Below are 51,603 nucleotides of genomic sequence, written 5' to 3'. Positions count from 1 at the left end.
TAAGAATGAAAATGCGATACTAGCTCAGTTGGTAGAGCGCAACCTTGCCAAGGTTGAGGTCATCGGTTCGAACCCGATGTATCGCTCCAAATTTTGTAGTGTTGATTCATTTTGACATTAAGATGGTGTTTTACTTTTCAGTAATCGGCATCGCAATAAAGAATTGCGTGCCCTGGTGGTGGAATTGGTAGACACAAGGGATTTAAAATCCCTCGACGTTCGCGTTGTGCCGGTTCAAGTCCGGCCCGGGGCACCATCTATTTGATTATTACCTCGCTTGGTATTAATCAAAAGAGTTGTTCTCTTAAAACACTATTGAAGGCGCCTTGGCAGAGTGGCTATGCAGCGGATTGCAAATCCGTGGACCTCGGTTCGACTCCGGGAGGCGCCTCCACTATTCAAAGTTGAAAGGCCAGCAGAAATGCTGGCCTTTTTGCTATCTGAAATTCTAAACCCTCATGCTATGTTCAAACTTCCACGTATGCTCTCTAATCAGTAGCACCACTAGGAACAAGCTATATCAGATCACTTTTGTGCCGGTCTTTTCCTTATGTAAACCTATCATTTGCTAAACAACCAACAGCATCTGTTAACCAATTGCGCCGTTTGTGAGTGGAATGAGTGGGGAATGGAAAAGGGCGACTGTCTTTTGCGTCATTAAATTCTTCATATTTATACATAGTTGCTCATGATCCTGTAACGCTTTCATGAGTTATTACACTTATTATGACCACAAATGAAAATGATTGTCATTTACTTGTGTTGCTGCTAACCTATTGTGAAACTTTACAACATCTTATTTACTGCACGAAAGTGTATATAAAACCCCGCTAAACCTTATTAAACCTACGGTTATTCGTTTACTTCGTATGATAAATCAGCAGATCTACCTCTTTTGTCCTACCCCTTTAGGGTAGTTCGATTTCGTAATTGATTTACATCATATTTTCATTTTCTTTCATAATTCATTATTCGCTCAGTTAAGAAATATATAACCTTCAGGAATTCTTATGAGCAAGATGAAGCTAGTCGTAATCGGTAACGGGATGGTCGGCCATCGCTATATCGAAGATTTAGTCGAGAAGACAGACGTTGCTAACATGGACATCACAGTCTTCTGTGAAGAGCCTCGCGTAGCCTATGATCGTGTACACCTTTCTTCTTACTTTTCACACCATACTGCGGACGAACTTTCTTTAGTTAAAGAAGGCTTCTACGAGAAACACGGCATCAACATGCTGATCGGTGAGCGTGCTATTAACGTTAACCGTGAAAAGAAAACAGTTTACTCAAGTACTGGTCGTGAAATTCAATACGACAAGCTAATCCTTGCTACAGGTTCATACCCATTCGTTCCGCCAATCAAAGGTAACGAAGGTAAAGACTGTTTCGTTTACCGCACAATCGAAGACTTGAAAGCTATCGAAGCAACCGCTAAGAATTCTAAATCTGGTGTGGTTGTTGGTGGTGGTTTGCTTGGTCTTGAAGCTGCAGGCGCACTAAAAGCTCTTGGTGTAACCACGCACGTTGTTGAGTTTGCTCCAAAGCTAATGGCTGAGCAGCTTGACCAAGCGGGTGGTAACCAACTTCGTCAAAAAATCGAACGTATGGGCGTTAACGTACATACAAGTAAGAACACGCTTGAGATTGCTCCTGAAGGCACTGAAGCTCGTAACGTAATGCGCTTTGCAGACGGTACAGAGCTAGAAACTGATTTCATCGTATTCTCTGCTGGTATTCGCCCACAAGACAAACTTGCTCGTCAAATGGGGCTGGGTATTGCACCACGTGGCGGTATCGAGATTAATGATCACTGTCAAACGACAGACAAAGACATCTACGCAATCGGTGAGTGTGCGTCTTGGAACCAAACGTTCTACGGCCTAGTGGCTCCTGGTTACAAAATGGCAACGGTAGCGGTTGACCACGTTGTTGGTAACGAAAGCACATTTGAAGGTGCTGACATGTCTGCGAAGCTTAAGCTTTTGGGCGTGAAAGTAGGCTCTATCGGCGATGCGAACGGTCGTACTCCTGGCTGTAAGAGCTACGTTTACCAAAACGAAGAACAAGAAGTTTACAAGCGTCTAATCGTTTCTGAAGACAACAAGAAGCTGCTTGGTGCAGTAATGGTTGGCGACACGTCTGACTACGGTGATCTTCTACAGCTTATGCTGAACGAAATCGACCTACCAGAACACCCAGATGCATTGATTCTTCCTGCTCATGCTGGTGCTGAAAAGCCAACACTTGGCGCGGATTCTCTTCCTGAGTCTGCTGTTATCTGTTCTTGTTTCGATGTGACTAAAGGCAAGATCGCTCAAGCGGTTGCTGAAGGTCACCACACAATCGGTGATATCAAAGCAGTAACAGGCGCAGGTACTGGTTGTGGTGGTTGTATTCCACTAGTGACTTCAGTACTAAACGCTGAACTTGCTAAAGCTGGTGTTGAAGTGAAGAACGACGTGTGTGAGCACTTTGCATACTCTCGCCAAGAGCTTTTCCACCTAATTCGCATCGAAGAAATCAAAACGTTCGATGAGCTATTAGAGAAATACGGTAAAGGCTACGGCTGTGAAGTATGTAAGCCTCTAGCAGGTTCTATCCTTGCTTCTTGCTGGGGTGAACACATCCTTAAGCCTGAATTAGTGAAGCTGCACGATACCAACGACAACTTCCTAGGTAACATGCAAAAAGACGGTACTTACTCTGTAATCCCTCGTATGGCGGGTGGTGAAGTAACACCTCAAGCACTAAGCGTACTTGCTGATGTTGCTGCAGAATACAACCTGTACACCAAGATCACTGGTGCACAACGTATCGGCCTGTTCGGTGCTCAGAAAGATGACTTACCAGCTATCTGGAAGAAGTTAATCGCTGCGGGTTACGAAACGGGTCAAGCTTACGCAAAAGCACTTCGTATGGCTAAGACATGTGTAGGTTCGACTTGGTGTCGCTACGGCGTTCAAGATTCAGTTGGCCTAGGCGTGATGATCGAGAACCGATACAAAGGCATCCGTACTCCTCATAAGATGAAGTTCGGTGTGTCGGGCTGTACTCGTGAGTGTGCTGAAGCTCAAGGTAAAGATTTAGGTATTATCGCAACAGACGCTGGTTGGAACATGTATGTGTGTGGTAACGGTGGTATGAAGCCTCGCCACGCAGACTTACTGGCAAGCGACCTAGACCAAGAAACGCTGATCAAATACATCGATCGTTTCATGATGTTCTACATCCGCACGGCTGCTCCGCTACAACGTACTTCGGTATGGATGGACAACCTAGAAGGTGGTGTTGATTACCTACGTGAAGTGATTGTAGACAACAAGCTTGGTATCAATGACCAACTTGAAACTGACATTGCTGGCCTAGTAGATAACTTTGCTTGTGAGTGGACAGACACTATCAACGATGAAGCTCAACTTAAACGCTTTGCACACTTCATCAATGCTGATGACCGTGATGAAAACGTTGTGTTTGTTGATGATGGCCGTGAACAACACCGTCCTGCGACATTCACTGAGAAACACCCTGAAGCCATTACTTCAAAGCATCAGGGCGACATCATTCACGTAGAATCTGTTTAAGGGGAGACGACATCATGGCATTTACCAAAGTTTGTAAGATCGAAGACATTATCCCAGGTACAGGTGTTTGTGCGTTGGTTGGTGGTGAGCAAGTAGCTGTATTCCGCCCAACTGAGGCTGAAGAAGTATTCGCGATTAGCAACACAGACCCATACTTCCAATCTAACGTGCTATCACGTGGTTTGATTGTTGAGCACAAAGAAGAGCTTTGGGTAGCAAGCCCACTTAAGAAGCAACGCTTTAACCTAGCAACAGGTGTGTGCATGGAAGACGAGAACTTCAACGTGAAAGCGTACAAAGCTCGTGTTGCCAAAGGCGCTGTAGAAATCTCTGCTTAATCTTCGGATGAGTAAGATTTGATAGTTCAAGGGTTCTAGTTCTCGATATTGCCTTAACTCGGCAACTAGAGCCTTTTCCTATCCAATTTTAACTTTTAATTTAAACTTTTTAAGGACAACCTTATGTCTCCTGATTACAAACCAGCTGAATTCGTTCAAACGATGATTGATGTGGGTGAAGCGAAAACGAAAACAAGTACTCGCGATCTTCTGATTCGAAGCACTATGGCTGGTATCATCCTTTCTCTAGCGGTTGTTGTTGCTATTACAGCAATGGTTCAAACCGGTATTGGCCTTGTTGGCGCACTTGTGTTCCCAGTTGGCTTCGTCATTCTAAGTGTAATGGGTTATGACCTAGTAACTGGCGTATTCGGCCTTGCACCTTTAGCGAAATTCGACAACCGCCCAGGTATTACTTGGGGTCGTATCCTACGTTGTTGGGGTATTGTTGGTCTTGGTAACCTTATCGGTTCTTTGATTGTTGCTTTCCTTGTTGCAGTATCACTAACGGGTAACTTCTCTTTAGAACCAAACGCTGTTGCTCAAAAGTTCATTGCTGTTTCTACAGGTCGTAGCCTAGGTTTTGAAAACATGGGTATGGACGGATGGATCACGTGTTTCGTACGCGGTATCTTCTGTAACCTTATGGTATGTCTAGGTGTGATTGGCAACATGACTGCACGCACAGTATCTGGCCGTGTAGCAATGATGTGGTTCCCAATCTTCATCTTCTTCGCACTCGTATTTGAGCACACAGTGGTAAACATGTTCCTATTCCCACTAGGTATGATTCTTGGCGCTGATTTTGGTATCGCGACATGGTTGAACTTCAACCTTATCCCAACAATCCTAGGTAACATCGTTGGTGGTCTATTAATGACGTGTGTTCCTCTATACCTAACTCATGCTAAAACAGCTCCTTCTCTAGGCGCTAAGTAATTAGATAGTTCTAGGTTAATGAGCAACTAATAATGTGTGTTAAGCCCCAAGCTGTTGATTTGGGGCTTTTTTGATCTTAACACTCTCTACTTTGATAACCGTGCACCTAAGGCGAGCAATGTGTGCTTGATGATGGTGCAAATGTCAGGGTTTTCCAACGTAATAGATTGTTTTGTTATATAAACTTCTATCTTGATTAGAATTAATCGTAAAGTTTTATGGCAACAACTGATAGTCTAAGAAGTAGGGATATTGGTGATTCATACAACGATGAATCGTCATACAGAATTAAGCTTGAAATATAACAAGCTAACTTTCGGAGCAAAGCATGTCAGAAGTATCGCCATCGAATGTTAAAGAAGTAAACAAAGGATTTGTTTCATTGGTAGGTGCAGGTCCGGGCGACCCAGACTTACTTACGCTAAAAGCCGCACGAGTGATTCAACAAGCAGACGTGTTGGTTTATGACCGCTTGGTATCAAAAGATATTTTGGCGATGGCTAATCCAGAAGCAGAAATGCTGTATGTGGGCAAAAAGCTTGATCATCACTGTGTACCGCAAGATCAGATCAACCAACTATTAGTGACCAAAGCGCAAGAGAACAAGCACGTAGTACGCCTAAAAGGTGGTGACTCGTTTATCTTTGGTCGTGGTGGTGAAGAGTGTGAAACGCTAGCTGAGAATGACGTGAGATTTGAAGTGATTCCGGGCATCACAGCTGCTGCCGGAGCAACGGCTTATGCGGGCATTCCGTTGACGCACCGTGATCATGCACAAAGCGTGCAGTTTATTACAGGTCACTTGAAGAAAGATGGCGAAGATATTGACTGGCAATCTCTTGCTCAGCACAACCATACCATCGTGTTTTACATGGGCTTGAAAGAGAGTCCGAACATTCAGAAGAATCTACTCGATAATGGTATGCGAGCTGACATGCCAGTTGCGATCATCGAAAACGGTACACGCCAAGAACAAAAGGTGTTTAGAGGTGGGTTACGTGATTTAGCTGACCTTGCGAGCGTCGCAAAGAGCCCAGCGCTGATTGTTGTAGGCAGCGTGGCTCAGCTCCATGAAAAACTTGCTTGGTTTAACAAACAAGCTTGATCGTTTGACCTTCTAATTGGATCTCTAAGCCACTACTGAGTCCATCAAGAATCAAATACTGCAGCGGCTGCCTTGTCGCTGCATTTCTTGTTGGCGCATCGGCATTTCGTCAATGATATTGGTGATCTGTTTCCAATCTGTTTTGCCACTCCATCGGTGCTTCTCTTTCCCGTCTTTACCAATCAAAACAGCGGTATGTGATCCTTTCGGGATCTCGTAAATACTGGTGACTGCTTCTAAGTTAAACTCTTCTTCTAACCAAGTTGGGACTGTGTAACCACTCTCAGCAATAACCATAATGACGACATCTCGTTCGTCCAATTGACAGTTATTGAGCAACACTTCATTCAGAAACTCTTTAACGATTGAATCTTCCTTTGGAGCGAAATAAATCACACTGCGGTGTGGCAAAGGCTTTGAGTGAGAATAAGCGGGGTAGGCGAGTACTGAATTGATGGTTAAGCTCATGATTATTACCGTGCTGATGGTCAGTAGTTTAAGCAAACTAAACCAGCTACCAGAGTTTGATGGTTGATTTAAAGTTTGCATCGCTTTGGTTGTGTCGATGCTTACGATCGAATTGTGTGTTTGTCGGTGCAGCATTGCCAACCTCCCTTTAAAAACTCTAAGCCTGAGTACGATTTGAACGCTACGTAAAGAAGAAGGTGAAGATCAGAACCACCTAAGAAACGCTCAAAACAAATCCACTTACAATAAGCATAGTTAGGATTACGTAAAGACACTTAGCTTTACGCTAAAGATATTAGATTTACGTTAACGATAGCTGGCAGGTTCATTTTTATTGAGTAAAGCGACTCGCATTTTACAATTGAATAGAATAGGGTATACGGAAAATCTAAAGGTATGAATTTATGGAAAACATAGCAATTTTGGTCGACGTTCAGAACGTTTACTACACGACGCGCGACAAATACCGTTCTAACTTCGACTATAACCAGTTTTGGTATGTTGCCACGGAAGGGCGTAACGTTATTGCAGCTAATGCTTACGCAATCTCAAGCCAAGATCCAAAGCAGCGTCAATTTCATCATATCCTTCGTGGTGTGGGCTTTAATGTGAAGTTAAAGCCGTTTATTCAGCGTCGAGATGGCAGTGCAAAAGGCGATTGGGATGTGGGTATTGCGTTAGACGCGATAGAACTTGCTGAGACGGTTGATACGATTGTTTTGGTATCAGGAGACGGTGATTTCGAAATCCTTGTAGAGCGAATCAAAGAGCGCTTTGGCAAGCCTGTTGAAGTGTATGGTGTTCCCGGGTTAACTGCTCAAAATCTTATCGATTCTGCATCAAAATTTGTACCGATTGAAAAAGATTTTCTTCTATAGAGGAAATCGGGCACTTTATAATTGAAATCAATAATAACGATAATTAGAATGCAAACAGTTCTTATTTATCGGTATGTGTAATGTCTCGCGTTTTAGTTGTTGATGATGATATTCAGTTGTGTGAATTACTGGGTGAAGTGTTAGAAAATGAGGGGTATCACGTTGATACTGTTCATTGCGGTGAATCCGCGCTTGAGTTTATTCAATCTCACCCTGTCGATTTGGTTCTACTCGATGTAATGCTTCCGAACCTAAGCGGCATTCAAGTAGCAAGACGTATTTGTCAGCGTTTTGCTACTCCCATTCTTATGCTAACCGCGCTTAACGACGATGCCTCAATGCTCGATGGCTACCAAGCAGGCGCCGACCAGTACATCGCTAAACCTTTCAATGTTCCTGAACTCTTAACCCGTATTAAGGTGATCTTGCGCCGAGTGGGTTTTGAACGCCAAAGACAATCTTTAGCTTCCTCTAATCACGGCTTGTGTGAACAACTCTCTCGTTTGCCATTAACTGGCACTGAAAAAGACTTGCTTGATTATTTGGTCAAAAATGACGGTATTGTCGTCTCAAAATCTGATCTGCAAATCCATGTACTCAAGAAAGAATTGTGTCCCTTCGATCGTAATTTAGATATGCATATCAGCAATATACGTAGAAAGCTCGTTCAGGCAGGTTTGTCTAAACAACATATAAAAACCGTTCGTGGTAAAGGTTACAGTTACCTAGAGTCGGTCGGAGCATGAGTAAAAAACTGCTGCGTTGCCCTGATTTTATTGCTAAGCGTAAAGACGGACTCACTTTCCAACTGTTCAGTTACCTGACCGTCATTTTGGTGAGTATTTTGATCCTGCAAGGTGTCGCTGAAAGAGCCTTGATGAAAGCGCTGCTTAAAGTCCCAGAATCGGTAAAAGCGGAAATGCTCGACCTTGCTTACCAAGCGAATGTGTTGATCGAAGAAGGGGACATGGATGAACTCGCGGACTGGGGTAATGCTCAGCAGTATTATCTGTTCGTCATTGATAAAGACAATCGTCCGATCACACATCGTCACATGCACCCACATTTTGAATTTAAGCTCAAATACTTAAGAACGTTAGATCACCAACTTAGTGATCGTGTGAGTAAGCCGATCTTCGGCCTACCACTGGATAACGGTAAAACACTGGTTATCCAACTACCGCACCAGTTTCATCCCGCAAAATCTTTTGCGCCATATTCCTATATGCTTAAAGCATTGATTGCATTGGTCGTATTGTCTCTGTTCTCGATTATCATGGCCAAAAGCCTTCAGCAACCGTTGGATAGATTGAGAGAAGCGAGCCGCAGACTGGCTCAAGGTGACTTCACGGTCAGTGTGGTGTCGGAGTTGAACTCCACCACGCGTGAATTCAACGAGCTTGCACACGATTTTGATTATATGACCTTTGAGATTAAATCTCTGGCTGAAAAGCAACGTTGTTTGATTCGTGATGTCTCACACGAGTTAAGAACACCATTAGCAAGGCAAAACCTCGCACTACACCTGCTGCGCAGCAAGGTTGATGATAAAAGCATTGGTTTGCTAGAACGAATGGAAAATGAAACAGAAGAGATGAATAAGCTGGTGGGTGAGATACTTGAATTTAGCCGCTTAGAAACCTCTCGCTATGACTCCAAGTTAAGTTTAATGCACCTTGAGCACTATTGTTCAATGTTGATCGCGCAGATGCAAAACGATTTAAAACCGAATCAAACTTTGATTGGTTCCCTAGAGACGCCGATATCAATGGTGAACGTTGATGAGAGGCTACTGCTTCGAGTCATTGGTAACTTGGTCGGGAATGCCATTAAATACGCGGGTGAGAACGCTCATGTGGTCGTGACGACATACGAACAGGTAATGGATAGACGTTACAGTGTAATATCTGTAGAAGATGACGGTGATGGTATTCCTGATAACAAGATTGCAGGTATATTCGACCCGTTTACTCGTATTGAATCAGCAAGAGACAAACGGTCTGGTGGCTACGGTCTGGGCCTTGCGATTGTTAAAGAAGCGATGGGTGTGATGAATGGACATGTAACTGCTGTGAATAGAGAAGGTGGGGGGCTGAGAGTGAACTTGATGTTCCCAATCGGTGATTAGCTTTCCCTATTGATAATTACCTTAAATTGATAACTGTCCCAACTCAGTAGTACTGACTTAAGCGATACCCAATAAAAACGCCACTGCATCTGCAGTGGCGTTTTTCTTTATGCGCTTTGGTATGGGCTAGGCGTAGCCATTAATTACGCCTGAGCTTGAAGACAAGAGCGTCAGAGAAACTAGATTATGCCTGTTGGCGAGCTAGCTTAACTTCTTCTTCTTTCTCACCTGCTGCTGGGTCGTTGAAGCGAGACTCGTCTAGAGCGCCTTCAGACTTAGCAACGATGATAGATACGGCACTATCACCTGTGATGTTTACAGCGGTACGAATCATATCAAGAAGGCGGTCAACACCCATGATTAGAGCAATACCTTCAAGCGGCAGGCCAACTTGGTTCAATACCATCGCTAGCATAACAAGACCAACACCAGGGACACCTGCAGTACCAACAGACGCCAGTGTCGCCGTTAGGATAACCATTAGGTAATCACCCATTGAAAGGTCGATGTTGTACGCTTGCGCGATAAACGCCGTCGCAACACCTTGCATGATTGCAGTGCCGTCCATGTTCACAGTTGCACCTAGTGGTACTGTGAAAGAAGCGACTTTGTTGTCTACGCCCATACGGTTCTTAGCCGTTTCCATAGTTACTGGAATTGTTGCGTTCGAAGATGCTGTTGAGAATGCAAACATGATTGCATCTTCCATCTTACGTAGGAACGTAATCGGACTAAGACCTGTGAATCCTTTAAGCATCGCACTGTAAGTCACCAAGCCATGCAACAGCAGGGTACCAGCAAGCACTAAGAAGTATTCTGCTAGGTTCCAAATTGCACCTAAGCCAAGGCCAGAGAACAGTTTCGCCATCAAGAAGAATACGCCGTAAGGAGCAAGGTTCATTAGTAGCGCAACTAGCTTCATGATCACTTCGTTTAGATCAGAGAAAACTGCAGCGATACGTTCACCGGGTTTGCCCGCTGCACTGATTGCGATACCAAACAACACTGCAAATACGATAACTTGTAACGTTTTGCCCTCAGCCATCGCCTGAATAGGGTTGGTTGGGAACATGTCGATGATTACTTGGCCCAGAGAAGGGGCATCCGCTGATTTGAAAGAGCTCGCAGCAGTAAGATCCGCACCAGCTCCAGGTTGGAACAGGTTACCGATAGTTAATGCTAGAGTGATGGCAACGGCAGTAGTACCGATATAAAGTGCAAGCGTTTTGCCACCCATACGGCCAAGAGTTGATAAGTCTTTAAGAGAACTTGTACCGCACACTAGTGAAACGAAGACTAGAGGCACAACAAGCATTTTTAAACTGGCGACAAAGATTTGTCCGCCCACTTCAAAGAGTCCGTTAACGATGTAGTTGTTAACAAATCCGTTGTCTGCAAAAAGGGATTGAATGGCGAATCCCGTTAATATACCTACGACCATACCGAGGATTACTCGACCAGTCAGAGACATAGGTTTCTTGGTATTCATTTAGAACACTCCTTATTATTTATAACTTTGATACCTTTTCAAAGTGAGCAGGAGATTAGCAGTCGGATAATCAATTCGAAAAACAAAAAATGAGTTTGGAATTATAGATGTGATCAAAATCACTGATAATTGTGTAAATTAAACAAATAAAAACAAAATAATTCACTATTAATTTACATCTATCGAGGGTTTTATACATAAATTTGTCGTTTCAAAGGTAGTAAATAAGAAGAGATGATTTTCTTATCAATCTTCTCGTCTTCAATTGACTGAACAAATACCGTTGTTTCAAAAAATTCGGTGAAGATAACCAGTCGATTTACGTCCATGAGCCTTAACTATTTGTATTGAATGGTTTTGTTGAACTCCTCAAATATGACTCACCGACAGGCCTTTACAAAACTTTACGAATGCAAAGAATGTAAATTTAATGCAAATGGTAATAGTTATCACTTATATTTACTCCCGAAATAATTCAGTGGTACCGGCAACGGTTCAGCGAACACATCGAATAAATAACAAAGTGTTCGTCTAAAAGAATAAAAGCGGAGTAAAGGACATGTTTTCAAAGAGCCCATTGGCTTTAGTGATCGGCGCAGTATTAGCTTCACCAGCAGTATTGGCAGAAACAGTAAAAACAGACGAGCATATGGTTGTTGAAGGTCGTGACTACGGTTATAAAGCCGACACGAACACAACAGCAATGCGCATGGAGGCGACTCAATTAGAGACTCCGGGACAAGTTTCAGTAATCGATGAGCAAATCATCGATGAACAGCGTGCAACAACGCTTGGTGACGTGCTTAAGAATGACGCGAGTGTAAGTGCTGGCGGTACAAGCCGTAACCGTGAACGTTTCTCTCTACGTGGTTTCTCGGTAGAAAGCTCTTCGGGCTTCCTTAAAAATGGCCAGCAACATTGGTCTCACTACCGTCAACCAATCGAACTGCTAGAGCGTGTTGAAGTACTAAAAGGACCTTCTGGTCTTCTTTACGGTATTTCTGCACCAGGTGGTTTGATCAACATGGTAAGCAAAAAGCCAACTTACGATACGCAAGTAAGTGTTAGCCAAGATATTGGTTCTAATGACCATTCTCGTACAACGGTAGACGTAAGTGGCGCTTTGAACGACCCTGAAACTCTACGTGGTCGCGCGATTCTATCTAAAGAAAGCTACGGCTCTTGGAGAACTTATGGTGACGGAACTGAACCACAAACAGAACGTTTTGTTGGTGGTGTATTCGTTGATTACGATGTAACTGAAGACGTGACAGTTTCTGTTCATTACGACAAAACTAACGACGAAGGTAGCGTAGATTCTGGCGCTTTATACACGCTAGACGGCAACCGAGTAGGTAGCGACAAGCACATCTGGGATGCACAGTGGTCACAGATCGAGAATGATGTTGAGAACGTTGGTTTTGATATTGCTGCTAACCTGACTGATACATGGTCATTAAAAACAGGTTTCAACTACCAAGATTTCGAACGTATTGATATGGAAAGCTACCCAAGCTTTTCAAATATGAATCCTGATGGTACGGGCACCGTGACTCAAGGCGGTAACTACCGTCATGATAAATGGCGTTTCAGAACGGCTTACGTTGATCTAACAACAACCGCTGATCTTGCGGGCACAGAGCACCAACTATTATTCGGTGCTAACTGGTTAGGCTACAGCTATTACCGTGGTATGGATCGCTTCAGCAGCGCTGAATACGTACCAGATGCAACAGTACCAGCGCCGTCAGTGGGTCCAACATCGCTAGGTAAGATGAGTACTTACGATACTTGGGGCTTCTACATCCAAGATTTGATTACTATTAATGATGAATGGCAAGTTCTTGCGGGTGCTCGTTTCGACCGGAAAGTAAGTGATGGCGTAGCAGAAGAAAATGTAGCGCCTAAGCTTGGCCTGATTTACCACCCAGCATCAAACGGTAGTATCTACGCTTCTTACTCTGAAAGTTTCGAACCACAAGGTGTTGTGTCGAGCGGAAGCCGCAACTACACCAACGATGGCGAACTTCTTGACGCAGCAACGGGCGTGTCTTACGAAGTCGGTACTAAGTGGGAACTGATGGACGAACGTCTATTCGTTTCTGGTGCGGTATTCGATATTACCCAAGAAAACATTTCAATGGATGTAGAAGACACTTCATCAGGCGATTGGACGAAGACACAAGGTGGCGAACAAGTTCACCGTGGTGCTGAGCTAGCCGCACAAGGCTTTATTTCAGAGCGCTTCTCAATGTCTGGTTCTGCAATGTACTTAGATGCTGAAATCACGAACCATGAAACATATGAAGGTAACCGTCCAGTAGACGTACCTGAGTTTGCAGCAAGCGTTTGGTCTACCTATGCAGCAACAAACGAAGTTGATGTGAACCTGGGTCTTATCTACGAAGGTTCTCGTTACGGCGATAGCGCGAACACATTCAAGAAAGACGGCTACGCACGTGTAGATATGGGTGCTGCATACACGCTTAAGTACGACGATTCTCTTGATTTCGTAGCGCGTCTAACAGTCGAGAACGTATTTGATAAAGAATACCTAGCGGGTGGCGGTTCAACATCTTCAAACCACCAATTTGCTGAAGACGTAGTAATCGGCGAAGGCCGTAACTACATGGCGACTTTACAGGTAAAATACTAATTTGTTAATAGGGTACTATTGTTAGCCTAAATACTAAGGGGAAAGTTTCGGCTTTCTCCTTTCGTGATTCTGCTATTCAGTAAAATATCCCTAGTAATGCGAGTGACTTTTAATGATAATGAGAGTGCTTATCAATAATAGTATTTATCAATAAAATGTATTTGACCTTCTTCTATAGTAAATGACTACAATTATGAATCTTTTAAAAACTAGCCTAGCGCTTGCCATCAGTTTGGTTGCAACGTCTTCTATGGCAAACAGCTTGGATCAAGCTCAATCAATTCAAAACAAGACCAATAACGCGTCGGCTTCGAGCCAAAAGGTTATTGATAAAAGCTCACAAGCGACTTTAATGCTGCAAGCTGAGATTGAGCGTCTGCAAGAAGAAGTTAAAAACCTAGAAATCTATCACGATCACCTTGCTGCATTAGTTGAGAGCCAAAACCAAGAAGCTCAAAGCATTGAAGAGCAGATCGAAGAAATCAAATACACACGCCAAGGTGTTGTGCCATTGATGTATCAAATGATCGATGGTCTTGAACAGTTGGTAGAGAAAGACGTGCCGATTAAGAAAGAACAGCGTCTAGAAAGAGTAGAAAAGCTACAAGCAATGATGACTCGTGCTGATGTGAGTGATGCTGAGAAGTATCGTCGTATCCTGGAAGCTTACCAAATCGAGATGGACTACGGCATCAAGCTCGGTGCTTACCAAGGCCGCGTTGCATTGAGCAACGACAGAACGATTGAAGCTGACGTGTTGCACCTAGGTCGTATCTCTTTGGTGGCTCGTAACCTAAATGGCAGCCAATATTGGTCTTGGAATCAAACACAAAATCAGTGGCAAGAGCTAGATTCTTCAATGAAATCTGAGCTAGATAAAGCTTACGACATTGCAAGCCAACAAGCGGCGCCAAGCCTAATTACTTTACCTGTTTCTTTAACTGTTGCGGAGGTTAAGTAATGAACTTAAAGCCATTAGCAGCATTGCTTTGCATTACATCACTTTCATTTTCAGCTTTCTCTGCATCAGATACGACGGCTCAGCTAGTTAATAAAGCAAAATCAGAGAGTCGAACTCAAGCTTCTCACAACGTAGTGCGTGAAGCTGATTTCAAAAAGACAGAACAAGAACTGAAAGCGATCAAAGCTCAGCTTGAAGCGAAGCGTACGTCTATCCAAGGTGCGACAGATGTTCTGACTCAAACGTTCAGTGATAACGAAAACAAGCTTGCTCGCTTTGAAGAGAAGCTGCGTTTAGAAACCGGTAGCTTAGGCGAGCTGTTCGGTGTCGTTCGTCAAAACGCAAAAGAACTCGGCGCAGAGCTTAGCTCAACCGTGAATAGTGTTGATCGTGCTGAACACACTGCAACTGTTGATCAAATCATTGATGCTAAATCACTGCCTTCAATGCCACAGCTGACCGGTTTGTGGATGAGCATGGTTGAACAGATCCAAGCGAGTTCTGAGCTTAGCAAATCTCAAATTGCATTCATTAATGGTGAAGGCAATACAAACAAGGTTGACGCTTACCGACTAGGTTCGATTGGTCTTGTGACAGAGCAAGGCTATGTTAGCTGGAACACTCAGCGTGAAGATGCGATCGCTTACCTTAAGCAACCACAAAATGGTCCAACGTTAGCGTCACTTTCTTCGTTAGCGAATGGTGAAGTATCTAACGTGGTTGTCGATCCTTCTCGCGGGTTTATGCTAGAGCAATTAGCACTTACGCCAAGTTTAACTGACCGTCTACAAGCGGGTGGTGTGGTTGGTAAAGTGATTCTTGGCCTACTAGCTATTGGTCTAATCATCGCATTAGTTCGTGGTGTCTCTCTTGCTATCGCACGCCAGAAAATTCGCGCGCAACTTAAGAACCCTGAGCAAGCGGGTGATAACCCACTAGGTCGTGTTCTTGCGATGTACAACAAGGAACAAAACCAAACGGTTGAAGCGTTAGAGTTGCGACTTTTAGAAGCGGTAGTTGATGAGCAGACTCACCTAGAGAAAGGTCTATCGATGCTTAAGCTATTGGCGGCACTAGCACCAATGTTGGGCCTTTTAGGTACAGTAACCGGCATGATCGAAACATTCCAAGTGATCACTCAGTTTGGTAATGGCGACCCTAAAGTTATGGCTGGTGGTATCTCGATGGCGCTTGTAACTACGGTACTTGGTCTGGTTGCGGCAATGCCTCTTCTACTGGCACACAACATTCTTAGCACTCAAGCAGAAAACATTCGCAATATTCTTGAGAAGCAAGGTATTGGTCTTGTTGCTGAGCAGGCTGAAAAGACCTTTGAATCAAACGCTGTTGTTTCACCAGTTGGGACTGCTGCGTAATGGATATTTTGTCGGGTTCTCTATTACCAGCGAGTTGGTTAACGAGTGACTGGCTGCTGTCTTTATCAAGCTTTATGGAGCAGGGCGGTTTCGTTCTGTGGTGGCTAGCGGCTGTCGTCCTAGTGTATTGGGTGCTTGTGGTAGAACGTGTGCTTTATCTTGCGTTCTACTTTCCAAAGCAGCGCCAAGCTTGGATTACTAAGTGGCATGAAAGAGAAGATCACTCTTCTTGGCATGCCAAAGCCATTCGCGAAGGTTGGTTAGGGCAAGCGAGTATCTTACTTTACCAAAACTTGAACTTTATTAAGCTGTTAGTCGCTATTTGTCCGATGTTGGGTTTGTTAGGTACCGTCACCGGTATGATCTCTGTTTTTGATGTGATGGCGACTCAAGGAAGCAGTGACCCTAAATTGATGGCTTCAGGTATCTCGTTGGCAACACTGCCAACCATGGCGGGTATGGTTGCTGCATTAGCGGGCATGTTTGTTCATGCTCGTTTAGCGAAAGTGTGTAACCGCTTAGAATTGAAATTAGAAAAATCTTTAAGGAGTCAACGATGAGACTCGGTCGACGTCATTCAAAAAACGAAGAGGCTCAAATAGACCTTACTTCGATGCTTGATATTGTATTTATCATGCTTATTTTCTTTATTGTGACCAGTTCATTTGTTCGTGAATCAGGGGTTGAAGTCAATCGCCCACAAGCTTCTAACGTAGTAAGCCAAAAGGATGCGGGCATCTTTGTTGCGATTACTTCTGCTAACGACATCTTTATCGACAAACGTGTCGTAGATGTTGAACGTGTCCAAGCAACGTTAGAACACTTGTTGCTAGAACAACCTGATGCTTCTTTGGTTATTCAAGCGGATGAACACGCTTACAACGGTACGGTTGTTAAAGTGATGGACGCGGCTAAAGGTGCGGGTGTTAAAAACATTGCGCTTGCTGCTGAAAAGCGATGATCTTGGAGGATCTTCATAAATGATTCGCCTATTTCTTGCTTTACCGCTGGCGGGTGCATTGGGCCTGGCTCTATTTTCTTTCATGGCTTGGATGGTCGATAATGGCCATCAACGTTCACCAGATGATAGCGAGACGTTGAGTTTCAACATGGTGATGGTTGAACAAGAACAAGAAGTTCAAAGAAGACAACGTGCCGTCCCTGAGAAACCAGAAATGCCAGAGCCACCACCAGAAGCGCAAACGTCTCAGTCACAAGCTGAAGTCACGCCTCTGAATTCGATGTCTTCACTGCCTTCATTGGATTTGAATACATCGGTTGATGGCTTAGCGATTAACGCACCGACATTTTCTGATTTTGGGTCAAACCAACAGGCAATGCCTCTGTATCGAGTAGAACCTCGTTATCCGCCGAAAGCGCTGAAGCGCGGCGCTGAAGGCCATGTGATTATGTCTTTTACTATCGATGAAACGGGACGTCCAATTGACATTCAAGTCACTGACGCAAACCCACGTCGTATGTTTGAACGTGAAGCGATGAGAGCACTTAAAAAATGGAAATATCAACCAAAAGTTGTCGATGGAAAAGCGATAGCTCAGGTTGGTCAAACCGTGAAACTAGAGTTTAAGTTGGCAAAATGATGAAACAGATATGGATATTAGTGGGCTTGTTGTTAATGCCCCTTACAACACAGGCGCAAGAGCTGACCCAATATACTGCTATTCGTGTTCAAAAGGCGCATAAGCTTGCTCAAGATGAACAGGTTAAACAGGCGATTGACGTACTTGCAGGATTGGAGCTTTCGAAAGGCTACGACAAAGCGTACGTAGCTCGCATGCTTGGTGTGTTTTACTGGCAAGATGGTAAAACCGACACGGCAATTAAGCAGCTTACTTATGCGGTCGACAGTAATTTACTGGTGGATGAACAGGCTTGGGTAACGAAACGCATGCTTGCTGATCTATTACTAAACGATCAGCAGTTTAAAAAAGCGCTTCCGCACTATTACGAGTTAGTAAAAACTGCGCCAGAAAAGGAAAAGAAAGACACACTTTGGATGCGAATTGCACAAGCTGAATATCAAATTGAAAACTGGTCAAAAGTACTGGTGGCTATTGGTAATCGCGACAAGTTCAATTCAAAACAAGAGCTATCACCTTTATCGCTAAAATTGGGTGCTCAGCTACAGTTAAAGCAGTGGAAACAGTCTATTCCGACACTGGAAAGCCTCATTGAACTTCAACCAGAGAAAGATAACTGGTGGCGTCAACTTGTTGGTATTCAGCTAAGATTAGAACGTAATCGTGATGCATTGAACACGCTAGCGTTGGCTGATCTACAAGGTGTTGAGTTGAAAAACTCAGACCGTAGATTACTGGCTCAGCTTTATGCTAAACGAGGCATTCCAGAGAGAGCAGCACAAGAGATCGCTAAGTTAGATGATGCGAACAACGATGTTCAACTTCTGGCTGAACAAGCAACCTACTGGCAGCTAGCGAAAGAATGGGACAATGCGATTGAAGTGTGGACGTTAGCGTCTAAAAAAGACACTCAGTATCATTGGAATGTGGCTCAGCTATTGGTTCAGCAAGGTTACTACGACCGAGCTCTGGTTGTTTTGGATAAAGTGAAAGACAAGAACAAGCAAGCTGATGTTGCTTTAGCGAAAGTACGTTCATGGTACAAGCTAAAGAATCTTGATAATGCTCTCGCTCAAGCGAAACGTGCGAACAACATTGAACCTTCTTCTGAAGCAAAAGGTTGGATTAAATATCTGACTCAGTTAAGAACAGTGAGTGATAACGGCAATGTCTAATTGCTGTTAACACAACAGAAGACAAGAGAAAGTAACAAATAGAAAAGGGTGTCATTTGATGGTTCAAGTGACACCCTTTTTGATTTTTCAGTTAGAGCTTACCTAGTTTTACAGTTTGGTTTGACTAAGGATCGCACATTGTCCCACTAGGCGTTGCACTTTGAATCACACCGCTAGTGTCGACAACCCAATTAATGGTGCAGTCACGATAAGGGTTTTTAAAGGCATGCACTGTATAACCATTGTCTAACGGCTTCTTGGTTTCAATCCAAGCATAGTTTCGAGATGCCCAAAAACTGATAGGGCGTGACCGTTCGGTGAGATAACGTTCTTGTACATCGGTTATGTCTGAACCGATGTATTGTTGAATATGTTCTTCCGTGCTGGCTATTTGGCTGGTACACGCCGTTACTAGCGCAGCAAAAGCCAAAACAATAATACGCATTTCAAATCCTTTTAAGCTTAATTAGCTATCATCAAACCAGTGATCAAATAGTCCCAACTTTCTATCCTTAAAGCCACAACTGTTATCTTAAACCAACCTCAATCAAGCATGTTGAGATTGAGGTTTTTTAGCTTTGATCCTGTTATGGACAACCTCTAACAGAACGAATCAAATCCCTTAAGTACACGTTAGCAAGAATATGCATATAGTTCGATTATTTCCCATGTAATGTTATGTAAATTTCCTTACGCCACTCGGCAAACGTAAACAATGTAAATTGAATGCCAATACGAATGATTATCAACTAAATTGTCGCCATAAAATTTATAGGTATTGGTTTGTATGTCGTTAAAAAGTAGGGCGGTTCAATCATGGGCTCGTCGACTTCATGTTTATATTTCAATGGCACTTCTGTTCGTTGTTCTTTTCTTCTCAGTGACAGGTATCACCTTGAACAGACCTGAGTTATTTGAATCAAGCCAACCCAATATTCAACGCTCTACTTTAGAGCTTCCTACGAGTTTGTTCACGATCCAAGACGGGCGATTAAAAGCCGACGAGACAGCCTTTGAAACGTTTCTGTTTGAAGAAGCCAATCTGTCTGGTGTTCCTTCAGGTTTGGACATCTACGCAGAGATTGAAGGCGGTGAGTTGCTCATCGGTGAAGTGTCTATGGACTTCAAAGGACCAGGCTACAACGCTTCCGTGTTTGTTGACGTTACGTCTGAATTTGTAGAAGTCGAAACCACGAATTACGGCGTTATCGCATTGTTGAACGATCTACATAAAGGTCGTAACAGCGGTGAAGTATGGAAATGGTTTATCGATATCACTGCGCTACTGATGATCTTCTTTGTGCTGACTGGCGTGTGCTTACTGTTACCTAAGAAAAAGACGCTTAATACTTCCATCAAATGGACGGTGTTTGGGTCTGCAATCTCACTTGTTATCTATTTTGTCGCCGTGCCTTAACGCTTGATTCGATTGATGAATCGGATTGAAAAACGAACTTAAGGTTAAACGGATTTAAAAGGTTGTTAAACATGAAAAAAATGAACAGGAGCAAGGCGCTTCTTGCTTTATCTCTTTTGCCAAGCCTAGGTATGGCACAAGTGATCCCTGATACGGCAAAACTTGATGTCAGCTTTGAGCTTCCAAAAATCGATACCTCTATGTATGCGCGTCCTTATGTGGCGGTATGGGTAGAGAACAGCGAACGAAAGTCCGTGAAAACCATCGAGCTTTGGGTCGGTAAAGACGAATGGCTTAAGGATCTGCGTAGCTGGTGGAGAAAGGTTGGCCGTTACGATCGTGAACTGGTTGATGCTGTAACGTCTGCAACCCGTCCTGCTGGTCAGTACCGTTTCGTTTGGGATGGCAAGAGCGACAGCGGTGAAACGTTAGAACAAGGCGAGTACACGGTTCATATTGAAGTGGTTCGTGAACACGGTGGCCGTAACTACCTTCGCCAAAAAGTATCACTCACAGATTCAAACGCGTCTTACGAATTAAAAGCAACGCAAGAGACGGGTGTAATCGCCCTGAACTACATCGCTAAATAGTAAGTGCGAACAGTAACTAGTAAGTACGAACTAAAACCAAGCTGAACAGAATAGACAGTGGTCATCGTAGGCTCAGATAGAGCGACACGGCTAACAATTATAAATAATGGAATTGAACATGATGAAACAGACAAAAATCAAAGCACTTGCTCTAGCGGGTGTGATGGTATTCGGCCTAGCAGCAACGACAACGGCACAAGCTCACCCACGTTGGATTTTGCCATCTCACTTCACGGTATCTAAAGAAGGTGGTGATTGGCTAACGTTCGACGTTACTGCGTCTCACGGTACGTTTGTTTTTGATAAGCCTGCTGGCAGCGAAAATGCGCATGTCATCATGCCTGATGGTCGCAGCGAGCGTCCTAACTTTGTGATTCGTGGCAAGCGTCGTTCAATCTTTGATTTCTATTTTGAAGAAGAAGGTACACACAAAGTGGCGATCAACAACCAGCCGTCTTACTACACGCAATACAAAGCGGGTCGCCGTGACACGGTGAAGTGGATTAAAGCAAACAAAGCTGAGCGTGACTCTGTTCTTCCTGAAAAATCACGTGACGTGGTAACACAAATCAGTTTCACTCGCGCAGAAAGCTACATCACGGTAGGTAAGCCAACGGATTCAGTGTTCAAAATTGAAGGCAAGCTTCTTGAAATGAAGCCAGTGACTCACCCTTCAGACATCGTTGAAGGCGAACCTGTAACATTCCAGTTCTTCTACAACGGTGAAATCCAGAAAGACGTGAAAGCGGAGATTACTCGTGAAGGTACGCTTTACCGCAACCACCAAGAGCAGATTGATGTGGTGAGTGATGAGAACGGTGAAATCACGTTCACTCCAGACGTCGCGGGTCGTTACGTAATGAAAGCGAACTACAAAGGTGAGTTGATTGACAACCCACTGGCAGACAAAGCAAGTGCGAACGTTCACCTAACGTTCGAAGCTCTGCTTCAATAATCTGTGATGTCGGGGCTCGATCCCTGATTAAGCAACCAAAAAACTTAAGGGCTCATTTGAGCCCTTTATCGCTCAGTTTACTACTGAGAATTTGCACTGTGGCTAGGGTACGAACCATGACAATAAAAACAAAACTTAACGCATTAATGACTCCTTGCTTGGCTCTGGGACTTGGTTTCGCTGCATTACCTGCACAAGCACACTTTCCATTGATGAGCTGCTGGTTTGAAGGCAAAACTGTGGCTTGCGAAGCGGGCTATTCAGACGGCAGTAAAGCTATTGATTACGCGGTTGAGATGTACGACTACGAAGACAACTTGATTGCAAAAGAGATGACGGATAAACGCTCTATCGTTGAGTTTCCAAACCCTGAGACTGAGTTTTACCTTGTGTTTGATTCAGGCCACGAGTTTCCTGTTGAAGTGGACGTTGTTGAGATCAGCGAGAAATGATGATTCAAGGTGTACGTGCTGACACGGGCGGCAGAGAAGGCAAATGGGTAGGGCTGATCATTGTGTTCATCCTGAGCTTTTCCACGGTTGCTATCCCATTTCATCAGGCTGAATCCCACGTTAAAGCAGTGCTTGATCATCAAATTCTAGTGACTGATGTTGAACAAGAAAACTTGGCGATGCTATCAGAGCTGCGTTTAGCGCATGAAGAAATCCGTGACCTGCGCATGGACTCAGATGGTGAATGGCCGAGTGTTGCATCACTTAAAGATGAATGGGTTGCCCCGTTTGTAGAAGATCAGAGTTGGAAGCGCAAAGGTTCTCATGCTTGGGTACTGGACGAGCGTGGTTATTACTTTTCTACTCCAAGTGAACAAGCTACGCCTACCGATCATGGTTTTGCGGATTCCTTTATTTTAAATGCGAACAGCGTTTCTCCTGAAATCTGGATCTTCTTGGGCGGTGTAGCGAAACAGCCCGCTACTTTTGACCAACACACGCTAGAGTCTACGGGTTGGAAAATGGTCGTGAACGAATCAGAAGTTGAGCTGCATGATGCTTCTTCTCATTAAACAATCCGGCTTATAAAAATGCTCACTAATAATAAGAGAATTACTATGCGAATTATGACTCTGTTCATGTCGTTATTAGCGGTGTTCATGGCACCCAATGCATTGGCAAAAGAATATAAGATCGACAGCAACAAGCTGACGATTGGTATCACGCTTCAACCTTACTACAGCTACGTAAAAGCAGTAGTAGGCGACAAAGTGAACATCCTTCCTTTGGTTGACGCAGGTTTCAACCCACATAACTACTTACCACAACCAAATGATTTAAAGCGATTGAGCCAAATGGATGCAATCGTAGTAAACGGTATTGGTCACGATGATTTCGCGCTTAAAGTGATTTCCGCAGCGCAACGTGATGATCTAGTCGTGATCGAAGCAAACAAAGAAGTGCCTCTACTTCCTGCACTTGGTCAGTCTGTTGGTCAAGGTGCCGTAAACCCGCATACCTTTGTGGGGCTTTCGACAACGATTCAAAAGGTTTACACCATCGCCAGTGAAGTGTCTAAGCTCGACCCAGACAACGCTGCGTTTTATCGCAAGAACGCGCGTAAGTACGCTAAGCAATTCCGCTTTATGAAGCGTGACGCGATGCTGTCACTGGGCGAACTCGATACATCAGGTATGAAGGTCGCGACTACACATAATGCTTATGGCTACATCCTTCAAGAGTTTGGTGTGGATGTCGCGGCAGTAATCGAGCCTGCACACGGTGTTGAACCAAGTGCTAGCCAGCTGCAAGAGACGATCGAGAAGATCCGCGCATCAGGCATTGATGTTCTGTTCTACGAGCTAAACATGCCAAATCGTTTTGTTGACACGATTGAAGCGGAAACAGGCGTTCAGCTTTATCGTTTCTCTCACATGACGCATGGCGAATACGAAGACGATAAAGTAGAAGTTGAGATGAAGAAGAACCTAGAGACGTTAATCGAAGCCATGAAATTTGCGGCGGCGAACCAAGCTAAAAGCGGGAACGCATAATGTTAGGTCCATCAATCTCAATTAATAAACTCGGTCTGCAATACGATAACAACGTAATTCTTGATGATATCTCGCTCGAGCTTAAAGCGGGTGAGTGTCATGTGATCATGGGGCCAAACGGCGGTGGTAAAACTTCATTACTCCGCTCTGTGCTTGGTCTTACGCCTTTCTCTGGTCAAATCAATATCCATTGGCCGGATAAGCCGAGTATTGGTTACGTTCCGCAAAAAGCGACTTTTGAGTCGAGTTTACCTTTGACGGTCATGGACTTCGTACTGCTTAATCAAACGCGAATCCCGTTGTTTTGGCGTCGAAAATCTAAGCAATTGGATCTTGCACTCGCACAATTAGATCGCGTTGGTATGGCGACACGTAGCGACCGCCGTATAGGACAGTTGTCGGGTGGTGAGCAGCAACGCGTGCTGTTTGCTCAAGCGTTATTGGATAACCCGAGCTTACTGGTATTAGACGAACCAACGACGGGCATGGACGAGCAGGGCGTTCGTTATCTTGAATCGCTGATTCGTGAGTGTGTTAATGAAGGTCGTACGATTCTTGCGGTACACCACGATGTCACCGCAGTTCGTCGACTCGAAGCGAACGTACATGTTGTGAATCGATTCTTGGTTGATAGTGGCCCACACGAAGAAGTCTTACACCCAAGTAAAATCGAGAGCCTATTCCAGCACTACAGCAGTGGCTCTGCCATGACTAAATCTCAGGAGGTTGCGTAATGGATTGGTTACGACAACTTGCCATTAGTGGTGTTGAAGCGGGTTGGTTATCAGACAGCTTCATGTATGCCTTTATGGTGAATGCTTTGGTTGCAGCGTTATTGCTTGGCCCTCTGTTAGGTGGTCTTGGTACTTTGGTGATTGCCAAGCGTCTGGCTTTCTTCTCTGAGGCAGTAGGCCACGCAGCATTAACCGGTATCGCTATTGGTGTTTTACTTGGCGAACCACCAGAAAACCCAATTATTGGTCTGTTTAGTTTCTGTATGATCTTTGCTTTGCTTCTTCATTTTGTAAGAAACAGAACCAACGTGCCATACGACACCTTAGTTGGTGTGTTTCTAGCGCTAGCATTGGCAGTAGGTGCGGCATTGCTGATGTACGTGGCACGTAAGATCAATATCCACATGCTTGAGAACGTGTTGTTTGGATCGATTCTGACGGTAACAGACCAAGACTTAGCAATTCTCGCAGGCAGCTGCGCGCTCATCATTTTGCTGTTGATACCGACGTTCAACCGTATTCTTCTGACCTGTATCAGCCCTGATATTGCCAAGGTTCGTGGTTATAACACCAGCTTCTACGACTACCTGTTTGTCATGATGATCACCTTAGTGACGATTGCAGCGGTGAAAATAGTGGGTGCGGTTCTGGTTGGTGCGTTATTACTGATCCCAGGTGCTACGGCTCGATTGCTAACTAAGCGCATGGGCAGCTTTGTTTTACTGTCCGCGTTACTGGCAACCATCGCGTGTTTGGTTGGGACTGTGTTGCCTATGGAGTTAAAACTGCCAGTGCCATCGGGCGCGTCAATCATCATCGTTTCTGCAACGTTTTTCCTAGCAGCAACGTTTTACCGAATTGTAAGAAAGGCGTAATCATGACTTGTTTAATGAATCGTATCGCTAGCTCAGTAAAAGCAACGGCTCAAGTGAGTGTACTTGGTAGTGTGTTAATGGCTGGTTCTGTGCTGTCACTGAACGTGAATGCAGAAGACATCCTAACCAGTACACCTGTGACTTATGCGTTGGCGACAGAGCTAACCAAAGACACGGACATTACCACTGAATATCTTCCACCGAAGCGCTACGGTATTGACCGTCTGCCGAATTGGTTTGGTACCAAGGGTGCGAGTAAAGTGCTTCAATCTGGCGAAAAGGCGACCGTTGCGGTAACACTGTCATCCATCTGGCAAGCGGATCCTACCTTTGTATACGCAAGACAAGGCAATATCCGTTTGGTTGAGGTGGATGCGGCTCAAGCGATCACACCGCGTGCACAAGGTGTTGCAGCGCTTACATTGTCGAATGGTGATGTGTCTAAATACGCGTGGTTAAATCCGACCAACTTAACGCGTATGGCGGCGATTGTGGCTGACGACTTTAAGTTATTGTGGCCGACACAAGCTGAAACGATTGATAGCAACTTACAACGTGTGATGTTGGATGTTCGTGAACTGATCAACAAGCAGCAAGCAGTATTGCTAGATAATGACGTAGATTCAGTATTGTTGCTTTCAGAAAGCTTGGAAGACTTCGCGTCTGGCAGCCAACTGTTTGTTGAAGATCGCATGTTCAAAGCTGAACTGGAATGGACAGACGAAGACAAAGCTAAACTTAAAGAGATGTTTTCGGAAGACGATGCTCTTTGGTTAGTCACAGCGAAAAAGCCAAGTAACTTGATTAAATCATTAGTACCGAATGAGCGTATCTTGGTTGTGGATTCTGTTGATCGTTGGGGTAGAGCAGGGATTAATGGAAAAGCACCGTTTGCCCGTTGGGAAGTGCAGCCATTCAAAGGCTAATCAGCGCGATTACAAATAGTAGGATCAAAAAAGCAGCCCAAATAGAGGCTGCTTTTTTTGTTCTTGTCTGTTGGCTCGGAAAAGAGTGTTAGACAAGAGGACTGCGAGTTTTAACTTACTCTGCAGCTTTTGTCTCTTCAGCTTCAACAGTTGCTTCTACTGAACCTTCAGCTTGCTCTTGAGCTACTTTCGCTTGTTCTTCAGCTTCCATTTTTGCGCGGTCAGCTTTAGAAATGTAGCGAGGCTTGTTGCTACTATGCAGTTTAGAATTCGCCTGTTTCTGCTTCTTTTTTAGAATTTGATTGATTTTTTTCTTACGGTTCATTGCTGCATAGCCTTGTATTTAGTTTAGGCGGTGGAGGATAATCATTTTAGCTCTAGAACTCAATATTTACATGGTATTCAGCAAGGAAAATATCACTATGCAGGCCGTCGAGACCGAACGTTTACGATTAAGAATGATCACGCCTCAAGATGCGGCGTTTATTCAGCGATTATACAGCTCAGAAGATTTTCTGCGTTACATTGGTGATAAGGAAATCAGCGACACTGAAAAGGCTGTCGAATACATCGAAAACAACATTCTTAAGATGCACGAAGAGAAGGGAGTCTGTTTGTTGATGGTTGAAATCAAGGATTCTTCAACACCAATTGGTATCTGCGGACTAATAAAAAGAGACACCTTAGAGTCGCATGATATTGGCTACGGGTTTGTTCCTGAGTTTTATGGTCAAGGCTTTGCCCAAGAAGCAGCGGAGGCGATAATTGAACAAGCTAAGCAGAATGCTGATATCGATCATTTAGTTGCCATCACAACCTCTGATAACATTCGAAGTATCGCACTACTGACTAAATTAGGCTTTGTGTTTGAGCGAGTTGAAGATGTTATAAGCGAAAGTGTTAATCTCAACCTGTACGGTTTCTCATTAGGTAATTAAAACATGTTCCAACATAACAATATTCTACAAGGCGAGCTCGCAACGGAGTACAAAACCGTTATTGCGATGGTGCACATCTATTGCAAAGATCACCACGGTGAAGTTCGTCAGAATAATGCGTTATGTGAGGAGTGTGAGCAACTGCTGCGTTATGCCGAAACACGACTGGATAGATGTCCTTATGGCGAAGCAAAACCGACCTGTAATAAGTGTCCGATTCATTGCTATAAACCTGATCCGAAAGAGCAAATGCGTTTAGTGATGCGCTATGCCGGGCCAAGAATGCTACTTAAGCATCCTATTTTAGCGATTCGACATCTGATTCATGAGAAGCGGAAAGTGCCTGAAAAGCCGCTGCCGAACGTATCTAATCGTCATATCCGAATGAACAAGAAGTAAGTGGCGCTTGAAAGTAATTTCTAAAGAAACGAAAAAGGTCTGATTTCTCAGACCTTTTTTGATGTAGATACGATTTATCTAAGCTTGAATATAGCCAGGTAACTGTAACTTACGCCGCTTGTGGTTCTTCATAAGTAACCGTTAGGTTGTTGATCCAGCGTCGGCTCAAGTAACGGTGTGAACAGATAGCCAGTTTCACTACTTCTTCTACTAACATCAGACCATAGATGTATTTGAAGTCCCATCCAGCGATAAATGCGCAGTAAACACACACTGGAATACCCACCATCCACATCGCGATGAAATCCATACGTAGGCAGAACGCGTTATCGCCACCAGCGCGAATAATACCGTTGATGATCACCATGTTGAGCATACGAATCACCACAGCAAAACACATAATGGGCATTGCAGGTGAAGCGAGTGGGTAGAGTGCATCTGTAGAAAGGTTCAGCCATGTTAGAACATGCTCTTTGCCCATAAACAGTAGCAATCCTACAACCGCGCCAAAACCAACCACGGCTTTGATGAACGTCAGACCCATACTCATAGCGTCATCAAACTCATCACGACCGAGTGAGTGACCAAGCAACACGGAACACGCTACAGAAATACCAAAGAATATCGAGTAACACAGCGACTCAAAAGGCGCGAGCATAGAGAACACAGCAAGTTCCGTTGTGCCCATGTGACCGAAGATCATTTGGTACGCCATAGTGCCCATTGCCCATAACACGGCATTCATCGTTAGTGGCAAAGCAATACGACGGTAAGACAACCATAATGATGGACGATGTGGTGAACTAGGCGTGGTTAACAACCAGTGTTTACGCATACGCATGTAGCTATACATCAAGCCAACTTGAATCGCGCGAGCGAGTGTCGTCGCCAGTGCCGCACCTGCTACGCCCATAGCGGGAATACCAAAGGCACCTTTGATTAGAACGAAGTTAAGCGCAATGTTGAGTGCAATGGTCACCGCGCCCAATAGTAGTGGGGTTACGGTGTCACCTGATGAGCGCATGCTTGCTTCCACCACGACGACAATGTGAGTCAGCAGTAGAACAGGGAAGCCATACCATAGGTAAGTCGCGCCAAGTTCAATCACGGTTTGATCGCTGGTTTGCAACATCATTAAAAACTGAGAACCAAGAGTGATGATTGCAGTAACAGGCAGCAGAACTTTTAAGCCAAACACCATCGCGATAGATGATACCGTTCGCGCGCTTTTTCGGTCGTTCTTTCCCCAGTATTGAGCGACTAATGTTCCGTTTGCTGAGGCCAACCCTGCCATAATCATAATAGCAACAAAGTGCCATTTTGATGCAATTCCCACAGCCGCAGCTGCTTCCATACCATAATCACTGACCATTAATACGTCAGCAAGGGCAAGAATAGCGACAAGCGCACTTTGTAAAGCAACAGGTAAACCCAGTTTAACGATACGAGGTAAGATGCTCTCTGGCTTGTTATTCATAGATGAGTTAGGGTTGATGTTAGTTGTCATAAGCTCTCCGATTTATGGCAGAACTATAGTGATTTGAGCGAAGTAACAACATGTTTAAAAAACAACAAAACCTGTGCGAATCCGTCATTGATTCAATGAGACCAAAATCAACTTGGCATGATGATGTTTTTCTCGCTGAACAGTGCAAAGAACGTTTTTTGACCGTTGAAGATATTCCAGAGATGAAAAGCTTTGGTGTCTATATGGGCGGCATGGCGAAGCTATATGATGGCTACTGGGTTGAGCGCGAATCCGTTAATGTTCATACGTTGATTTTCACTATGGAAGGTGGCGGCATTCTAACAACCGCAACATCGGTCCAAGCGATTACACCTTATACACTCGTGGTGCTTCCTGCTGAAACCCCATTTCGTTTTGAACTCGATCCTCAATATAATTATTGGAAAATGGCGTGGATGCTGACGCCTGACACCAAGCAATGGCAGCACATAGCAAGTTTAGGACAGGGGATTGTGCCTTTTGGAGAGTGTGAGCAGATCTGGTCATTAATGAACTTGGTTTACTTTGAGATAGGCGGTAGAGCCAGTTACCGTAAGTTACTCTTGAGTGAAATTATCCGAACATTGACGGGGTTTGAGCCTAAGTCGACCAGCACCACTGCACGTGTTCAAGCGCTCTATAACGAAATTGAAAGTAGTCTGCATCAGCCATGGACAGTGGCAGGGATGGCTGAAAGAGTGTTCATCAGTGAAGAGCAACTCAATAGAGTCACCAAGACGCTATTCAACCTCTCACCACGCAGTAAATTGATTCAATTACGCATGGACAAAGCCACCAGTCTACTGAAATATCAAGATTGGTCAGTTTCTATGATTGCTAATCGCTTAGGCTACAAAGATCCTTATAACTTTTCGCATCGTTTCAAAAAGCATTTCGGTTTGTCACCCAGTCAATATCGAAAGAGCCATCGACTTCTTGGTTAGCCTTGCACGATGAAATGAGAAGTGTGGGAGAAGAAGGTTACATATAGGCATGAGTTGAAAAGAGCCCTTCGCTTAGACATAAAGCCTGAACTCGGAGCCCTAATGACACGCATCTAGTGTCTGTCTATTTAAGCTTACTCGCCTGCAATCTGTAGGTGAGAGCGCTTTAGGCTAGCAATCAACATGTAGATCGTTGTAGCAAGTAGAGACGCGAACAGGTAAGTGAACAATCCTGCTTGTGAATCCATAAAGCTGTCTGCAACGATTGGTCCCGCAACAGAACCGATGCTGTAGCAAAGTAGCATGATTTGAGTCACTGACACCAAGTAGCTTGGGTCAAGGTTACGGCAACCTAAGTTAATCGCGATTGGGTATAGCGCAAATGTGGCCATGCCTAATACGAACAAGCTCATGCCTAGTACGTAGAAATCGTGATTGATAGTCAGCACACCAATGCTTGCAACCCCTAGCAGGCAGAACAAAGCCATTAATAACACTTGTCCTACGTGGTGAGATAACCAAGTCACCATCGGCTGTACAGCCATACCACCCATGATAACCAAAGCCATCAAACCACCAATGTCTTCGTGTGCAATGTTACGTTGAGCAAGTTCAACTGGCATCAAGCCGTAAATCGCACCTAGCGTTAATCCGGAAACAATGCAGCCAATTAGCGCGCTGTGGCTTAATTTGCTGATCTGCTTTAAAGACAAAGATTGCGCATCGTGGATCTGTGGTGGAGTTGCTTGTCCGTACATCAGCACAATGATCGCACCAAACAGAAGGGTGAACATTGCGATGAAAGGTACGCCACCAGTAATACCTAAGTAACCGATACCAAGCTGACCAACTGCAGAACCGCCGTACAGTGAACACATGTAGATAGCGAGACGTTTTGCGCGTTGTGACTCGTCACCGCTCATTAGCCAAGACTCTACAATCACGAAGATACCTGCAACCGCCACACCAGCCACAAAGCGAGCTAGTAGCCATACTGCTTGGTGTGGGATCAATGGCAATACAAGGATCGTTGCGATGAACACACTCAATGCGATGACGAACGCATCTTTGTGGCCAACACGCGCAATGGCACGTTCAATCAATAATGTACCAGCCAGTAGACCTGCATAGAATGCACTCGCCAACCAACTCGATAGATCTTTGTCTAAGCCATACTCAGACAGCATTAATGGTAATGAACTCATTAAGTAGCCTGAAGCGATCGCGTAAAAAGACAATGCAATAACAGGAACAGTTATGCGAGTTGTTGGTTGGATGTTGTCCAATGCAGGAGCCTCTGATAGTAAAAGAAACGATGAATTTTCCGCGACTATGGGGGAGAAACTGAATTGGGTAAAACAAATAAAAATGGTCGTTAAGATAAAAGAAATTTATCGACCAACTAAACTAAAATACGGTTGCGATATTTGGTGGTTTGGCGAGATTTTATGCGGGCAAAAAGTCGTTAAGCCGTTGTTCATTGGTGGTTTAATTTAGAAAAAGATTGCAGCGTGATTGTCTTTTTATGATTTGGATTGAGTGGGATTTTAAGTGTTAGACCGTTTCTTTACGGTATTGACGTGGCGAGCTTCCACTCCACTTACGAAAGGCATGTCGAAAGTTAGCGCTGTCTGAAAACCCAACGCGCTCAGATATCTCTTCAATGCTCATTTGAGTTGAAGAAAGGTAGTGTCGAGAAAGGTGAAAACGAACGTGGTCCAGTATCTTCTGGTAGCTGGTATCGGCTGCTTTCAGGTGACGACGCAGAGTTCGAGAAGACATGCCCAGTTCTGAAGAAATGGATTCTATAGAAGGGTAACATCCTGGCCTTTCAATCAGCATCTGAGAGACTTTCTCTTTGAGGCTACTGGGTGCACTGACTTTTGCCAACATGTCATCACACGATTTTAAGCACATCTGTAAAGTGATGGGGTTGGCGGTAGGAAGAGATGAATACAAGGTGGTTGCGTCGAACTCCCATTCAAGCCGGTCACTATTGAATTCAACCGGGCAGCGGAAAATCTCTGTGTATAGATCGCCGTATTCAGGTTTTGGATAGGGGAAGCGGATCACTTGAGAAGGAAAGGGCTGCTGTAAGACCTCTTCGCACAAACTGTATATCGCCGAGAACCAGTATTCACAACAAAAGGGCAGTAAAGAATCGAGTTCGATAAGTTGCTCTGCGCGAAAGTAACCAATGTTGTCTTCTACAGACATGGTTTTCCTGAGGACAGGGCCAGCAAGTTGCAGATACTTAAACCCGATTAAAAAGGCATCGAGTAGTGTTTCGCTGCTAAACACCGCATAACCGAGCACGCCGAAATCGCTGAACCTCGCTTGTTGGCCAACTTTAAGCCCCAATCCGTCTTCGTTGGAATTCACTAACGCATTACTGAACACAGCAAGCTTTTGCGCCAAAGTGATGTGTGTATCGGGTGTGTTGAGTTGGAGAGCATCGATGTTACTTCCTTCGAGCAACTCTTCGATACTGAGAACAGGCGACAGGTAACGATGCAGCAACTGAAGATCCAGAATGCCGAATGCTTGCATGTCGGGTTCGTAAACTGCGGTGTATTCCATAAGCTGCCTCTTGTTGAATATCGATATCTTAACCGAACTTTTAACATTTACGCCTGTTGCTTGTTCTCACTTTCGCAAGCTTGTTCCAAATTTTGGTTTATGTGTGCAAGGTTTTATTGTGCTAGCGCAGGCTGTGTCCGAATATCACCGGTTTTTGTCTTTTTGAAACCTGTTCGAAATGTTATCGAAATGTTGTAATTTATTGGGCTGCACATTGGAGCGTCTCAAACATTTTGCTCAATAACGACTCTTATCTACATGACACACCAATGTGCAGGCTCGTGATGACAAGAAAGAGACTTATTACAACGATTAGAACGTCTACGGTGACCGTCACAAACAGGTCTAAGCCGCACAAGGAGATCATGGATGCACAATCTTGCTGTTAATTTGGAGCGTAGCGCTTCGCTTTTTCCAACTAAAGCCGCTCTGCGTATGGGATCGGATGAAATCAGTTTTTCTCAGTTAGAACAACTTTCTGGAAACGTGGCTGCTAACTTGAAAAGACTTGGGTTGCAGAACGGAGATAAGGTAGCGTTGTCATGCCCGAACGTGACTTACTTTCCGATAGCCTATTACGGGATTCTAAAAGCGGGTTGTGTAGTCGTGCCTTTGAACGTGCTATTCAAGGCCAGAGAGATCGCTTATCACCTTAATGACTCTAACGCGAAGGCCTATTTATGTTTTGACGGCAGTGAAGAGCTTCCCATTGGTCGCTATGGTTTACAAGGTTTTGAGCAGGCAAACCACTGTGAACACTTTGTCGAGATGCCTATCCCAACAAACACAGACACTACTTTAGAAAGTAATGAGGAGCATGAATCAATCGCTGATTGGTTGGCACAACCTTTTACTCCTTTTGAGTCTGTGGCTTGTCATGGCGATGATACCGCTGTGATCCTTTATACCTCTGGCACGACGGGTCAACCAAAAGGGGCTGAGCTTTCCCACACCAACATGCAAACCAATGCGATGTCGTCACAGTATCTAATGAGATTGGAGTACAGCGACACCACAATGGCTACACTGCCTTTATTCCATAGCTTCGGTCAGACGGTGATGATGAACGCGAGTGTGCTAACAGGGTCCACCATGGTGTTGATTCCTCGTTTTGAACCGTCATTGGTTATTGAACAGATCATTAGCCATAAAGTCAGCGTGTTTGCGGGTGTTCCTACTATGTATATCGCGCTATTAAAGGCGGGAGAAGAGTCTTCTGATAGTTTAGAAAACACAAGCAAACGCTCTGAACAGGTTAAACACAGCTTGAGGTTAGGTGTTTCTGGCGGTGCTTCTATGCCGCTTGAGGTTATACGACAGTTTGAATCTCGTTTTGAATTACCAGTCTTAGAAGGTTATGGGCTCTCGGAAACGGCGCCGGTTGCGACCTTTAATCATATTGATGGCGATCGTTTATCGGGTAGTGTCGGTCAGCCTTTATGTGGCCACCTCATCAAGATTACTGATATACAAGGCAACTCTGTCGCTATGGGTGAACTCGGCGAAGTCTGCATTAAAAGCCCAAGTGTGATGAAAGGCTATTATCAAAGGCCAGAGGCGACAGCTGAATCTATTCGTGATGGTTGGTTCTTAACGGGAGATATCGGTCGCGTCGATGAGCATGGCAATTTGTTCATTGTTGACCGTGTTAAAGACATGATTATTCGTGGTGGGTACAACGTTTATCCACGTGAAGTCGAAGAAGTGTTGATGTGTCACCCCGATGTCGAAATGGTCGCGGTGGTAGGCGAGCATCATGAACATTTAGGCGAGGAGATCCACGCGCATGTGGTTCTTCACGAACATACGCAATGTGATAGTGCCGCCTTGATAGCATGGTGTCGTGAGCAACTCGCCGACTACAAATACCCGCGTAAGGTATTCATTCGTAAAGCCTTACCCATGACAGCAACCGGAAAAATCTTGAAGCGTGAGTTACACCCACTAGAAATAGCGGAGATGGCAAATGGATAGTTATGATTTTATTGTTGTTGGCGGTGGTTCAGCTGGGTGTGTGATGGCTTCTCGGCTGTCGGAAGATCCTGATGTGACGGTTTGCTTGTTAGAAGCGGGCGGTAAAGACACGAGCCCATTCATTCACACACCTGTTGGCGTGGTTGCGATGATGCCAACCAAACTCAACAATTGGGCATTCGAAACCGTTGAACAGCAGGGGTTGAATGGTCGTAAAGGCTATCAGCCAAGAGGTAAGACACTTGGCGGTTCTAGCTCTATCAATGCCATGATGTACGCTCGTGGACATCGCTATGACTACGATAGATGGGAAAGCTTGGGCAATGCTGGCTGGAACTATGAATCCTGTTTGCCTTACTTTAAGAAAGCAGAAAACAACGAAGTCCACCAAGATGAGTTCCATGGCCAAGGTGGTCCTCTTAATGTGGCCAATCTTAGATCGCCAAGCCCTATGTTGGAACGTTATTTAACGGCGTGTGAATCGATAGGTGTACCTCGCAATGAGGATATTAACGGCGCTGCTCAGTTTGGGGCGATGCCGACGCAGGTAACACAGCTGAATGGTGAACGATGCAGTGCTGCCAAGGCTTACTTAACGCCAAACCTTTCACGATCGAATCTCACGGTCGTGACTAAAGCCACCACACATAAGGTTTTGTTTGAAGGCAAGAAGGCGATTGGTGTTGAATATGGTTCTAGCGGAAAGCGTTATCAGATACGATGCAACAAAGAAGTGATTCTTTCCGCTGGCGCGTTTGGTTCTCCCCAATTGCTGTTACTGTCTGGTGTCGGTGCTCAAACTGAACTAGAGACACATGGAATCGAACAGGTTCATGAATTACCTGGAGTGGGCAAGAACCTTCAAGATCATATCGACTTAGTACATTCGTATAAATGCAGTGAAAAGCGTGAAACTTTTGGTATCTCGCTGCAAATGGCCTCTGAAATGACCAAAGCCTTACCACTATGGCACAAAGAACGCCGCGGTAAAATGAGCAGTAATTTTGCAGAGGGAATAGGCTTTCTCTGTTCCGAAGATCATATCGCTGTACCGGATTTAGAGTTTGTATTTGTGGTCGCTGTTGTAGATGACCATGCTAGAAAAATTCATACCAGTCATGGCTTTACCTCTCATGTCACCTTATTGCGACCGAAGAGCTACGGCACAGTAACGCTCAATAGTAATGATCCCTATGATCCGCCTAAGATCGATCCTGCGTTTTTCAGTCATCCTGAAGACATGGAGATCATGATTAAGGGCTGGAAGAAGCAGTATCAAATGTTAGAGAGTTCCGCGTTTGATGATATCCGAGGCAATGCTTTCTACCCTGTGGACGCCAGTGATGACAAGGCTATCGAGCAAGATATTCGCAATCGTGCAGACACTCAGTATCACCCGATCGGGACCTGTAAAATGGGACCTAGTAGCGATTCTTTAGCTGTGGTAGATAAAGATCTCAAAGTTTATGGATTGGATAATTTGAGAGTCATTGATGCTTCTGTGATGCCGACACTTATTGGGGCAAACACCAATGCACCAACCATTATGATTGCTGAGAAAGTCGCAGATCAAATCAAACAGCAATACGGGTTTGGCAAGCAAGAATCTAATATTCAAGCGAAAGGCGAAGCTGTAGTTTTATTCAAGAAGTTAAGTGATAACCATAAATAAAACAGTAGGTTAGATAGTCTTGATTTGGTAAGACTCTCTAACCTATTTTTGTGTGCTTACTTAGAATTAAGTAATGCTAAATCAATAGCTTAACCAATAGTATTACTTAGTTAGTGCTTGATTAAGCCACTGATCAAATTGACCTTTTGGCAGTGCACCGTTAATCGTATCAACACGTTGACCGTTCTTGAACACCATCACCGTTGGGATGCTTCTGATTTGATACATAGCCGCCAGTTGCTGTTGAGCTTCGGTATCAATTTTAACAAATCGAACATCGCCAGCGCGCTCTTTAGCGACATCGCTGAACACAGGTGCGAAACCTACACATGGGTTGCACCATGTCGCCCAAAAATCGACAACGACAGGCTGTGAACTGTTCAAAATTGATTGGAAATTCAGTGACGTACCTTCGATTGGTGCACCGTCTAGAAGTGCGTTTTTGCACTTACCACAAGTAGGGCTTTCTGAAATTCTTTCTGAAGGAACTCGGTTTACGCCACCGCAAGAAGGGCAACGTGTGTTGAATGTAGACATAACTTTCTCTTTTTATTGCGTCTCCGTGCCTAACGCGATTTACGAATCATGTACGGAACGCTTATACTGTTTAAACAAGAATAAGATACTCAAATAAAAACAAACAATAAACAGGTAAATGATGACAAAATTTTACGCTGAAATTACGGGCTGGGGAAAGTGTCTGCCACCAGCCGTGCTATCCAATGATGATTTAAGCACTTTCATTGATACGTCTGACGAGTGGATTCGTACTCGAACTGGTATCGAAAATCGTCGTATCAGTCATGTAAATACCTCTGAGCTAGCGACCGTTGCTGCTCAACATGCAATGGCGTGTGCTGGTTTAACAGCCGAAGATATCGATCTTGTGATCGTAGCGACGTGCAGTCCAGACTCTCTTATTCCAAATACCGCGTCTAAAGTTCAACAGAACTTAGGCATCAAGAGCGCAGCAGCTTTTGACCTTAATGCAGCGTGTACAGGCTTTATCTACGGTGTTGAAACAGCAACTCGATTGATTCAAGCGGGCAACTACCGCAATGCGATCGTTGTGGGTGCAGAGCGTCTTTCATTCTTCATCGACTGGACCAAGCGTGATACTGCGGTTCTATTCGGTGATGGCGCTGGCGCTGTGGTTTTATCGCGTACTGAAGAACAAGTGGGTTTACAAGAAGCTCAAATCGGTTGTGACGCAGAGGGCCGTGACATTCTAGCAGTACCAAAATTCGGTACGTCTATGGACCGCTTTGCTGCTGATAACGGTTACTGGGATTTTGATTTCATTGGTAAAGAGATCTTCAAGCGTGCAGTGAAAGGAATGGGCGCTGCAGCACATACAGTATTGAGTCGCACTGGCATCTCAACTGAAAACATCGATGTTGTGATTCCGCACCAAGCGAACATCCGAATTATTCAAACTCTGTGTGATATGGCGGGCATTGAACGTGAGAAAGCGTTTGTGAACATTCAAAACTACGGCAACACATCGGCTGCGACTGTGCCGATTGCATTGTGTGAATCGTTAGAGCAAGGCTTTGTTAAACCTAACTCAAACATTCTTGTGGCGGCATTCGGTGCCGGTTTAACTTGGGGGGCAGGCCATATTAAGTGGGGTAGCCGTGTTGAGCCGTTAGGTCAATCGGACGCTAAGCTTCCAGAAGCAGATAGCTCGGCATTAGAACTTCTAGAGAGAGCCATTTTACACTGTAAAACGCGTCCTAATTCTGAGAATGAGTAGCAGCATGGCCCAAGTTCGTTTTATGACAGAAGCCGACCTCGATGGAGCGGCTTTAGTTCACCAAGCTACTTTTGTTCGACAGCAAAACTCAAAAAATTGGTTACAATGTAACTTAAATGCTGCGCCACGCTTTCTTAACTTTGTTGCTGAAAGCGATGGCGAGATTGTCGGCTACATTATTTGGGTTCAAAAGAGTGGGTTTAGGCCTGAAGCTGTTTTGGAGCTAGAACAACTTGCTGTGTTACCGAGTGCTCAGGGGCAAGGATTGGGCAAAAAGCTGATTCTAGACTCTTTGCCTCAAGTGAAGCAGAAGCTATCAGAGCAGGGCTCGACACTAAAACATGTATTAGTGACCACCAGAGCAGATAACTTTGCACAAAAGCTCTATCAGTCGACATTGGGCGCTCAAGTCGAAACCACGATTTCAAACTTTTACTCAGCCGATGAAGTGCTTATGATAGCTCGCAATGTAGGTGAACGAATCTGATCGCTGAGTTCTTAGAACCATTATTATCAGCGGCATAACTCGATTAACGTTTTATTAGGGGCTTCTGTGGCCCTTTTGTTATTTCTTAGGAAGTATTTTGAAGAAAGTTTTAGCAATTGGCTACGTTTGGCCAGAACCGAATTCATCGGCGGCTGGCAGCCATATGATGTCTCTTTTACGTCTATTTAAGAGACAAGGTTGGTCAGTTGAATTTGCAACACCCGCTCAAGAAACCGAGCACATGATTGATCTCTCTGAAGAGGGCATCACAAGCCAATCTATACAGTTAAATTGCGATAGCTTTGACGATTACATTGAAGAGCTGCAACCTGATGTTGTCATGTTTGACCGCTTTATGATGGAAGAGCAATTCGGCTGGCGCGTCGAGAAGGTATGTCCCAATGCCTTTAAGCTACTGGATACGGAAGACTTACAGTTTCTGCGTAATGCTCGACACGAAGCGGTTAAGAAAGAAACAGATCTGACCAAAGCACACTTGTACAGTGACTTGGCTAAACGTGAAATTGCCGCGATTTTGCGCTGTGATCTTTCGTTGATCATTTCAAGTTACGAGATGGAACTGCTTCAATCTGAGTTCAATATCGATCCCAAACTGCTTCATCATCTGCCGTTCATGGTTGATCTTAATACGCTTCCTGAAAGCACGAAAAGCTTTGAAGAACGTAAGCATTTCATGACGATAGGCAACTTTAGACACGCACCGAACTGGGATGCCGTACTTCAGCTACAGAAGATTTGGCCGAAGATTCGTAAACAGTTACCTGACACTGAACTTCATATTTATGGATCGTATCCGCCGCCAAAAGCAACCGCTTTGCATAACCCTAAAACTGGCTTCCATATCAAAGGTTGGGCGAAAGACGCTCAAGAAGTGATGGAAGATGCACGTGTTTGTGTTGCGCCATTACGTTTTGGCGCTGGCATTAAAGGCAAGTTACTTGATGCGATGAAGCTGCAAACTCCGAATGTAACCAGCGAGATCGGCAGTGAAGGCATGCTACCGCAAGGTGAACTGCAATGGCCGGGCGCAGTGTCAGATGATATTGATGAGTTTGTTGAACAAGCTGTCGCTCTTTATAAAGATGAAAAGAAATGGCTTAAAGCTCAAAGCCAATGTCATTCAATTCTTGAAGCGCACTATGAACAGAATCAACTGGGCGACAAATTGATCGAGCGACTGACTGCGCTAGGTTCTGAGCTTGATGCGCATCGACTGAATAATTTCTTTGGTTCAATGCTTAAGCACCATAGTATGGCGAGCACTAAGTACATGTCGCAATGGATTGCTGAGAAGAACAAGGTCAAATAGCTGTTCTTTACCAAAGACAGAATAAATCTTAAGCCCTTAGGTTAACGCCTAGGGGCTTTTTTCATGCAGGGCGCTTGTTAATTCCAGACTTACAAAACGACACATACTCGCAGTACATTAGCATTGACTAATTTATATTTATTAGTAAACTCTAATTTATAGGTTGTTATGAGTTTATGATGTTTGTGGATAGGAGAGGTTTGTGCTTAGTTTGATTCCTTGGGATGCTTTTTTCGGCGGCATGTTGTTAGGCGTGTCGGCCATTGTTTTAATGTTGGGGATTGGTCGAGTTGCTGGCATTAGTGGCATTGTCAGCCGATTATTGCCAACTGGCACCAGCAACAAAGAACGTAAAGATGCGGATACAGCAAACACCGAAAAACACTGGCGTATCGCCTTTGTTGTGGGAATGGTCGCAAGTGGTTGGCTATTAATTCCGACGGGCTACCAACTTCCGCAGTTAGAAGAGATGAATCTCGCTTTAGTGATTATTGCTGGCCTTCTGGTGGGCTTTGGTACTAAAACAGCGAACGGTTGTACTAGCGGGCATGGCATTGTCGGAATGGCGCGTTTATCTAAACGTTCTATTGTTGCGACCTGTGTATTTATGGGTGTGGCAATCGTAACCGTGTTTATCAAGAATCTGACTGGCTTGGGGGCATAATGAAAAACGCTTCATTTACTATCGTTATCGGTTTGGTCGCAGGTATTCTTTTTGGCTCTGGCATGATCATCTCAGGGATGGTTGATCCTGAGAAGGTACTCGGCTTCTTAGACATTACCGGTAACTGGGACATTAGTTTGGCATTCGTCATGGGTGGCGCGCTATTGGTCTTTGCACCGTTTTATCATCTGGTCATTAAAAAGCGCGCTAAAGCCATCAATGGCGAGCCGTTAGATAGCCGTAACAATCCGTTGATAGACAGAAAGCTGATTCTTGGATCTACAGCGTTTGGCTTAGGCTGGGGGATTGCAGGCTTTTGCCCAGGCCCTGCGGTAACCAGCCTAAGTGGCGGCAACCCGACGGTGTGGGTGTTTATGATAAGCATGCTGGTGGGAATGTGGCTGGCGGATCGTATGAACAAAACGTGTTAGTAGCAAGCTTATAGCTGATTACATTGGCTTTGACGTTATCCGTTCTGAGCTGACCAAGCATAGAGGTTGACTCGCTTTCAGCACGAAAGTCAGTCAGCCTCTTTCTATATTTACTGTTTCTATTATTTTCAGTTATCTACAATCTGCTGTTATCTAAAATCTACTATTTAATAGTCGTTGAAACTGGACAGTGGTCGCTGAGTTTGTAGTCCAGAACATCTTGTGTTTCAAATACCTTCTGCTTTGCAGGAGAAGCATTTAGCGACTCACTCACCACAATATGATCAATAACAGAGCGGAACTGATGTGTGCGATAATTGTTGCGGTTAGAGCGTACCTTACAATCTGCACGGGTCTTTCGTGTCGCTAACTGCGCATCAGTATATTGTGATAACTCTTTCCACATCCAATCTCGTGAGTAAGCGAGGTTATGGTTAAAGTCGCCAAGAATGGCGTAGTCTTCGTTATTGCGCTCTCTTTGCTTTATCCACTTGTTCAGTTGCTGAGCTTGCTCTTTTAAACGAGAGCAATCGCGGTTGGACTTATACGCTCCGCTACAACCTGCCTTTAAATGCACAGACAACATGTGAATGGGTTTAAAGTTTGTTTCTACAACGATATAGCTGGCAAACCTAAGTTTACTGTTGGATGTGGTTTCAAGCGGAAAGTCAGCGTAGTCGGTGAGGGCTACTCCTTTACGAACTGCAAATCCCGTGTATTGGTTCACTTCTTTAAATTGGCGGTTGCTGTTCTTAGATAGCGCCCGGTCAGACATCAATATCTTGTATTGATCACCAGCCACACGCTGAATGGCATTTACGTTATCGACTTCTTGAAACGCAACCACGTCTGCGTCTAAGGATTGAAAATAAGTTGCGAGTTTGTCGAAATCAGCTTGATCACGTTTGTCAGAAAACTTATTCACAGCCTCGTTGGTTGATAACCATTCGATATTCCAACTGGATATGGTCAAAGGTTCAGCAAATGTCTGGCTACTGAGTAAGCAGCCTAACATTATCCAGTTTTGAAGTCGTTTCATGCCAAATATCCCTAATTTTGTCTGCCAATATTGATGAGCCGTTATCCTACAACACTTACCAAAAATTCAACTCTTTTTAGGAGTTTTTTTATTGTTACATTGTTTCTTTTCGACTTGAGAACTAGCGTAATAATATTGAATTGATCTTAGTCAGCGTTCTCTTTTTATTGATCCAAATCAATACTCAAAGTTGGTGGTTCTCGTTAAATACGCCACAATATCTAGTGTTAGTTAAACGATAAATCGCTCTATATAGTGTGTTTGTGGATAAGTCTGTGAATACCTCAAGAGTAAGGAGAAGTGGTGAAATCAATCGTAATCAAGCGTGATGGCTCAAGAGCTCCATTCAGTAGAGATCGCATCCAAGCTGCAGTGGAAGCAGCATCAGACAAAGCCGATAAGGAAATTGCTATTTATGCACTGAATGTGGCATTAGCAGTTGAGTTGAAGCTCGAAGACTACGATGAAGTTCATATCTCTGAAATTCAAACCATGGTCGAGAACGAGCTAATGCAGGGACCATACAAGTCTCTGGCTCGTGCCTACATTGAATATCGTCATGACCGCGACATCGCCCGTGAGAAGCAAAGCGCTTTAACTCGTGAGATCGAAGGTTTGATCGAAGAAAGCAACGTTGATCTAATCAATGAAAACGCGAACAAAGATGGCAAAGTAATCCCAACTCAGCGTGACCTGCTGGCGGGTATCGTGGCTAAACACTATGCAAAAACTCACATTTTGCCACGTGATATCGTACATGCTCACGAATGTGGTGATATTCACTACCACGATCTAGACTACGCACCGTTCTTCCCAATGTTTAACTGCATGCTTATCGATCTGAAAGGCATGTTAACGCATGGCTTCAAGATGGGTAACGCGGAAATCGACACACCTAAGTCTATTTCTACGGCGACAGCGGTAACCGCGCAGATCATCGCGCAAGTGGCGAGTCACATCTACGGCGGCACAACGATTAACCGCATCGATGAGGTTCTTGAACCTTACGTTATGGCGAGCTACGAGAAGCACTTATCGCTAGCGAAAGAGTGGGACATTCATAGCCCAGAAGCTTTTGCTATCTCTCGCACAGAGAAAGAGTGTTACGACGCGTTCCAATCTCTGGAGTACGAAGTAAACACGCTGCACACCGCTAATGGTCAAACACCATTCGTGACGTTTGGTTTTGGTTTAGGTGAAAGCTGGGGCTCGAAATTGATTCAGCAATCAATCTTGAAAAACCGCATTGCAGGTTTGGGTAAGAACCGTAAAACAGCCGTGTTCCCTAAACTGGTATTTGCGATCAAAGATGGTTTGAACCACCAGAAGCAAGATCCAAACTACGACATCAAGCAATTAGCGCTAGAGTGTGCGTCTAAGCGTATGTACCCAGACATTCTTAACTACGACAAAGTAGTAGAAGTGACAGGGTCATTTAAAACGCCTATGGGTTGTCGTAGCTTCTTGAATACTTATGAAGAAAATGGTGAGTTGATTCACGAAGGCCGTAACAACTTAGGTGTTGTTAGCTTGAACTTGCCACGTATTGCGATTAACGCAAAACAAGATATGGCTAAGTTCTACGAACTGCTTGATGATAAACTCAAGCTGGCTCGTCGTGCATTAGAAACTCGTATTTCTCGTCTAGAAAACGTGAAAGCGCGTGTTGCTCCAATCCTATACATGGAAGGTGCGTGTGGCGTTCGCTTGAAAGCAGACGACTCTATTGCAGACATCTTCAAGAACGGCCGTGCGTCTGTTTCTCTTGGTTACATTGGTATCCACGAAGCGATGACAGCACTTTACGGTACTGACGTTCACCTGTACGACGATGGCGAAATGCGTGCTAAAGCGCTTGAGCTGGTGGAGTACATGAAGCGTGAAGTGGAATCTTGGACGAAAGAGACAGGTTACGCATTCAGCCTATACGGCACACCAAGTGAAAACCTATGTAGCCGTTTCTGCAGCATCGACACCAAAGAATTTGGTGTGATTGATGGTGTGACAGACCGTGGTTACTACACCAACAGCTTCCACTTAGATGTGCAGAAGACAGTGAACCCATACGACAAGATCGATTTCGAGATGCCTTATCCTGAAATTTCTAGCGGTGGTTTTATCTGTTACGGCGAATTCCCGAACATGCAGAAGAACATCGAAGCACTAGAAAACGTATGGGATTACAGCTACACACGTGTTCCTTACTACGGCACTAACACACCGATTGATGAGTGTTACGAATGTGGTTACAACGGTGAGTTCGACTGTACAAGTAAGGGCTTTACGTGTCCTAAATGTGGCAACCATGACTCAACCAAAGTATCGGTGACGCGCCGTGTTTGTGGTTACCTTGGTAGCCCAGATGCACGACCATTTAACTTCGGTAAGCAAGAAGAAGTTAAACGCCGCGTGAAGCATCTTTAGTAAGCTCTAAGATTATTAGCTAGCTTACTTAGAAGAGCTACGTTTCAAGAAATATGTTTGGTATCGGCGCTATGTCGATACCAATTCATTTGTTTCAACTCTCGCTACTTTTCGAGTTAAACCATTAAGCCATCACGAGTTTTCAATACTGCCTTATGAATTATCACCAATATCACCCAATCGACGTTGTAAATGGCCCTGGAACACGCTGCACTTTGTTTGTGTCGGGTTGTGTACACCAGTGTCGCGGGTGTTATAACCAATCAACGCAAAGGTTGGACTCCGGGCATTTGTTTACTCAAGAGCTGCAAGACCACATTATCGCTGATCTCAATGATCCACGAATCAAGCGTCGTGGCTTGTCGCTTTCAGGTGGTGATCCTCTGCATCCTGCAAATGTATCTGAAGTGCTTAAGCTTGTTCAGCGTGTAAAAGCAGAATGTGAAGGCAAAGACATCTGGATGTGGACGGGCTACGAGCTCGACGAACTCGACGAAAAGCAGAGGCAAGTACTTGAATATGTTGATACTTTGATTGATGGTCGTTTTGAGCAAGATAAAGCGGATCCAATGTTGGATTGGCGTGGTAGTTCAAACCAAATCATCCATCGATTTACTGATATATAACTGCTGTCGTGACTTTGCACACTCGTAAACGAAAAAGGGCTTCATCGTTAGCGCAATGCTACAAATCAGCCCTTGGGTGTGAGTTCTTTGAATCTATCGCCTGTTTATATAGGAATGTGCTCAGGCTCGTCGATTAGATTGTTGATCCATTTCTTAGAGTGAATTCGCTGGCTAGTTAAAGCGATCTTCGCTAACTCCTCCAGTAACACAATCATCAAAACCCATTCTAGCGGCCAACCCAACACCAGCGCAGTAAAGTAAGCAAGGGGAATACCGATTGCCCATTGGCCAAACAGGTCGATGAAGATACTGTAGTTGATGTCTCCACCACTTTTCAGCACGCCACCAATACCAACCATATTGAAGACTCTTAGTATCATGCCGAGTGCCATGACTAAGGTGACGTTAACGGCTGTCTCTTTGAGCTCTAAGTGAGTAAGGCCGATCATGTATACGATCGCGGGTTTAGCAAACCAACACACCAAGGCTAATATAGCCGCAAGCCCACAGCTGACCAATACATAACCCCATGCGGTGTTCTCAACACGTTGATAGTTCTTCGCGCCGATCTCGTTGCCTAGAATGATCGAAGCGGCGACCGCAAACCCCATGAACGCCGAGATCAAGATACTTTCTACTGGCGATAACAGCGAAATGATCGCAAGCTCTCCAACACCCATTTGCCCAACTATCACGTTATAAATAAGAATCCCGCCCGCCCATGCTTTGTCATGAACCAACATAGGTATTGCTATCGTGAAGTACTTCTTTCTATGCTTCGGTAATATCGCTTCTCGCCAATTACTTAATGTCGGGAATAGATGCGCGTAGTGTTTCTTCGCCATGATAAGCAGCGCTATCGTCTGAAAGAATCGAGACACCGTGGTGCCAATAGCCGCACCAACTACGCCCAGTTCTGGAAATCCAAACAAACCAAAGATCAGCAATGCATTGAGAATCGCATTAACGATGATTGCCCAAATACTGATCTTGGTGGGTAGCTTGGCTTCGCCGACCGATCGCAGTGCGCTTTCTAAGGGCACTACGATCGCGGTACCAAAAAGGCTGGCTCCTGTTATCCAAAGGTAATCCGTTGCCAAGCGGACGTAATCAGGGTCTGAGGCCACCACAGACACGACTGATTCAGGAGCCAATGTATAAATCAACACAAAGGGGATGATGGTAAAGACAGACAATGCCCATGACTGTGCTAATGTGCGTCTAATTCCGTTGAAATCTCCCGCACCGAAATATTGCGAAGCTAGCACACTGACAGCGCCGCTAATCCCGGATACCATGATCAAGTTGAAGAAAAATATGCGGTTACCCACACCAACCGCCGCAGTTGCAGAGTCACCCAGTTGGTTAACCATAAAAATATCGACCACGCCGAGTAATGAAAACAACATGGTTTGTAGCGATACAGGCAAACCGATGTGTAAAAGCTTTTGCCAAAAATCTTTGTCTAGATGACGATATGTCGAGCGCATCGCATTTCCCCTGTGGTTAATATGCGAGAAGTTTATCGGTATTTGTTTTGGCTGTATTGTTCAGGTTCATCACAAAATTTTGCCAAACTATCTATTTTCAAAAGCTTCCTATTTGTCAAAACGACCTGTTTTCAAAATCATCTATTTCAAAACTATCGAATGACTAATGTGGCGATTTAATTGCAGACAAACCTAATGAGCGACCAGTGAAATGAGTGAGAAAAACGAACGGTACGAGATCTCTGATCAGACACACCAAGAGTTTGTCGATCAAAGCCATGTATTGGCATTCGAAGAATTGGGTATCGTTCAGTGTGGGACGGCGTCGTGCCGAGATTTCTTTTCTGTCCATCGGAAGAATCCACAGAAACACATGCTGCTTTACACGGTTAGGGGCAAAGGGTGGTTAGAAAGTGGGGCGTGTCGCTATATTCTAGAGCCGGGGTCGTGCATTACTGTGCCTGCAGGCGTTGAGAATGGCTTTGGGATTGAAGAAGAGACATGGCAGATAGCGTGGATCTTTCTATCGCCTGATAAGCATTGGGATCATGTCGTCAATGATGAAGTGAGTTATACGCTCTCTCCTGCAGCCGAAGTCGTCTCGTCTTGTATTCATACCTTGCTGAGAAGTATTGCCTTGCCCATTGATTTAGGCGGAGCGATTGCCATTCACAGCGTAGCCCAAATAGAGTTCATGATTAATGCACCAGTCCCGCAGCAACAGTCTCGAACTTTGATTCGCTTGAGACGTGTGTTCGACAGTGTTCAAAAGCAGCTTCATAAAGAGTGGAATGTGCATGAGCTAGCAAACCTATTTCCTTGTTCAGAGCCGCACTTCCATCGTTTGTGCCAACGTTATTACTCTCATAGCCCGATGACTCATATTATGCGTATGAGAATGGAATACGCTGCTCGTTTGTTGAAATCGAGTGATTGGTCGATTCAACATATTGGCGAGATCGTGGGGTACCCGAATGCAGCGAACTTTAGTACTCGATTTAAAGCTTGGTCGGGCATGACACCAAGGCAATTCAAACAAGGCATTTAGCTGAGAATCAACAAGGTACTTCTTAAACAAGCTACTGCTCTTTTGATAAAGCACTAAAAGTGTTCGAAATTTACGCTGTTTTGTGACGTAAAATGACCAATCTCTGTTTACTTATTCTAACTAAGCGCTTCTATTAAAAAATGTTTCTGATTTGTCTACGATAATGTTAACGTGAAACTCATTACTTGAATTTCAAAGGGTTGTGACTTTCATGTTTTCACATCTACCAAAACCAACTTTAGATCCAATTCTATCTCTTTCTGTTGCTTACCGCGGCGATACTCGTACTGATAAAGTCGACTTAGGCATTGGCGTTTACAAAAACGATCAAGGCGAAACTCCGATCATGAAAGCCGTTTCTATGGCTCAAGATATCGTTGTTGAAACGCAGAAAACCAAAGCTTACGTTGGCCTAGCAGGCTGTGAAGAGTTCAACCAGAGCATGGTTGATCTGCTGCTTAAAGGGACTTCTGCAATGGATCGCGTTGCTGCGATTCAAACACCGGGCGCAAGTGGTGCACTTCGCATGCTGGGTGACTTAATGAAAGTTTCTCAACCAGACACCACAGTTTGGATTTCAAACCCAAGCTACGTTAACCACAAACCGGTGATGGAAGCGGCAGGCTTAAAAGTTCGATACTACAATTACTTCAGTCCTGAAACGAAGCAAGTTGATACTGCAAGAATGTTGGATGACCTTTCAAAAGCGGGTCCATCGGACGTGGTACTACTGCACGGTTGCTGTCATAACCCAACGGGTGCGGATATCAACTTTGAAGCGTGGCAGGAAATCACCAAATTATCTCAGAAGAATGGTTTCTTACCGTTCGTTGATATTGCCTACCAAGGCTTTGGTGATGGCTTAGAAGAAGACGCAAAAGGTCTTCAACACATGGCTAACAACGTCGAAGAGATGTTGATTACGACATCTTGCTCGAAGAACTTCGGTTTATACCGTGAAAGAACGGGTGCCGCTATCGTGATTGGCAAAAACAGCGAACACGTTGGCAATGCTAAAGGTAAGCTTCTAACGCTTGCTCGTTCAACTTACACAATGCCGCCAGATCATGGTGCAGCTTTGGTTAAAACAATTCTTCAGAATCAAGAGCTAACCTCGATTTGGAAGCAAGAATTGAGTGAAATGCAGCAACGTTTGTTAAATCTGCGCCAAAGTTTATGTGATGAATTGCGAAATACTTATAACACGTCACAATTTGACTTCATTGAAAGCCATAAAGGCATGTTTAGTGTACTAGGCTTTAAAGAAACTCAAATGAATCAATTACGTGAAGAATATGGAGTCTATGGTGTTGGTGATGGACGGATCAATATCGCAGGCCTTTCCGAATCTCATATTCCTTATGTAGCAAAAGCGATAGCAAACGTTTCAAAATAGAAGGTGACTGAATGTATAATTGGAAAGCGATTGTAGTTTTAATGCTAAGTGGTGGCCTGTTTGCTTGTTCGGCTACAACTCAAGCTCCTGTTGAGCCAGAGCAAAAGCCTCAAATCGAACAACCTGTTGTGGATGACTCTTCAAAAACTGACGCAACAGAAGGCGAGAAAGTAACGGAACCTACTGAGAAGCCTGAAGAAGTAAAACCAACTGAGCCGGAAGTAAAACCTGCACCTGTTGAAAAACCAGTAGAGAAGGTTAGAAAAACAAGTGACGGCAAACTGATTCTTGGTGAAGAAGAGTGGGTGTTTGTTCCTGGTTTAAAAGAAGCGTTTAAAGCACGTGTCGATACCGGTGCAACAACCTCTTCAATCAGTGCAGTTGATATTGTTGATTTTGAACGTGACGGCAAAGACTGGGTTAAGTTCAAGATTGAACACGACGGAATTACAACTGAAGAGATCAGCTTACCAGTAGAACGCTGGGTTAAGATCAAGCAATCAAGCGCAGAAGGCACACAACGACGCGCTGTGGTTGTAGCTTCGATTCAAATTGGCGATCTAAAAGACAAAACTGAATTTACGCTAGCCGACCGAACGCATCTTTCTTTCCCACTTCTGTTGGGTAGAAGCTTCTTTAGAGATGTTGCGGTTGTCGACGTGAGCAAAAAATACGTTCAGAAGAAAATTACTAAATAACAAGTTCTGCTCGTCATCAAAGCTTTTCGTTTGAAGAGCTATAGTTTCAAAGGTGACGAGCTTAAAAGACTTTTAGTGTTGATAAATGAAATCCCTACCACTTCTGCTGGTGGGGATTTTTTTATTTACACCCTATAACGTATGAAAAGCATCTAAATGGTCTATGTTTACGATTCGTTTACTGTTTAGCCTCGACAACGTGATCGAGATCTCTATATAATCCGCGCTTCGATTTTTGTTTAATCCATACTTTCGTACTTCTTATTTAGGTTCTTGAAATAGCCTAATAATTATCTGTCAGTACACGCTTAGGAATTAGTTCTTTGATATCTACCGCGAACATCACAATGCAATTTGGCGCAGAGCCGCTGTTTGAAAACATCTCTGCTAAATTTGGTAACGGCAACCGTTATGGTTTGATCGGCGCTAATGGTTGCGGCAAATCAACGTTCATGAAAATCCTAAGTGGCGCATTAACGCCAAGCTCGGGCAACGTTTCTATCACTCCAGGAGAAAAGCTGGGTGTGCTAAGCCAAGATCAGTTCGCTTTCGAACAGTACAGCGTTATCGACGTTGTGATCATGGGCGACAGAAAACTTTGGGAAGTAAAACAAGAACGTGACCGCATTTACTCTTTGCCAGAAATGAGCGAAGACGACGGCATGAAAGTCGCAGAACTTGAAAGTGAATTCGCGGAAATGGATGGCTACACAGCAGAAAGCCGTGCTGGCGACATCCTAATTCAAGCGGGTATTGAAGAAGAGTTCCATTTCGGCTTGATGCAGCAAGTAGCTCCAGGTTGGAAACTGCGTGTGCTATTGGCACAAGCTCTGTTTGCAAACCCAGATATCCTGCTTCTTGATGAACCAACCAACAACTTGGACATTCACACGATCAACTGGCTTGCTGAAGAGCTAAACCAGCGTAAATGTACAATGATCATCATTTCGCACGATAGACACTTCCTGAACTCTGTGTGTACACACATGGCAGACATCGACTACGGTGAGCTACGTGTCTACCCTGGTAACTACGAGTACTTCCTAGAAGCATCTGGCTTGATTCGTGAACAGCTTTTAGCAAGCAACGCTAAGAAAGCGGCTGAAATCAGCGAGCTTCAAGATTTCGTAAACCGTTTTGGTGCTAACGCATCTAAAGCAAAACAAGCAAGCTCTCGTGCCAAGAAAATGGATAAGATCACGCTTGATGAAGTGAAATCATCGAGCCGTATGAGCCCATCTATTGATTTTGGCGAAGGTAAGAAACTACACCGTCAAGCGCTTGAACTTCAAGACCTTGGTCACGGCTTCGATGGCGAAACATTGTTTGCCGGTGGTAACTTGCTGCTTGAAGCGGGTACTCGTCTTGCGGTTATCGGTGAGAACGGTGTAGGTAAAACCACGCTGCTACGTTGCCTAGTTCAAGAGCTAGAGCAAAACGAAGGTATCGTAAAATGGTCTGAAAACGCATCTGTAGGCTACTGCCCACAAGATAGTACGTCTGACTTTGATAACGACCTGAGCATCTTCGATTGGATCTCACAATGGCGCACAGTGAAGCACGATGACCTTATGGTACGTGGCATTCTAGGTCGCCTATTGTTTACTGCTGACGATGCGAACAAAAAAGCGCGTAACTGTTCTGGTGGTGAGAAGAACCGTCTGTTATTCGGCAAGCTAATGATGCAAGACATCAACGTGCTTGTAATGGACGAACCAACGAACCACATGGACATGGAAGCAATCCAAGCCCTGAACGACGCGTTGAAGGTTTACACGGGCACGCTTATCTTCGTAAGTCATGACCGTGAGTTCGTTTCTTCACTAGCAACACACATCATTGATGTGAAAGACCAACAGCTAGTGAGCTTCCAAGGTACTTATGAAGAGTACTTAGACCACCAGAAAAAGATGCTGATGGTTAATTTATAAAGCAAGTTGCAGGCTCAGGTCGTGAACGACTAAAAGCCAGCGAAACTAACAAAAAAAAGGTTCATCGCG

The 51,603-nt window shown here is 44.4% G+C and carries 50 protein-coding genes and 3 tRNA genes; 43 read left to right on the top strand and 10 right to left on the bottom strand.

Annotation, left to right across the window (positions count from 1 at the left end):
• Positions 1–13: 13 nt before the first annotated feature.
• The 7 genes from AB4274_RS07325 to cobA all read left to right on the top strand — a co-directional run bounded on the left by AB4274_RS07325 (position 14) and on the right by cobA (position 5,966).
• A tRNA-Gly gene (locus AB4274_RS07325) sits at positions 14–89 on the top strand.
• 80 nt (positions 90–169) lie between these two features.
• A tRNA-Leu gene (locus tag AB4274_RS07320) sits at positions 170–256 on the top strand.
• Between the two features lie 64 nt (positions 257–320).
• Positions 321–394 (top strand) — tRNA-Cys (locus AB4274_RS07315).
• 616 nt (positions 395–1,010) lie between these two features.
• Positions 1,011–3,584 (top strand): nitrite reductase large subunit NirB, encoded by a 2,574-nt coding sequence (gene nirB, locus AB4274_RS07310; RefSeq protein ID WP_017071488.1) that lies wholly within the window; start codon positions 1,011–1,013, stop codon positions 3,582–3,584.
• 14 nt (positions 3,585–3,598) lie between these two features.
• Complete coding sequence (gene nirD / locus AB4274_RS07305; RefSeq protein WP_372072930.1) at positions 3,599–3,922, top strand: nitrite reductase small subunit NirD; 324 nt, start codon at positions 3,599–3,601, stop codon at positions 3,920–3,922.
• Positions 3,923–4,045: 123 nt separating this feature from the next.
• On the top strand, positions 4,046–4,861 hold the full coding sequence (locus AB4274_RS07300; RefSeq protein ID WP_017062558.1) for a formate/nitrite transporter family protein: 816 nt from the start codon (positions 4,046–4,048) through the stop codon (positions 4,859–4,861).
• A 328-nt stretch (positions 4,862–5,189) separates the two neighbouring features.
• Positions 5,190–5,966 (top strand): uroporphyrinogen-III C-methyltransferase, encoded by a 777-nt coding sequence (gene cobA, locus AB4274_RS07295; protein WP_372072932.1) that lies wholly within the window; start codon positions 5,190–5,192, stop codon positions 5,964–5,966.
• Positions 5,967–6,017: 51 nt separating this feature from the next.
• On the opposite strand, the gene AB4274_RS07290 is transcribed toward cobA, so the two are convergent.
• Positions 6,018–6,515: a DUF4174 domain-containing protein gene (locus tag AB4274_RS07290; RefSeq protein ID WP_050546503.1), complete on the bottom strand. Its 498-nt coding sequence runs from the start codon at positions 6,513–6,515 to the stop codon at positions 6,018–6,020.
• Between the two features lie 323 nt (positions 6,516–6,838).
• Here AB4274_RS07290 and AB4274_RS07285 point away from each other — a divergent pair, with 323 nt between their 5' ends.
• The 3 genes from AB4274_RS07285 to AB4274_RS07275 all read left to right on the top strand — a co-directional run bounded on the left by AB4274_RS07285 (position 6,839) and on the right by AB4274_RS07275 (position 9,440).
• Positions 6,839–7,312: an NYN domain-containing protein gene (locus AB4274_RS07285; RefSeq protein ID WP_010429860.1), complete on the top strand. Its 474-nt coding sequence runs from the start codon at positions 6,839–6,841 to the stop codon at positions 7,310–7,312.
• Between the two features lie 80 nt (positions 7,313–7,392).
• Complete coding sequence (locus AB4274_RS07280; RefSeq protein WP_017062555.1) at positions 7,393–8,058, top strand: response regulator transcription factor; 666 nt, start codon at positions 7,393–7,395, stop codon at positions 8,056–8,058.
• Entirely contained in the window at positions 8,055–9,440 is a 1,386-nt protein-coding gene (locus tag AB4274_RS07275) for a histidine kinase sensor domain-containing protein (RefSeq protein WP_372111499.1), read from the top strand. The genes AB4274_RS07280 and AB4274_RS07275 overlap by 4 nt, the downstream gene beginning before the upstream one ends.
• 184 nt (positions 9,441–9,624) lie before the next feature.
• Here the strand turns inward: AB4274_RS07275 and AB4274_RS07270 are convergent, their stop codons facing one another.
• Positions 9,625–10,929: a dicarboxylate/amino acid:cation symporter gene (locus AB4274_RS07270; RefSeq protein ID WP_017062553.1), complete on the bottom strand. Its 1,305-nt coding sequence runs from the start codon at positions 10,927–10,929 to the stop codon at positions 9,625–9,627.
• Between the two features lie 559 nt (positions 10,930–11,488).
• On the opposite strand from AB4274_RS07270, the gene AB4274_RS07265 reads away from it, so the two are divergent.
• From AB4274_RS07265 to AB4274_RS07235, 7 genes are all read left to right on the top strand, one after another.
• Positions 11,489–13,585, top strand: coding sequence for a TonB-dependent siderophore receptor (locus AB4274_RS07265; RefSeq protein ID WP_372111496.1), 2,097 nt, complete (start codon positions 11,489–11,491; stop codon positions 13,583–13,585).
• A gap of 193 nt (positions 13,586–13,778) precedes the next feature.
• A complete protein-coding gene (locus AB4274_RS07260; protein WP_017062550.1) occupies positions 13,779–14,546 on the top strand; it encodes a DUF3450 domain-containing protein in 768 nt (255 codons plus the stop codon).
• Positions 14,546–15,922: a MotA/TolQ/ExbB proton channel family protein gene (locus tag AB4274_RS07255; protein WP_372111494.1), complete on the top strand. Its 1,377-nt coding sequence runs from the start codon at positions 14,546–14,548 to the stop codon at positions 15,920–15,922. Before AB4274_RS07260 ends, AB4274_RS07255 begins: the two co-directional genes overlap by 1 nt.
• On the top strand, positions 15,922–16,482 hold the full coding sequence (locus tag AB4274_RS07250) for a MotA/TolQ/ExbB proton channel family protein (protein WP_102433465.1): 561 nt from the start codon (positions 15,922–15,924) through the stop codon (positions 16,480–16,482). Before AB4274_RS07255 ends, AB4274_RS07250 begins: the two co-directional genes overlap by 1 nt.
• Positions 16,479–16,883, top strand: coding sequence for a biopolymer transporter ExbD (locus AB4274_RS07245; RefSeq protein ID WP_004731145.1), 405 nt, complete (start codon positions 16,479–16,481; stop codon positions 16,881–16,883). The genes AB4274_RS07250 and AB4274_RS07245 overlap by 4 nt, the downstream gene beginning before the upstream one ends.
• Positions 16,884–16,902: 19 nt before the next feature.
• Positions 16,903–17,523 (top strand): energy transducer TonB, encoded by a 621-nt coding sequence (locus tag AB4274_RS07240; protein ID WP_372111491.1) that lies wholly within the window; start codon positions 16,903–16,905, stop codon positions 17,521–17,523.
• On the top strand, positions 17,520–18,698 hold the full coding sequence (locus AB4274_RS07235) for a lipopolysaccharide assembly protein LapB (protein WP_048662832.1): 1,179 nt from the start codon (positions 17,520–17,522) through the stop codon (positions 18,696–18,698). The genes AB4274_RS07240 and AB4274_RS07235 overlap by 4 nt, the downstream gene beginning before the upstream one ends.
• 124 nt (positions 18,699–18,822) lie before the next feature.
• Here the strand turns inward: AB4274_RS07235 and AB4274_RS07230 are convergent, their stop codons facing one another.
• On the bottom strand, positions 18,823–19,143 hold the full coding sequence (locus tag AB4274_RS07230; RefSeq protein ID WP_057622183.1) for a hypothetical protein: 321 nt from the start codon (positions 19,141–19,143) through the stop codon (positions 18,823–18,825).
• 342 nt (positions 19,144–19,485) lie between these two features.
• Here AB4274_RS07230 and AB4274_RS07225 point away from each other — a divergent pair, with 342 nt between their 5' ends.
• The 9 genes from AB4274_RS07225 to AB4274_RS07185 all read left to right on the top strand — a co-directional run bounded on the left by AB4274_RS07225 (position 19,486) and on the right by AB4274_RS07185 (position 26,200).
• Entirely contained in the window at positions 19,486–20,115 is a 630-nt protein-coding gene (locus AB4274_RS07225) for a PepSY-associated TM helix domain-containing protein (RefSeq protein WP_057622184.1), read from the top strand.
• Between the two features lie 71 nt (positions 20,116–20,186).
• Entirely contained in the window at positions 20,187–20,705 is a 519-nt protein-coding gene (locus tag AB4274_RS07220; RefSeq protein WP_102433467.1) for a DUF2271 domain-containing protein, read from the top strand.
• A gap of 118 nt (positions 20,706–20,823) precedes the next feature.
• A complete protein-coding gene (locus tag AB4274_RS07215; RefSeq protein WP_102433468.1) occupies positions 20,824–21,660 on the top strand; it encodes a DUF4198 domain-containing protein in 837 nt (278 codons plus the stop codon).
• A 116-nt stretch (positions 21,661–21,776) separates the two neighbouring features.
• Positions 21,777–22,112 (top strand): hypothetical protein, encoded by a 336-nt coding sequence (locus tag AB4274_RS07210; RefSeq protein ID WP_102433469.1) that lies wholly within the window; start codon positions 21,777–21,779, stop codon positions 22,110–22,112.
• The gene (locus AB4274_RS07205) at positions 22,109–22,684 is read left to right on the top strand and encodes a DUF6162 family protein (protein ID WP_372111485.1); all 576 of its coding nucleotides are present in this window, start codon (positions 22,109–22,111) and stop codon (positions 22,682–22,684) included. The genes AB4274_RS07210 and AB4274_RS07205 overlap by 4 nt, the downstream gene beginning before the upstream one ends.
• Before the next feature lie 45 nt (positions 22,685–22,729).
• Complete coding sequence (locus tag AB4274_RS07200) at positions 22,730–23,665, top strand: metal ABC transporter solute-binding protein, Zn/Mn family (protein WP_017062541.1); 936 nt, start codon at positions 22,730–22,732, stop codon at positions 23,663–23,665.
• Positions 23,665–24,399: a metal ABC transporter ATP-binding protein gene (locus AB4274_RS07195; RefSeq protein ID WP_372111483.1), complete on the top strand. Its 735-nt coding sequence runs from the start codon at positions 23,665–23,667 to the stop codon at positions 24,397–24,399. Before AB4274_RS07200 ends, AB4274_RS07195 begins: the two co-directional genes overlap by 1 nt.
• A complete protein-coding gene (locus tag AB4274_RS07190; protein WP_372111481.1) occupies positions 24,399–25,274 on the top strand; it encodes a metal ABC transporter permease in 876 nt (291 codons plus the stop codon). Before AB4274_RS07195 ends, AB4274_RS07190 begins: the two co-directional genes overlap by 1 nt.
• Positions 25,275–25,276: 2 nt before the next feature.
• Complete coding sequence (locus tag AB4274_RS07185; RefSeq protein WP_372111478.1) at positions 25,277–26,200, top strand: ABC transporter substrate-binding protein; 924 nt, start codon at positions 25,277–25,279, stop codon at positions 26,198–26,200.
• 115 nt (positions 26,201–26,315) lie between these two features.
• On the opposite strand, the gene AB4274_RS07180 is transcribed toward AB4274_RS07185, so the two are convergent.
• Positions 26,316–26,525, bottom strand: a complete 210-nt coding sequence (locus AB4274_RS07180) for a DUF2986 domain-containing protein (RefSeq protein ID WP_372111475.1) — start codon at positions 26,523–26,525, stop codon at positions 26,316–26,318.
• Positions 26,526–26,622: 97 nt separating this feature from the next.
• Here AB4274_RS07180 and AB4274_RS07175 point away from each other — a divergent pair, with 97 nt between their 5' ends.
• Both AB4274_RS07175 and AB4274_RS07170 read left to right on the top strand, forming a co-directional pair.
• Complete coding sequence (locus tag AB4274_RS07175; protein WP_372111473.1) at positions 26,623–27,138, top strand: GNAT family N-acetyltransferase; 516 nt, start codon at positions 26,623–26,625, stop codon at positions 27,136–27,138.
• A 3-nt stretch (positions 27,139–27,141) separates the two neighbouring features.
• Entirely contained in the window at positions 27,142–27,537 is a 396-nt protein-coding gene (locus tag AB4274_RS07170; RefSeq protein ID WP_017060975.1) for a nitrous oxide-stimulated promoter family protein, read from the top strand.
• 109 nt (positions 27,538–27,646) lie between these two features.
• On the opposite strand, the gene AB4274_RS07165 is transcribed toward AB4274_RS07170, so the two are convergent.
• Positions 27,647–29,044: an MATE family efflux transporter gene (locus AB4274_RS07165; protein WP_372111472.1), complete on the bottom strand. Its 1,398-nt coding sequence runs from the start codon at positions 29,042–29,044 to the stop codon at positions 27,647–27,649.
• A gap of 50 nt (positions 29,045–29,094) precedes the next feature.
• Between AB4274_RS07165 and AB4274_RS07160 the strand changes: the two genes are divergently transcribed.
• Entirely contained in the window at positions 29,095–29,988 is an 894-nt protein-coding gene (locus tag AB4274_RS07160) for an AraC family transcriptional regulator (RefSeq protein WP_017060977.1), read from the top strand.
• A gap of 134 nt (positions 29,989–30,122) precedes the next feature.
• Here AB4274_RS07160 and AB4274_RS07155 read toward each other — a convergent pair whose 3' ends face one another.
• On the bottom strand, positions 30,123–31,274 hold the full coding sequence (locus tag AB4274_RS07155; RefSeq protein WP_029235229.1) for an MFS transporter: 1,152 nt from the start codon (positions 31,272–31,274) through the stop codon (positions 30,123–30,125).
• Here AB4274_RS07155 and AB4274_RS07150 point away from each other — a divergent pair.
• Positions 31,246–31,485 carry a hypothetical protein gene (locus AB4274_RS07150; protein ID WP_017060129.1) on the top strand — a complete coding sequence of 80 codons (240 nt, stop codon included), beginning with the start codon at positions 31,246–31,248 and terminating at the stop codon, positions 31,483–31,485. The genes AB4274_RS07155 and AB4274_RS07150 overlap by 29 nt on opposite strands.
• Before the next feature lie 57 nt (positions 31,486–31,542).
• On the opposite strand, the gene AB4274_RS07145 is transcribed toward AB4274_RS07150, so the two are convergent.
• Positions 31,543–32,568, bottom strand: coding sequence for an AraC family transcriptional regulator (locus tag AB4274_RS07145; RefSeq protein WP_372111469.1), 1,026 nt, complete (start codon positions 32,566–32,568; stop codon positions 31,543–31,545).
• A 369-nt stretch (positions 32,569–32,937) separates the two neighbouring features.
• Between AB4274_RS07145 and AB4274_RS07140 the strand changes: the two genes are divergently transcribed.
• Both AB4274_RS07140 and AB4274_RS07135 read left to right on the top strand, forming a co-directional pair.
• The gene (locus AB4274_RS07140; RefSeq protein WP_017060127.1) at positions 32,938–34,542 is read left to right on the top strand and encodes a long-chain fatty acid--CoA ligase; all 1,605 of its coding nucleotides are present in this window, start codon (positions 32,938–32,940) and stop codon (positions 34,540–34,542) included.
• Positions 34,535–36,214 (top strand): GMC family oxidoreductase, encoded by a 1,680-nt coding sequence (locus AB4274_RS07135; RefSeq protein WP_372111466.1) that lies wholly within the window; start codon positions 34,535–34,537, stop codon positions 36,212–36,214. Before AB4274_RS07140 ends, AB4274_RS07135 begins: the two co-directional genes overlap by 8 nt.
• A 102-nt stretch (positions 36,215–36,316) precedes the next feature.
• Here the strand turns inward: AB4274_RS07135 and trxC are convergent, their stop codons facing one another.
• Positions 36,317–36,751, bottom strand: a complete 435-nt coding sequence (gene trxC / locus AB4274_RS07130) for a thioredoxin TrxC (protein ID WP_017060125.1) — start codon at positions 36,749–36,751, stop codon at positions 36,317–36,319.
• A gap of 121 nt (positions 36,752–36,872) precedes the next feature.
• Here trxC and AB4274_RS07125 point away from each other — a divergent pair, with 121 nt between their 5' ends.
• The 5 genes from AB4274_RS07125 (at position 36,873) to AB4274_RS07105 (ending at position 40,882) form a co-directional block, all read left to right on the top strand.
• A complete protein-coding gene (locus tag AB4274_RS07125; protein ID WP_372111502.1) occupies positions 36,873–37,970 on the top strand; it encodes a ketoacyl-ACP synthase III in 1,098 nt (365 codons plus the stop codon).
• 22 nt (positions 37,971–37,992) lie between these two features.
• A complete protein-coding gene (locus AB4274_RS07120; RefSeq protein WP_029235379.1) occupies positions 37,993–38,457 on the top strand; it encodes a GNAT family N-acetyltransferase in 465 nt (154 codons plus the stop codon).
• 97 nt (positions 38,458–38,554) lie between these two features.
• Entirely contained in the window at positions 38,555–39,787 is a 1,233-nt protein-coding gene (locus AB4274_RS07115; protein WP_372111464.1) for a glycosyltransferase, read from the top strand.
• A 202-nt stretch (positions 39,788–39,989) separates the two neighbouring features.
• Complete coding sequence (locus AB4274_RS07110; RefSeq protein WP_010429747.1) at positions 39,990–40,451, top strand: YeeE/YedE family protein; 462 nt, start codon at positions 39,990–39,992, stop codon at positions 40,449–40,451.
• Positions 40,451–40,882 (top strand): YeeE/YedE family protein, encoded by a 432-nt coding sequence (locus tag AB4274_RS07105; protein ID WP_016787649.1) that lies wholly within the window; start codon positions 40,451–40,453, stop codon positions 40,880–40,882. Before AB4274_RS07110 ends, AB4274_RS07105 begins: the two co-directional genes overlap by 1 nt.
• Before the next feature lie 163 nt (positions 40,883–41,045).
• On the opposite strand, the gene AB4274_RS07100 is transcribed toward AB4274_RS07105, so the two are convergent.
• The gene (locus AB4274_RS07100) at positions 41,046–41,921 is read right to left on the bottom strand and encodes an endonuclease/exonuclease/phosphatase family protein (protein WP_017064569.1); all 876 of its coding nucleotides are present in this window, start codon (positions 41,919–41,921) and stop codon (positions 41,046–41,048) included.
• A 303-nt stretch (positions 41,922–42,224) separates the two neighbouring features.
• Between AB4274_RS07100 and nrdD the strand changes: the two genes are divergently transcribed.
• The gene (gene nrdD, locus AB4274_RS07095; protein WP_102394372.1) at positions 42,225–44,345 is read left to right on the top strand and encodes an anaerobic ribonucleoside-triphosphate reductase; all 2,121 of its coding nucleotides are present in this window, start codon (positions 42,225–42,227) and stop codon (positions 44,343–44,345) included.
• Between the two features lie 155 nt (positions 44,346–44,500).
• The gene (nrdG, locus tag AB4274_RS07090) at positions 44,501–44,971 is read left to right on the top strand and encodes an anaerobic ribonucleoside-triphosphate reductase-activating protein (RefSeq protein ID WP_017069098.1); all 471 of its coding nucleotides are present in this window, start codon (positions 44,501–44,503) and stop codon (positions 44,969–44,971) included.
• A gap of 104 nt (positions 44,972–45,075) precedes the next feature.
• On the opposite strand, the gene AB4274_RS07085 is transcribed toward nrdG, so the two are convergent.
• Positions 45,076–46,461, bottom strand: coding sequence for an MATE family efflux transporter (locus AB4274_RS07085; protein ID WP_372111461.1), 1,386 nt, complete (start codon positions 46,459–46,461; stop codon positions 45,076–45,078).
• Between the two features lie 211 nt (positions 46,462–46,672).
• Between AB4274_RS07085 and AB4274_RS07080 the strand changes: the two genes are divergently transcribed.
• The 4 genes from AB4274_RS07080 to AB4274_RS07065 all read left to right on the top strand — a co-directional run bounded on the left by AB4274_RS07080 (position 46,673) and on the right by AB4274_RS07065 (position 51,534).
• On the top strand, positions 46,673–47,509 hold the full coding sequence (locus AB4274_RS07080; RefSeq protein ID WP_372111459.1) for an AraC family transcriptional regulator: 837 nt from the start codon (positions 46,673–46,675) through the stop codon (positions 47,507–47,509).
• 211 nt (positions 47,510–47,720) lie between these two features.
• Positions 47,721–48,905, top strand: coding sequence for an amino acid aminotransferase (locus tag AB4274_RS07075; RefSeq protein WP_048612657.1), 1,185 nt, complete (start codon positions 47,721–47,723; stop codon positions 48,903–48,905).
• 11 nt (positions 48,906–48,916) lie between these two features.
• Entirely contained in the window at positions 48,917–49,603 is a 687-nt protein-coding gene (locus tag AB4274_RS07070; protein WP_017069095.1) for an ATP-dependent zinc protease, read from the top strand.
• A 323-nt stretch (positions 49,604–49,926) separates the two neighbouring features.
• Positions 49,927–51,534 (top strand): ABC-F family ATPase, encoded by a 1,608-nt coding sequence (locus tag AB4274_RS07065; protein ID WP_082242618.1) that lies wholly within the window; start codon positions 49,927–49,929, stop codon positions 51,532–51,534.
• Positions 51,535–51,603: the final 69 nt, after the last annotated feature.

The organism is Vibrio sp. 10N.261.55.A10, from assembly GCF_041470825.1.
In the GTDB taxonomy this organism is placed as follows: Bacteria; Pseudomonadota; Gammaproteobacteria; order Enterobacterales; family Vibrionaceae; genus Vibrio; species Vibrio crassostreae_C.
The sequence above is the reverse complement of the archived record's forward strand: the minus strand, read 5'-3'. Positions and strand labels throughout refer to the sequence as shown.

What these genes read in the sequence shown, in the direction of transcription:
- nirB (WP_017071488.1), top strand. Translation starts at nt 1,011, where the DNA reads ATGAGCAAGATGAAGCTAGTCGTAATCGGTAACGGGATGGTCGGCCAT.
- nirD (WP_372072930.1), top strand. Translation starts at nt 3,599, where the DNA reads ATGGCATTTACCAAAGTTTGTAAGATCGAAGACATTATCCCAGGTACA.
- AB4274_RS07300 (WP_017062558.1), top strand. Translation starts at nt 4,046, where the DNA reads ATGTCTCCTGATTACAAACCAGCTGAATTCGTTCAAACGATGATTGAT.
- cobA (WP_372072932.1), top strand. Translation starts at nt 5,190, where the DNA reads ATGTCAGAAGTATCGCCATCGAATGTTAAAGAAGTAAACAAAGGATTT.
- AB4274_RS07290 (WP_050546503.1), bottom strand. Translation starts at nt 6,515, where the DNA reads ATGCAAACTTTAAATCAACCATCAAACTCTGGTAGCTGGTTTAGTTTG.
- AB4274_RS07285 (WP_010429860.1), top strand. Translation starts at nt 6,839, where the DNA reads ATGGAAAACATAGCAATTTTGGTCGACGTTCAGAACGTTTACTACACG.
- AB4274_RS07280 (WP_017062555.1), top strand. Translation starts at nt 7,393, where the DNA reads ATGTCTCGCGTTTTAGTTGTTGATGATGATATTCAGTTGTGTGAATTA.
- AB4274_RS07275 (WP_372111499.1), top strand. Translation starts at nt 8,055, where the DNA reads ATGAGTAAAAAACTGCTGCGTTGCCCTGATTTTATTGCTAAGCGTAAA.
- AB4274_RS07270 (WP_017062553.1), bottom strand. Translation starts at nt 10,929, where the DNA reads ATGAATACCAAGAAACCTATGTCTCTGACTGGTCGAGTAATCCTCGGT.
- AB4274_RS07265 (WP_372111496.1), top strand. Translation starts at nt 11,489, where the DNA reads ATGTTTTCAAAGAGCCCATTGGCTTTAGTGATCGGCGCAGTATTAGCT.
- AB4274_RS07260 (WP_017062550.1), top strand. Translation starts at nt 13,779, where the DNA reads ATGAATCTTTTAAAAACTAGCCTAGCGCTTGCCATCAGTTTGGTTGCA.
- AB4274_RS07255 (WP_372111494.1), top strand. Translation starts at nt 14,546, where the DNA reads ATGAACTTAAAGCCATTAGCAGCATTGCTTTGCATTACATCACTTTCA.
- AB4274_RS07250 (WP_102433465.1), top strand. Translation starts at nt 15,922, where the DNA reads ATGGATATTTTGTCGGGTTCTCTATTACCAGCGAGTTGGTTAACGAGT.
- AB4274_RS07245 (WP_004731145.1), top strand. Translation starts at nt 16,479, where the DNA reads ATGAGACTCGGTCGACGTCATTCAAAAAACGAAGAGGCTCAAATAGAC.
- AB4274_RS07240 (WP_372111491.1), top strand. Translation starts at nt 16,903, where the DNA reads ATGATTCGCCTATTTCTTGCTTTACCGCTGGCGGGTGCATTGGGCCTG.
- AB4274_RS07235 (WP_048662832.1), top strand. Translation starts at nt 17,520, where the DNA reads ATGATGAAACAGATATGGATATTAGTGGGCTTGTTGTTAATGCCCCTT.
- AB4274_RS07230 (WP_057622183.1), bottom strand. Translation starts at nt 19,143, where the DNA reads ATGCGTATTATTGTTTTGGCTTTTGCTGCGCTAGTAACGGCGTGTACC.
- AB4274_RS07225 (WP_057622184.1), top strand. Translation starts at nt 19,486, where the DNA reads ATGTCGTTAAAAAGTAGGGCGGTTCAATCATGGGCTCGTCGACTTCAT.
- AB4274_RS07220 (WP_102433467.1), top strand. Translation starts at nt 20,187, where the DNA reads ATGAAAAAAATGAACAGGAGCAAGGCGCTTCTTGCTTTATCTCTTTTG.
- AB4274_RS07215 (WP_102433468.1), top strand. Translation starts at nt 20,824, where the DNA reads ATGATGAAACAGACAAAAATCAAAGCACTTGCTCTAGCGGGTGTGATG.
- AB4274_RS07210 (WP_102433469.1), top strand. Translation starts at nt 21,777, where the DNA reads ATGACAATAAAAACAAAACTTAACGCATTAATGACTCCTTGCTTGGCT.
- AB4274_RS07205 (WP_372111485.1), top strand. Translation starts at nt 22,109, where the DNA reads ATGATGATTCAAGGTGTACGTGCTGACACGGGCGGCAGAGAAGGCAAA.
- AB4274_RS07200 (WP_017062541.1), top strand. Translation starts at nt 22,730, where the DNA reads ATGCGAATTATGACTCTGTTCATGTCGTTATTAGCGGTGTTCATGGCA.
- AB4274_RS07195 (WP_372111483.1), top strand. Translation starts at nt 23,665, where the DNA reads ATGTTAGGTCCATCAATCTCAATTAATAAACTCGGTCTGCAATACGAT.
- AB4274_RS07190 (WP_372111481.1), top strand. Translation starts at nt 24,399, where the DNA reads ATGGATTGGTTACGACAACTTGCCATTAGTGGTGTTGAAGCGGGTTGG.
- AB4274_RS07185 (WP_372111478.1), top strand. Translation starts at nt 25,277, where the DNA reads ATGACTTGTTTAATGAATCGTATCGCTAGCTCAGTAAAAGCAACGGCT.
- AB4274_RS07180 (WP_372111475.1), bottom strand. Translation starts at nt 26,525, where the DNA reads ATGAACCGTAAGAAAAAAATCAATCAAATTCTAAAAAAGAAGCAGAAA.
- AB4274_RS07175 (WP_372111473.1), top strand. Translation starts at nt 26,623, where the DNA reads ATGCAGGCCGTCGAGACCGAACGTTTACGATTAAGAATGATCACGCCT.
- AB4274_RS07170 (WP_017060975.1), top strand. Translation starts at nt 27,142, where the DNA reads ATGTTCCAACATAACAATATTCTACAAGGCGAGCTCGCAACGGAGTAC.
- AB4274_RS07165 (WP_372111472.1), bottom strand. Translation starts at nt 29,044, where the DNA reads ATGACAACTAACATCAACCCTAACTCATCTATGAATAACAAGCCAGAG.
- AB4274_RS07160 (WP_017060977.1), top strand. Translation starts at nt 29,095, where the DNA reads ATGTTTAAAAAACAACAAAACCTGTGCGAATCCGTCATTGATTCAATG.
- AB4274_RS07150 (WP_017060129.1), top strand. Translation starts at nt 31,246, where the DNA reads ATGCGAGTTGTTGGTTGGATGTTGTCCAATGCAGGAGCCTCTGATAGT.
- AB4274_RS07145 (WP_372111469.1), bottom strand. Translation starts at nt 32,568, where the DNA reads ATGGAATACACCGCAGTTTACGAACCCGACATGCAAGCATTCGGCATT.
- AB4274_RS07140 (WP_017060127.1), top strand. Translation starts at nt 32,938, where the DNA reads ATGCACAATCTTGCTGTTAATTTGGAGCGTAGCGCTTCGCTTTTTCCA.
- AB4274_RS07135 (WP_372111466.1), top strand. Translation starts at nt 34,535, where the DNA reads ATGGATAGTTATGATTTTATTGTTGTTGGCGGTGGTTCAGCTGGGTGT.
- trxC (WP_017060125.1), bottom strand. Translation starts at nt 36,751, where the DNA reads ATGTCTACATTCAACACACGTTGCCCTTCTTGCGGTGGCGTAAACCGA.
- AB4274_RS07125 (WP_372111502.1), top strand. Translation starts at nt 36,873, where the DNA reads ATGACAAAATTTTACGCTGAAATTACGGGCTGGGGAAAGTGTCTGCCA.
- AB4274_RS07120 (WP_029235379.1), top strand. Translation starts at nt 37,993, where the DNA reads ATGACAGAAGCCGACCTCGATGGAGCGGCTTTAGTTCACCAAGCTACT.
- AB4274_RS07105 (WP_016787649.1), top strand. Translation starts at nt 40,451, where the DNA reads ATGAAAAACGCTTCATTTACTATCGTTATCGGTTTGGTCGCAGGTATT.
- AB4274_RS07100 (WP_017064569.1), bottom strand. Translation starts at nt 41,921, where the DNA reads ATGAAACGACTTCAAAACTGGATAATGTTAGGCTGCTTACTCAGTAGC.
- nrdG (WP_017069098.1), top strand. Translation starts at nt 44,501, where the DNA reads ATGAATTATCACCAATATCACCCAATCGACGTTGTAAATGGCCCTGGA.
- AB4274_RS07085 (WP_372111461.1), bottom strand. Translation starts at nt 46,461, where the DNA reads ATGCGCTCGACATATCGTCATCTAGACAAAGATTTTTGGCAAAAGCTT.
- AB4274_RS07080 (WP_372111459.1), top strand. Translation starts at nt 46,673, where the DNA reads ATGAGTGAGAAAAACGAACGGTACGAGATCTCTGATCAGACACACCAA.
- AB4274_RS07075 (WP_048612657.1), top strand. Translation starts at nt 47,721, where the DNA reads ATGTTTTCACATCTACCAAAACCAACTTTAGATCCAATTCTATCTCTT.
- AB4274_RS07070 (WP_017069095.1), top strand. Translation starts at nt 48,917, where the DNA reads ATGTATAATTGGAAAGCGATTGTAGTTTTAATGCTAAGTGGTGGCCTG.